The organism is Actinocorallia longicatena (assembly GCF_039534125.1).
GTDB classification, from domain to species: domain Bacteria; phylum Actinomycetota; class Actinomycetes; order Streptosporangiales; family Streptosporangiaceae; genus Actinocorallia; species Actinocorallia longicatena.
In genome coordinates, this window is sequence record NZ_BAAAUV010000029.1 from 1 (window position 1) to 55,470 (window position 55,470).

The following is a 55,470-nucleotide window of genomic DNA, read 5'->3' on the forward strand; positions in this document are numbered from 1 at the left end:
CCTCCTCACGGGGCGGCGCCGCCCCCGCCCCGCCCGCCGCCGAGCCCGTCCGGCCCTGGAGCGCGAGCAACACCGCCGCTCCCGCTGCCGGTCACGCCGCCGAGCCGTGGCGGCCCGACAGCCAGCGGCCCGCCACCGAACCGTGGGCGCCGCAGGGCGCCCCGCCCGCCGAGCCGGTCCAGCCGTGGGGCGCCCAGAACGCCCCCGGGGGAGAGCCGGTCCAGCCCTGGCGGCCGGACGGCCCTCCGCCGGTCGCGCCGTGGAATCCCCAGAACGCGCCGGGAACGGAACCCGTCCAGCCCTGGGGGGCCCAGAACGAGTCCTCCGCGCAGGCGCCGGTCCCGCAGTGGCGGCCTGAGGACGCCCAGCCGCCCGTGCAGCCCTGGACGGCGCAGAACCAGCCCGCGCCGCCCGAGCCGGTGCAGCCCTGGCGGCCCGACGACGCCCAGCGGCCCGCGGGCGCTCCGGACCAGGCGCCGCCCGTCCAGGGCGGGCAGGGACGGCCCACGGGCATGAAGATCGTCGAGCTGTACTCGATCCGGTTCCTGTGCGGGACCGACGACGTCGAGCGCATGGTCACCGAGGTGCGGCGGCGCGGGAAGTGGGCGCGTCAGCTGCGCGGCCAGGAGGTCTCCAGCGCGTCGGCGCCCGCGGTCCTGCTGGTCGGGGCGCCCTCCAGCGGACAGCGCAGGCTCGCCCGCATCGTCGCCCGCGCGCTCGCGGAGGTCGACTTCAGTGACGAGCGGGTCCGCACCCTGCACCTGGAGGAGATCCGCGACCGCGGGCCCGAGGGGCTGGAGGCGCTGCTCGCCGAGCACGGCGGCCACACCGTCCTGCTCGAGGGCCTGGACGAGCTGATCCTCGACGACGGCCAGGGACCGGCCTACGCCCGCGCCCTCTACCGGGTCCGCGCGGAGGGCGTCACCGAGACGACCCTCGTCGCCTCCTGCACGCCGGGGCGCTACGAGGAACTGCGCGGGCAGCATCCGGAGCTCGTCACCGACTTCAGGACCGTGCGCCTGCCCGACCTCGACGAGAACGAGACCCGGGTCGCGCTGCTGGCCCTGCTGGCCGAGGAGCGTTACGTCGGCCTCACCGACGACGCCTGGCCGGTCCTGCGCCGCGACCTGGCGTCCCTGCCGGGCCGGGGCCGTCTCGTCAACGCCCGCCTCGTCGAGGCCTACCTCGACCGCGCCTGCACCCGCCACCTCGGCCAGGCCGACGCCACCGTCGCCGTCCTCGGCGAACGCGGCTTCACCCTGTCGGCCCCCGATCTCGCCGGGGTCGCCGACGAGCTGCCGCACTGACGGCAAGGTCTGGAACGGGCGAAGGGCGGGCTCCCGCAGGAGCCCGCCCCGTTCGAAGCGTCAGGTGACCGCGATCAGATGGGCAGATCCGGGACGATCCGCTGCGGGCCCGTCGGCTGCGCGGGCCAGAGCTGGACCAGGTAGTGCTCGATGCCCTGCAGCTCCCGCAGGGCCGCCTGGAACTCCGCGCTGAAGGTGTCGCGGAAGCGGTCCAGCAGGTCGTCGTACAGGCGGGCGATCTCCGTACGGTGCCGGGCCCTGATCGCCACGTGGTAGCGGCCGACTCCGGCCGCGAGGCGCACGCCGTGCAGCACCGGTTCGCCCGTGGCCGTTCCCACGGCGATGGCGCCGCGCAGGTACAGCTCGGTGAAGGCCTCCTCGTCCCACGGGCCCGGAGTGGAGGGCGGCTCGGCGTCCCACTCCTCGAGCAGGAGCGTGATCTCCACGTCGTCCTGGAGGCTTCCGATCCACATCTGGTCGTAGCCGACGCTGACCAGGTGCTGGCCGGGCGGCGGCGGTGCCTGCAATCCCGAAGGGTCCGCGCCGAGATCGTGCACGCGGAACGTCCCCTTGTCCGGATGCAGCCGCACGCCCACCCGCAACAGTCTGCGATTCACCCCGTGTCCTTCCCCGGCCCCCGTGGCCGTCCCACCCCGCGCGCTCATTCCGCGCAAGAGGAACATCCTTGCGCATCTTGGGAGAGTTCGCCTGTGACTGTGGCCACCCCGGCCGAACAGGTTTCAGCGCGCACGGCGTAGACGAGTGTCGATCCGGGGCTCGGCCGCGCCCGCGGTCTACGGTCGGGGACCGTGGGGGAACGGATGCCGGGGTGGCTGCCGCGCGGGTTCGCGCTGGCCGGAGCGATGATCCTGGCGTTCATGGCCGGTCTCTGGGCGCTGGAGCGCCTCCAGGGGCTCCTGACGCTCATCCTGCTGGCCCTGTTCCTGGCCTTCGCGATAGAACCCGCGGTCAACCGGCTGGAGGCGCGCGGCCTGCGCAGGGGGGCCGCCACCGGGCTGATCTTCCTGCTGTTGCTCGGCACCGTCGCGGTCTTCGTCACCCTCATGGGCACCCTGCTGTTCGACCAGGTCACCAACCTCGTCAACAACGCCCCGCAGTACGCCGAGAGCGGGGTCGGCTGGATCAACGAGACCTTCAACGCGACGCTGTCGCAGCGCGACATCACCCGGCAGCTCGTCCAGCTCCAGTCGATCGCCTCCGGCCATCTGTCGCAGATCGCGGGAAACGTGTGGGGGATCGGCACGCATGCCATCGGCGTGCTGTTCAGGGGGCTCGGGCTCGCCCTGTTCACGTTCTATCTCTGCGCCGACGGGCCCCGCTTCCGCCGGACGGTCTGCGCGTTCCTGCCGCCCCGCCGCCAGCGCGACGTCCTGCGCGCCTGGGAGATCGCCGTGGACAAGACCGGCGGCTACCTCTACTCCCGCGCCCTGCTCGCCGCCGTCTCCGCCCTCGCCCACACCTGCGCGCTCCAGCTCCTCGGAGTCCCCAACGCCATCACCCTCGGCCTGTTCGTCGGGCTGGTCTCCCAGTTCGTCCCGACCGTCGGGACCTACATCGCCGGGACGGTGCCCGTCCTGGTCGCCCTCGCCAAGTCGCCGGGAACGGCCCTGTGGGTGCTGCTGTTCATCATCGCCTACCAGCAGTTCGAGAACTACGTCCTCCAGCCCAAGATCACCGCCCGGTCGATGGACATGCACCCGGCCGTCGCGTTCGGGCTCGTCGTGGCAGGAGCCGCCTTGTTCGGCGCCGCCGGCGCCATCCTGGCCCTGCCCGCCGGGGCCAGCATCCAGGCGTTCCTGTCGGCCTACGTGCGGCGCTACGCCGTCGAGGAGCACCCGCTGACCTCCGGTCCGGCCGACCCGGCGTAGCCTGGCCGGGACGGGTAGGTGAACTTCGGGGGAGGATCATGCGCGCCACGCTTCTGCACGCCGTACGGGACATCCGGGTCGAGGACGTGCCCGATCCCCGGATCCTGCATCCCGGAGACGCCGTCGTCCGTGTCATCGCCGCCTGCGTGTGCGGATCCGACCTGTGGCCCTACCGGGGCGTCTCGCCCGTCGAGGAGCCCCACCGCATCGGCCACGAGTTCGTCGGGACCGTCGAGGAGACCGGGACCGACGTGTGGTCGGTGCGGCCGGGGGACTTCGTCATCGCCCCGTTCTCGATCAGCGACAACGTCTGCGCGCACTGCCGGAACGGCGTCCAGACCTCCTGCGTCAACCACGCCTGGTGGGGCAGCTCCGACGCCGCGGGGCCCATCGACGGGGGCCAGGGCCAGGCCGTGCGCGTCCCGCACGCCGACGGCACGCTCGTGCCCGTCCGGGAGGCGTTCGAGCCGTCGCTCGTGCCCGGCCTGCTGACCCTGTCCGACGTGATGTCGACCGGTCACCACGCCGCCTTCTCCGGCGGCGTCACCGAGGGCAGCACGGTCGTGGTCGTCGGCGACGGGGCGGTCGGGCTGTGCGCGGTCATCGCCGCCCGCCGCCTCGGCGCGATCCGGATCATCATGATGTCCCGCCACCCCGACCGGCAGAAGCTCGCGCTGGACTTCGGCGCGACGGACCTGGTCACCGAGCGCGGCGAGGAGGGCGCCGCCAGGGTCACCGAACTGCTCGGCGGGATCGGCGCGGACGTCACCCTGGAGTGCGTGGGCACCAAGGAGTCCATGGAGCAGGCGGTCGACTGCACCCGTCCGGGCGGCCGGGTCGGCTATGTCGGCGCGACCGCGGGCGGGTCCCAGATGCCGATCCGCAAACTGTTCATCCGCAACGTCAGCGTCGCCGGGGGAGTCGCGCCCGCCCGTCGCTACATCCCCGAGCTGCTCCCCGACGTCCTGTCGGGCGAGATCACCCCGGGCCGGGTCTTCGACCTGGAGCTGCCGCTGGAGGAGGCCGCCGAGGCCTACCGGGCCATGGACGAGCGGCGCGCGGTCAAAGTCCTCCTGCACCCCTGATGGCGTGCGCGGTGGCGGCGTCGGCGGGGAAGAACGACTCGATCGCCAGCTCCGCCACCGTGATGTCCATCGGAGCGCCGAACGTGGCGAGGGTGGAGAAGAACACCAGCTCGCCGTCGCCGTACCGCAGCCGCAGCGGCACCACGATCTGGCCCGCGGGCGGCAGCAGCTCCGGCTGGTCGCACGGATAGGCCGTCAGCTCCTTGAGCAGCTCGGCCAGGAACGGGTCACCCAGATGGACGACCTGGTGGCGCAGTGTCGACAGCAGATGCGCCCGCCACTCGCCCAGGTTCACGATCCGCGGCGCCAGTCCCTCCGGATGGAGGGTGGCGCGCATCACGTTGTCCAGCAGGTCCGGATCGACGCCGTCGGTCAGGAGCCGGGCCCCCGCGTTGGCGTCGACCAGGTTCCAGCGGCAGTCGACCACCACCGCGGGGAAGGGCTCGTGTGCCGTCAGGACCTGCCGGACGGCGTCCATGACGGTCGCCAGCGCGTCCGAGGTGACCGGGGTCTCGGTGTAGACGGGGGCGTACCCCGCGGCCAGGAGGAGCAGGTTCTGCTCCCGCAGCGGAACCTCCAGCTCGTCGGCCAGGCGGAGCAGCATCTCCCGCGACGGCCGCGACCGGCCGGTCTCCACGAAGCTGAGGTGCCGGGTCGACACCCCGGCCCGCGACGCCAGATCGAGCTGGCTCCACCTGCGCCGGTCGCGCCAGCCGCGCAGCAGTTCCCCCACGGGCCGGGAGGTCTTCGTCGTCACATACGCGAATCTACGGCACCGGGACGCACCAGGAGGAGCACACCCAGAGTGGAGTAGGTCGCGATCAGCCAGAGGACGAACACGAGCGTGCCCGCCGCCCCCTCGAGCGCGATCTTTCCGACCATGCCCGCCACCAGCCAGAGCGAACCGGCCAGCGGAAGCCACCGCACCGCCCCCTGCCAGCGGCCCACCCTGATGATCGCGATCGCCGAGGCGAGCATGCCGATCTGCGACAGCGGCCAGGCGGGGTCCAGGACGTTCACCCACGTCGGCAGGTCCTCGTAGGTCTCGTAGGGGATCGAGCCGAGGTTCACCGCCATCGCCAGCGGGAACAGCGCCATCGGGATGATCGGGAACGCCCGCCCCTTGCGGTCCCCGGTCGCCCGGCAGGCCAGCACCAGCGCGCACAGCGCGCCCAGCCCCAGCAGGTACGGCACGCCGCTGATCATGTCCGCGACGTAGATCTTCTCGTCGTCGTAGCCGTCGAGATCGACGGCCACCCCGACGCCCCACGAGATCGGGCCGATCACCAGCAGCGCACCGACCGCCCGCACGAACGCGGCCGACGGGCCGCCGTTCGCACCGGGAACCCCCGGACCGACCTCACTGCGTTCCACCCGGATCGACATCTTCGCCTCACTCCCTCGTGGCCGGCGGCTCCCTGCCGCCACGGCCGTGTTCCCAGGTTCGGGGGGCGGCGTCCCAGGCCACCAGGGAGCACGGGGCCCCGAAAGGTCCCCCGCCGGATCGGGGACATCCGAGGACGTTGTCCCGGCCGGAAAAGGGACACCGCTCCCGCGACGGGACACCTCGCCCCATGCCACGCTGTCCCGGTGCGACCCCCCGCCCCCCGGCTCGACCGGGTCCTGCTCTCCCTCGCGGCCACCGCGACGGTCCTGTCCGTCATCGCCCTGGCGGGCGGATTCTGGGCCGACGCCCTCCTCGGCGACGCCCCCGGATCACGGTGGCTGGACTGGGCGCACTGGAGCTCGACCGTGCCGGGCGTCGCGTTCTGCGCCGCGGGGACCCTCATCGCCGCGAAGCTGCCGCGCCACCCGATCGCCTGGCTGCTGATCCTCAGCGGCCTCGCCGCCGCCGAGGACGGCTTCTGCTGCGCCTACGGCTCGCTGGCCATCGCCCGCGACGGCGACCTGCCGCTGGCCGATCTCGCGGTGTTCCTCGGCGCCAGGACCGGCCCGCTCCAGGACCTGACCTGGCCGATCCTCCTGCTGTTCTTCCCCGACGGGCGACTGCCCTCGCCGCGGTGGCGGATCCCGGCGGCCGTCGCGGTGACGGGACTGGCCGCCATGCCGGTCCTGCTGGCGATCGTGCCCTGGCAGACGTTCGTGGCCGTGCAGACCGGGGCGCCGGAGAGCGTCCCGGGGCTGGACTCGATCACGCTCGATCCGCTCGCCGTGGACCTCCCGGACGCGGTCTGGGATCACTTCATGATCGTCGTCGGGGTCATCGCGTCCGCGGCGTTCCTGACCGGCATCGCCGCCTTCGCGCGCAGGTTCGCCGGTTCCGATCCGATCCGGCGCGCCCAGCTGCGGTGGCTGCTGCTCGGGGTCGTCGCCCAGGTCCTGCTGATCGTCCTGGACCAGGTCGTCAAGGCCGCCGGATTCGCCCCCGTCACCCTCGACTACACCTTTCTCGCCGGACAGCTGATCCTGACCGCGGCGGTGGTCGTCGCCGTCCTGCGCTACCGGCTGTACGGAGCCGATCTGCTGCTCGGCTGGACCCTGCTCTACGGCTCGCTGGCCGCCGCGGTGGTGGCGATCGATCTGGCGGTCTTCGTCGGGGTCGGCCATCTCGTCGGCGGGGACAGGCTCGCCGGGGTCGCCGCCGCCGGGGTCGTCGCGGTGCTCTACTCACCGCTGCGGGTCCGGCTCCAGCGGCTGGTCCACCGGGTCCTGACCGGCAGGGGAGAGCCCTACGACGTGGTCTCCGCGCTCGCCCGCAGGCTGGAGGAGACCCCCGGCCCCGACGAGCTGCTCGCCGAGGTCGCCCGCGGCGTGGCCACCGCGTTCCGGTCGCCCTACGTGCGGGTCGAGCTCGACCGTGCCGACGGCACCACCATGATCGTCGAACAGGGGGAGACCCGCCCCGACACGGTCGTGCTGCCCTTCGCCTACCGCGACACCCCCATCGGTCGGCTCGCCCTCGTGCCACGGCTCGGCGCCCGGCTGTCGGACCGCGACCAGCGGCTGCTGGCCGACGTGGTCAGGCAGGCCGCCGCCGCGGCCCGTGCGACGGCCCTGACCGAGGAGCTCCAGCGCAGCCGGGAGGAGCTGGTCACCGGCATCGCCGAGGAGCGCCGCAGGCTCCGCAGGGACCTGCACGACGGCCTCGGGCCCGCCCTGGCCGCCGCCGGGCTGAAGATCCAGGCCGCCAGGAACCTCGCCCGCCGCGATCCGGCCGCCGCCGACGCCACCCTGAAGGAGGTCGGCACCGACCTGTCCGATGTCCTGGCCGACGTGCGCAGGCTCGTCCACGACCTGCGGCCGCCCGCCCTCGACCAGTTCGGGCTCCTCGGCGCCATCGAGCAGCAGGCCTCCGGGTTCGACGCGGTCACCGTCCACGCCAGCGGAGACCTGTCCGGGCTGCCCGCCGCCGTCGAGGTGGCCGCCTACCGGATCGTCGGCGAGGCCCTCGCGAACGTCGCCCGGCACGCCGGCGCCACCCGCTGCACCGTCGACCTCGTCCACGACGGCGAGACCCTCCGCCTCCAGATCACCGACGACGGCCGCGGTCTGCCCGCGGGTGCCCATCTCGGCGTCGGCATCGTCGCCATGCGCGAACGCGCCGAGGAACTCGGCGGCACCTGCCGGCTCACCCGCGCCCCCAGCAGCGGCACCCGCGTGACCGCCGCCCTGCCCGCCCGCACGGAGGCGTTCACCGCATGAGAACCGACCGGATCCTGCGCTCCCTCGCCATCGTCCTGGGGCTGCTCGGCCTCGCCGCGACGGCCGGAGCCGCCTGGACCGACCACCTCAACGACGGCCGGACCATCCCCGGCCCGCTGGACTGGAGCTACTGGGGCTCGGCGCTGTCCGGGCTGAGCCTGCTCCTGCCCGGAAGCGTCCTGGCGGTGCGGATGCCCCGGCACTGGCTGACCTGGCTGCTCATCGCCTGCGGCGCCAGCTCGGTCCTCGCCGCGCTCGGCACCTGCTACGCCACCTACTCTCTCCTCTCCCACGACGGCGACCTGCCCCTCACCTGGGCGGCGATCATCACCGGCGGCCGGTTCGGGCCCCTGGTCCACTTCGCCATCCCCGCCCTGATGGTCCTGTTCCCCGACGGCCTGCCCAGGCGCCTCGGCCAGCGGATCCTCGCCGCCATCGGGCTGACGCTCATCAGCGTGGCCATCGGCTCCGTCCTCACCCTGCCCTGGCAGGCCCAGACCGAGCCCGGCGTCGTCCCGCACCCCGCCCTGGCCCGCTTCGAGCTCGACCCGTTCACCCCGCCGGGCCTGGACCGGATCGCGACGCCCCTCACCGACCGGCTCTTCGGAATCGCCTTCGTGACCGGGGCGCTGCTGGTCATCGCCGTCTTCGTGAGCGGCTACCGCGCCGCCGGGGGCGCCGGGCGGGCCCAGCGGCGCTGGATGCTCCTCGCCCTGATCGCGAACCTGCTGTTCGTGGTCCTGGCGATCTCCTTCCCCGACATGCCCGCCGGCACCTGGGACGTCGTCTTCGTCCTGGAGAACATGCTGCTGTCCGCGGCGGCGATCATCGCGATCACCCGGTACCGGCTGTACGACGTGGATCTGCTGCTCGGCTGGACCCTGCTGTACGCGGTCCTGGCCGCGGCCGTCGTCGCGATCGACCTCGCCGTGTTCGTCGCCGTCCAGTCCCTGGTCCGCGACCGGGTCGCGGGCGTCGCCGCGGCCGGGGTCGTCGCGGTGCTCTACTCCCCGCTGAGGGTGCGGCTCCAGCGGCTGGTCAACCGGCTCCTCACCGGCCGCGGCGACCCCTACGAGGTCGTCTCGGCCCTCGCCCGGAGGCTGGAGGAGTCACCGGGCCCCGAGGACCTGCTGGAGGAGACCGCGCGGGGCGTCGCCGCCGCCTACCGGTCGCCCTATGTGCGGGTGGAGCTCGACCGCGCCGACGGCACCACCCTGATCGTCGAGGAGGGCACGGCCAGAGCGGACGCCGTGGTGCTCCCCTTCGGCTACCGCGACGCCGCCATCGGCAGGCTCGCCCTGGTCCCGCGGCGCGGCACCCGCCTGTCGGAGGAGGACCAGCGGCTGCTCGCCGACGTGGTCAGGCAGGCCGCGGCGGCCGTACGGGCCACGGCGCTGACCGAGGAACTCCAGCGTAGCCGAGAGGGGCTCGTGACGGGCATCGCGGAGGAGCGGCGCAGGCTCCGCCGGGACCTGCACGACGGGCTCGGGCCCTCGCTCGCCGCCGCGGGGCTGAAGATCCAGGCCGCCAGGAACCTCGCGGGCCGCGACGCGGAGCGGGCCGACCGGACCCTCACCGAGGTCGGCGCCGACCTGACGACCGTCCTGGGCGACGTCCGCAGGCTCGTCCACGACCTGCGGCCGCCCGCCCTCGACCAGTTCGGGCTCCTGGGCGCGATCCGGCAGCAGGCGGCCAGGTTCGGCGGCGGCGCCCTGGCCGTCACGGTCACCGCCGACGGCGACACGGCCGGGCTGCCCGCGGCCGTCGAGGTCGCGGTCTTCCGGATCGTGGGCGAGGCGCTGTCGAACGTGGCCCGCCACGCCGCCGCCACCCGCTGCACGGTCGTCCTGGCCCGCACGGAGACCGCGATCCGCGCCGAGATCACCGACGACGGGCGGGGCGTCCCCGCCGGTGCCCTGGTCGGCGTCGGGATCGTCGCCATGCGCGAGCGCGCGGCCGAGCTCGGCGGCAGCTGCCTCATCGAGGCCGTGGCCGGCGGCGGGACCCGCGTACGGGCCGATCTGCCTGCGATGATGGGGGCCACCCCCGAGCAAGGAGCGGCATGACCGGCCCGCGTGTACTCATCGCCGACGACCATCCCGTCTACCGCGACGGCCTGCGCCTCATGCTGGCCTCCACCGGCGAGGTCGAGGTCGTGGGCACCGCCGCGGACGGCCAGGAGGCCGTGGAACGCGCCGCCGAACTCACCCCCGACGTGATCGTCATGGACCTGCAGATGCCCCGCCTGGACGGCATCGAGGCGACGCGCAGGATCGTCGCCGCCCGTCCGGGAACGGGGATCCTCGCCCTCACCATGCACGACGACGACGAGTCGGTGTTCGCCGCCATGCTGGCCGGGGCCCGCGGCTACCTCGTCAAGGGCGCCGACCAGGAGGAGATCCTGCGCGCCATCACCGCCGTCGCCCACGGGGAAGCGATCTTCGGTCCGGCCCTCGCGGCCCGGGTCACCCGCTACTTCACGCTCCTGGCCGCCGCGGGACCGCCCGCGGAGACGGAGCCGTTCCCGCAGCTCACCTCCCGCGAACGCGACGTCCTCGACCTGATCGCGGCGGGCCTGCCGAACCCGCAGATCGCGGCCCGTCTCTACCTGTCGCCCAAGACCGTCCGCAACAACGTGTCCAACGTCTTCGCCAAGCTCCAGGTCGCCGACCGGGCCCAGGCGATCGTCAGGGCACGGGAGGCGGGCCTCGGCCGCTAGGGCATTGGCACCTCCCGTCCCGCCCGCCCCGCCGATGTACCGGTATGGAACAGGTGTGGACCAGAAGGGCGGCGCTCGCCCTGGCCCTGACGACGTTGACGGCGTGTGCCCACGACACCGGCGGGGCCGCCCCCCGCGACGACGCCCGGACGTTGACCGGAGCCCAGGCGTGGGCGCGGCTGATGGCGGGCAACCGGCGGTGGGCGGCGGGACGTCCGGTCCATCCCGACTCCAGCGAGGGCAGGAGACGCGGGGTCGCCTCCGCCCAGCGGCCGTTCGCCGCCGTCGTGTCGTGCATCGACTCACGGGTGCCGCCCGAGACCGTCTTCGACCAGGGGATCGGCGACCTGTACGCCGTCCGCACGGGCGCGGCATCCCTTGACGACCTGGTGCTGGCCTCCGCCGAGTACGGCCCGATCGAGTCGGCCACCCCGCTGGTCGTGGTCCTCGGCCACGAGCGGTGCGGCGCGGTCACGGCGGCCGTCCACGCCCTGCGCGACGGGATCCGCCCGCCGGGCCACCTCGATCGCCTGGTGGAGACGCTCAGGCCCGCCTACGAGGCGGCGGCTCGACGAGGCGGCGACCCGGTCGAGGAGACCGTCCGGGAGCAGGTCGCCAGGACCGTCTCCGCCCTCACCCGTGACGACGCCCTGGAGCCCCTCATGGGGTCGGGCCGCCTCACCGTGACCGGCGCGCTGTACCGGCTGGAATCCGGACAGGTGACGCCCCTGGCGTGAAATCACAGGAACAGCGGGTTACATCTGCAGCTTGGGACATTTACGCTTACGTGGTGTCTGGGAGATCGCGTCCACCGGCCGACCTTCTACGGTCGGGTCCCGAACCACCCAAGCCGCCGCGGCGGGCCCGCTCCCGGCGGGCGGAGATCATCGGGGCGGCGGTCCTCGTGGTCGCCGGTGGCACCGCCGGCGTGATCCTCACCCAGGGCGGCGGCGACGGCCGCAATCCCGCGGGGGTGAAGCTGCCCGGCGCACGGCCCGCGGCGGCCGGTGAGGAGACCCGCCCCCTCAGCGGCATGTTCCCCGCCGACACCTCGGCCAAGGGCGACGGGCGCGACCAGGAGCTCACCGCCGTCGCGACCTCGGGGCAGACCGTCGTCGCGGTCGGCGCCGACCGCGACCCCCAGGGCGGGGGCGCCCGCGCCCTGTTCGTGGTGTCCACCGACGGCGGCCACACCTGGAAGGCCTCCGGCGTGCCGGGCGGCGGTGCCGTGCCCCGCTGGGTCGCCGGGACCGAGGGGGGCTGGCTGGCAGGGGCCGCCGACGGCACGCTGTGGCGCTCGCCCGACGGCCTCGCCTGGGAACGCGGAGCCGAGGGAGCGGGCAAGGTCTTCGGCCCCGCCGACCGGATCATCGGCGTGGTCTCCTCGCCCAAGGGCTGGGTGGCGATCGGGCTGACCCCCTCGCCGCTGCCCCTCAAGGCGGTCCCGGTGATGTGGACCTCCACCGACGGCGCGGTCTGGAAGCGGCTGTCCGGCGGGTTCCCGCTGCCCGCCGCCGACGAGCTCGTCGCCCTCACCCGCATCTCGGCGGGCGGCTCGGGCATCACGCTCGAGGGCATCCGGATGAAGCACCTGGAGAAGACTCCCTTCCAGCGTGACGTCGTCTGGACCAGCGACAACGGCGGGCAGAGCTGGGACGTCATGTCCAAGACCGAGAACCGGGCGGTCACCAGACCCGAGAGCGCCTACGACCTCATCCCCGGCCCCGCCGCCGGGACGATCTCGGCGAAGGCGGGACGCGTCCAGGACGGTCCCGACCTCGATCCGACGCTGACCGTCAAGGACGGGTCGGGCCAGGAACGCCAGGTGAGCCTCGTCGACATTCCCGGAGTCATCGGCCACGACCTCAGCGTCAGCGCCCTCGCCGAGGACAAGGGCCTCAGGATCGCCGCGGGGAGCAGCGACGGGCGTCCCCAGATCTGGACCTCCGACGGAGGCTCCTGGAGCCGTGCCACCCTGCCCGAGGCGCCCGAGCGGGGCCGGTTTACGGCCGTCGCCGCGGGACCGTCCGGCTGGGTCGCCACCGGCCCCGGGCTGCTCTACACCTCGCCCGACGCCAGGACCTGGACCGCTTCGAAGACGCTGCCGTCGCGGCCGCTGCTCGCCGCGGGACCCGGCGGCTACCTGATCGTCGACGTGTCGACCGTCTGGCGCAGCAGTGACCTGACCTCGTGGACGAAGACCGCCTTCGGTGACGGCACCCCGCACGCGATCACCGCGCGTCCGGGCGGCTACACCGCGGCCGGGGACCTGTCGGGCCGCCCCGTCACCTGGTCGAGCACCGATGGGACCTCCTGGACGGCGAAGGAGATGCCCGCCCCCGCCGGCACGGCTCTCACGCACGTCAGCGCGGCGAACGGCACGGTCGTCGCGATCGGCGACACCGCGGGACGGCCGCTGGCCTTCTCCTCCGCCGACGCGGGTGAATCCTGGAACCAGGCCGACCTGCCCGGGGCACCGGCCGTCCTGACCGTCCTCACCGCCGGCAAGCAGTGGTTCGCGGCCGGAACCCGCAACGGCGAGGTCATCACCTGGACCTCACCCGACGGCCGCACCTGGCAGGCCGCCGCCCACCAGGGCACGGGCCTGTCCGGCCCCGGCGACCAGACCGTCAGCGCCGCCGCCCCCCTCGACGGCACCCTGACGGCCGTCACGGTCTCCGACGCCCTGACCCCCTACCTCTGGAAGCCCGGCGAAGGAGCCTGAGGAACGGATCAGCGGGCACGAATCAGCGGGCACGGATCAGTGGGCGGAGAAGCCGCCGTCGACGAACAGGGCCTGGCCGGTGACGAAGGACGCCGCCGGCGAGGTCAGGAAGAGGGCGGCGGCGGGGAAGTCGGCGGGCAGGCCGTTGCGGCCGACGAAGGTCCGCCCGGCCAGCTCGGCCAGGAAGGCGGGATCGGCGGAGGCCTGGGCGGTCAGGGGCGTGATGACGAAGCCCGGGATGAGGGTGTTGCAGGTGACGCCGCGCGATGACCACGCCTCGGCCTGGGAGCGGGTCAGGGCGACCACGCCCGCCTTGGACACGCCGTAGGCGCCGGAGTTGAAGAAGGCGCGGAACGACTGCTGTGAGCCGATGTTGAGGACGCGGCCCCAGCCGCGTGCGGCCATCGCCGGGCCGAACCGCTGGCCGAGCACGTAGGGGGCGTCGAGGTTGACGGCGAGGGAGGTGTCCCAGTGGTCGTCGGTGAGGTCGTCCATGTGGGGCCGGGGGTTGACGCCCGCGCTGTTGACGAGGATGTCGGGCTCGCCGAACGGCAGCACCGCCCGCTCGGCGGCCTCGCGGATCGCGGCCCGTCCGCGCGACAGGTCGGCGGCGACCGCGGCGGCGGAGCAACCGTGCGACTCCAGTTCCGCGACGGTGCCGTCCAGGGCCTCGGTGCCGCGCGCCAGGACCACCACGTTCGCGCCCGCCCTGCCGAGGGCCAGCGCGATCGCCCGGCCGATGCCGGAGGTGCCGCCGGTGACGAGCGCCGTCTTGTCCCGCAGGCCGAACAGCTCGTCCAGGTAACCGCTCACCGTGCTCCTCTGCTCGCGTGCCAGCGTTCGAGCAGGTCGGTCATCTCGCCCTGCATGAAGACGAAGAAGTCTCTCATCTCGGCGAACCGCTCCGCCGACGGGGTGCCGGGCGCCAGGGCGGGCATCCCCTCCTCGGTGACCTTGACGATCGCCCGGTACGCGGTGCCCTTCATGATGCTCGCCTCGTACCAGGCGTCCTCGGGCAGGGCGTAGGCGTGCTGACGGGAGCCGGGCGCCGGATGGCGTCGCAGCATCCCGATCTGGAGGAGGTACCGGACGGCCCCGGAGATCGCCGCGGGGCTGACCTCGAGGCGTTCCGCCAGTTCGGCGGCCGTGAGGGACTCGGAGTCGGCTGTCATCATCGCCATCAGCACGCGCGCGGGCATCTTGGGGAAGCCCAGGTCGGCCCAGGTCATCGCCATGTGCTCGACAAGCCTGCGGACCCCTTCCTCGTCTCTCATGGCGTCAGTTTACTACATTCACAAAATTGTGAAACTTGTGTAGTGTCTGAAACATGAACGATGTCATCGAGGTGGCCGGGCTGGTCAAGTCCTTCGGCCGCACCCGTGCGCTGGACGGGCTCGACCTGGGCGTCCGGTCCGGCGAGGTGCACGGGTTCCTCGGCCCGAACGGCTCGGGCAAGTCGACGACCATCCGCGCGCTGCTCGGCCTCATCCGCGCCGACGGCGGAACCGCACGGCTGCTCGGCGGCGACCCGTGGGCCGACGCGACCCGGCTGCACCGGCGCCTGGCCTACGTCCCGGGCGATGTGACGCTCTGGCCGAACCTGTCCGGCGGCGAGGTCATCGACCTGCTCGGCTCGCTGCGCGGCGGGCTCGATCCCAAGCGCCGCGCCGACCTGCTGGAGCGCTTCGAACTCGATCCGAAGAAGAAGGGCCGTGCCTACTCTAAGGGCAACCGGCAGAAGGTCGCCCTGGTCGCCGCGTTCGCCTCCGACGCCGAACTGCTCATCCTCGACGAGCCGACCTCGGGCCTCGACCCGCTGATGGAGGAGAGCTTCCAGGAGTGCGTCCGGGAGGAGAAGCGGGCCGGCCGGACGGTGCTGCTGTCCAGCCACATCCTCTCCGAGGTCGAGGCCCTCTGCGACCGGGTGACGATCATCCGCAAGGGACGAACCGTGGAGACCGGGACGCTGGCCGGCCTCCGGCACCTGACCAGGACCTCGCTCCAGGCCGACCTGGACTCCGTTCCCGAGGGCCTCGGCGATCTGCCGGGCGTCCACGACCTCGTCGTCGAGGGGACCAGGGTCAGGTGCGAGGTCGACTCCGCCCGCCTCGAGCCGGTCCTCCGGGCGTTCGTCGAGCACGGCGTCCTCGGCCTCACCAGCCGGCCGCCCACCCTCGAGCAGCTCTTCCTGCGCCACTACGAGGAGGCGCGATGAGCGCCTACGCCGGAACCGGCACGCTGCTGCGCCTCTGGCTGCGCCGCGACCGGATCATGCTGCCGTTCTGGTTGTACGCCCTGACCGGATATGTCGCCAGCACCGCACTGGGCTTCAGGTCGCTGTACGACACGCCCGCCTCGATCCACGACTTCGCCTCGGGCATCACCTCCAACGGGGCGATGCTCGCCTTCTACGGAGAGCTGCGCGCCGAGACCCTCGGTGGCCTGGTGTCGTGGCGGCTCGGCTCGACCGGCGGGGCGATGGTCGCGGTCATGGCTGTGTTCCTCGTCATCAGGCACACCAGGGCCGAAGAGGAGACCGGACGGCTCGAACTGGTCGGCTCGACCGCGATCGGCCGTCGCACGGCTCTCACCGCCGGGCTGCTCGTTGGCGTGGGCGCCGCGGTGACGCTCGGGGTCCTCGCCTCGATCGTCCTGATCGCCTGCGGTCTGCCGGTCGCGGGCTCGCTGGCGTTCGCGGCGGGCTGGACCGCGGTCGGGCTCGTCTTCTCGGCCGTCGCCGCGGCCGCCGCGCAGTTCACGGAGAACACCAGGACCGCGCGCGGCCTGGCCCTGGCGGCGGTCGGGGCCTCCTTCGCGCTGCGCGCCGTCGGCGACGCCGGACCCGGCGCCCTGTCCTGGCTGTCCCCGCTCGGCTGGACCGGTGAGCTGGCCGCCTACGCGGGGGAGCGCTGGTGGGTGTTGTTCCTCCCGCTGGCGGCCACGGCGGCGCTCACCGCCGCGGCCTACGGGCTCGCGGACCGCAGGGACCTGGGCGCGGGCCTGCTCCCCACGCGCCTGGGCCCCGCCACCGGTACGGTCCGCGGGGTGTTCGGGCTCGCCGCACGGCTCCAGCGCGGCACGCTCCTGGCCTGGACGGCCGGATTCGCCCTCTACGGAGCCGCCATCGGCGGGATCGCCGAAGGCGCCGACGATCTGGTCAGGGACAGCGGCGGAACCCGCGAGATCCTCGAGAGGATCGGCGGAAGCGGAGCCGTCACCGACACGTTCCTGTCGGCGATGTTCGGCATCATCGGCCTGCTCGTGTCCGCCTACGGCGTGCAGACCGCGCTGCGGCTGCGCGGCGAGGAGACCGACACCCACCTGGAACTGCTCCTGGCCACCCCGGCCCGGCGCCCGTCATGGACGCTCGGCCACCTCGTCTGGACCTTCGGCGGGATCGTGGTCGTGCTGGCCGCCTGCGGGCTGGCCGCCGGAACCGTCCGGGCGGCGAGCACCGGCGCCTCCTCCGACATCGCCCGGCTCACCGGCGTGGCCCTCGCCCAGGCGCCGGCCGCCTGGACCGTCGCCGGGGCGGCCGTCCTGCTGTTCGGGCTCGTGCCGCGCGCCTCCCAGGCGGCCTGGGGCGTGCTCGCGGCGTTCGGGCTGCTCGGCCAGTTCGGCCCGCTGCTGGAGCTCCCGCAACCGGTGATGGACCTGTCGCCGTTCACCCACACCCCGCATCTCCCCGGCGCGGACGCCCCGCTCGTCCCGCTGGTCTGGCTGGCCCTGACCGCGCTGGTGGTGACGGTCGCGGGGATCGCGGGCTTCACCCGTCGCGACCTCATGTCCTGACCAGCAGAGCGAAGGCCTCGACCGCCTCGGCGACCGCGCAGGACCGCGGCGAGGCGAACAGGTCGAAGGCGTGCTGCCCGCCGGGGAGCTCGGCGAAGACGACCGGCCCCCCGGACGCCGCCCGGAGCCTCCCGGCGAACTCCCTGGCCGCCTCGACCGGCACCAGCGAGTCGCGGTCCCCGTGCGCGACGAGGAACGGGGGAGCGTCCGCCCGCAGCCGGTCCAGCGGTGAGGAGCCCGCTCCCGTCTCGTAGTAGCGGCCGTAGTAGCCGTACAGGCACACCACCCCGCGCACCGGGACGCCGCCCAGCGCGATCGACGCCGCCAGATGCGCTCCCGCGGAGCCTCCCGCCAGGAACAGCGCCGAGGGATCGGCGCCGTAGCCGGGGGCGTGCTCGCGCGCCCACGCGACGGCCGCCTCGGCGTCGGCGACGTGCTCGGCGAACCCGGCGGACGGCCGCAGCCGGTAGTTCGCCGACAGGCACACCCATCCGTGCGCGGCCAGCCGGTGAAGAAGCTGCCGCGCCTCCCGGTTCTTGCGTCCGCTGAAGTAGCCGCCTCCGTGGAAGTGGACCAGGACGGGCCCGCCCTTCGGCAGGTCCCGCCGGTGCAGGACGTCCAGCCGGTTCCTCTTCCCCGCGGGCCCGTAGGACAGGTCCGCGACCCGCACGACCCCGCGGCGCCGCACCCGCAGCGGCAGGACGAGCCCGGCCAGGGCAGACGGCCGTCCGGCGGGGAGCACCGACCGCCACCGGGGGCCGAAGGCTCCGCTCATCGCGGCGTCCACGGCCGGGCCGGTGCGCAGGCCCCGCCGGGCGATGACCGCCAGGACGAGGCAGGTGAGGGAAGCCAGCGCCGCGCCCACGACGCCGACCGGGTTGCCGAGCCCGTCGTCCAGGGCCGTCCAGACGGTGACCACGGCCAGCCAGCAGGCGGCGAGCACGGGCAGCTCGTACACGATCAGAGAGCACCGGAAGGACATCATGGCCAGGGCGCGGCCGCGGAAGGGAACGAGGGCGAAGACGGTGGCGGAGGCGACGATCACGACGGCCACCAGATAACCGTAGGGCTGGTCCATGACCTCAGCCTGACCCCGGGACCGCCAGCGCCGCGTCGGCCCGAAGACGGTGGACCCTAGACTTTGGTCGGTGCCGCCGCGCCCGCCCGCCCGGTTACGGTGAGCCGGTGCATGAGGAGACCGAACGGCCGGTGCCGCCCGTCGTGGCCGTCGCGGTGGCGGCGGGGACCGGGCTGCTGACCGCTTTGACGATCGCCGGGGGCGCGACGAGCGCGCTCGACGTCACGGTGGGCGCCGTGTCCTGCCTGCTGTCGCCGGTCATGCTGTGGCGGCCGGTCGGTAGTGCGCTCGGCCTGAGCGTGCTCGCGGTCCTTTCCCCCGCGGCGACCCCCGCGGCCACGTGCGCGACCGTCGAGGTCGCCAGGGCCAGGCGGCTGCCGGTCGCGATCGGAGCGGCCGTCGCGGGGGCCGCCGCCCACCTGCTCCAGGGGGCGTGGCGGCCGAGCGAGGGCATCTCCCGAGGCTGGTGGTCGCTCCTGGTCGTCCTCGCCTACGGAGCCCTGGTCGGCTGGGGCGCCGTGGCCAGGGCCCGGCGGGCGGCGCTGGCCTCCCTGAGGGAGCGCGCCCGCAGGGCCGAGGCCGAGCAGGAGCGGCGCGTCACCGAGGCCAGGGTCGCCGAGCGGGCCCGGATCGCCCGGGAGATGCACGACGTGCTGGCGCACCGGCTGTCGCTGGTCGCCACCTACGCCGGTGCCCTGGAGTACCGGCCCGACGCCCCGCCCGAACAGCTCTCGAAGGCCGCCGGGGTGGTGCGGGCCGGGGTCCACCAGGCGCTGGAGGAACTGCGCGAGGTGATCCTCCTGCTGCGCGACGACGGCACCGAACAGGACGGGCCGCCGCAGCCCGTCCTGGCCGACCTCGACCGCCTCATCGCCGAGGCCCGCGACGCCGGCGGACGAATCGATCTCCACGAGGCCCTCCAGGAGCCCGGCAGCCTTCCGCAGGCGGCGGGCCGCACCGCCTACCGGGTCGTCCAGGAGGCCCTCACCAACGCCCGCAAGCACGCCTCGGGACGGCCCGTCACGGTCGGCCTCACCGGCGGGCCAGGCGACGGCCTGCGGATCGAGATCGGCAACCCCCTGCCCGCCGAGCCGCTGCCCGCCCCGCCGGGCAGCGGGACCGGCCTGATCGGCCTGGGCGAGCGGGTCCGCCTGGCCGGAGGACGCCTGGAGCACGGGCGGGAGGCCGGGCGCTTCACGCTGACCGCCTGGCTACCATGGCCCGCGTGACCCCTCCCGTGCGCGTGCTGATCGTCGACGACGACGCCCTCGTCCGCGCCGGACTGACGATGATGCTCGACGGCCTGCCCGGCATCACCGTCACGGGGGAGGCCGACGACGGCGCGGAGGTCCCGGCGGCGGCCGACGCCTGCCGTCCCGACGTGGTCCTGATGGACCTGCGGATGCCCCGCGTCGACGGCATCACCGCCACCCGGCTGCTCCGCCGCCGCCCCCGGCCACCCGAAGTGATCATCCTGACGACCTTCGACGCCGACGAGAACATCCTGCACGCCCTGCGCGCCGGCGCCAGCGGCTTCCTGCTGAAGGACACCCCGCCCGCGCAGATCGTCGAGGCGATCGGCAGGGTCGCCCGGGGGGAGCCGATCCTGTCCCCGTCGATCACCCGCCGTCTGATGGACCGCGCCGTCCACCAGGCCGGGAACCACGAACGGGCCAGGGCCGCCCTGGCCGCCCTCAGCCCGCGCGAGCACGAGGTCGTCATGGCCGTGGCCCGCGGCGCCTCCAACGCCGAGATCGCCGCGGGTCTCTACATGAGCGTCCCGACCGTCAAGGCCCACATCTCCCACATCCTGACCAAGCTGTCCCTGGACAACCGCACCCAGATCGCCCTCCTCGCCCACGACGCGGGCCTCTAGGCGTCAGTATCTAGGGCATCAGGCGGTCGGCGAGGTCGGTGCGGGCGTACAGGACACCGCGGCCGGCCCGGGCGCGGGTGACCAGGCGGGCGTCGTGCAGGACCTTCAGGTGGTGGGAGACGGCGCCGGGGGTGACCTCGAGCAGGCGGGCCAGTTCCGTGGTGGTCGCCGGTTCGGCGAGGGTCGTGAGGATCGTCGCCTTGGGTGAGCCGATGAGGGCCGCGAGCGTTCCGGGAGGTGGCGGCGGGCCGGTCCGCCAGACGGTCGCGGCCCCCCGGACCGGGTAGGTGATCATCGGCGGGTGGTCGGGGCTGTTGGGCGGGCCCGGGGTGTTCACGAACAGGGCCGGGACCAGGCACAGGCCGCGTCCGCTGCCGGGGTTGCGGCTGTCGGGGTGGGCGAAGGACAGGTCCATGCTGACGGTGCCGCGGCGGAAGGCGATCGAGGGGTGGAGGTCGGCGAACAGATGGGCGACCCCGCCCTCGGCGAGCCGCAGTGCCCGGTAGCGCAGGTCGGCCTCGAGGACGCCGCGGATGCGCGGCCAGTGCCGGGCCAGCGTCAGCTCCCAGTAGGCCTCCAGCAGGCGGGCCAGCCGGTCGCGCAGCACCGCGGGCCGGGCCAGGAGCGGCTCCAGCAGGGCCGGGACGGTGCCGCCCGTGTGGGCGGTGCGGATGTCGGCGGCGACCTTCGCGGGATCCGTTGCCCGCGCCCGGTCGAGCTCCGCGCCGAAGTCGGGGGCGAGCTGGTCGGGGCGGGGGGTGAGGAAGTCCGGGACGAGCCTGCGCGGGCCCACCAGGGCCAGCAGCAGCGAGATGTCGAGGTCGCCGAGATCGGCGGCCGCGCTCTCCAGCCAGGGCCGTTGCAGCACGTAGTAGCCGGGCAGCCGCCACACCCGCAGCGACAGGACGGCCTCCATCAGCGGTGAGGCGGCGAACCGGGTCTCGGCCAGGTCGCCCGCGTCCAGGTGCAGTTCGTACATCGGGCCTCACCTTAGATCACCTGGATAAATGGTTGGCCCGCGGCCGCCGGGCGGGGCTACGTTGCGCGCTATGGCGGAGATCCAGGGCACGTGCGAGGACCGTTTCACCGTGGTGGCCGAGGCGCTGGCGGCCTCGCTGGACGCGGGGGACGGGGGTGCGTCGGCCGCGGTCTTCGTGGACGGCGAGCCGGCGGCCGATCTGTGGGGCGGGCACGTCGACGCGGCGCGAACCGTCCCGTGGGAGCGCGACACGATCACGAGCGTCTGGTCGACCACCAAGACGATGACGGCCCTGAGCGCCCTGATCCTGGCCGACCGGGGAGAGCTCGACCTGGACGCGCCCGTCGCCCGCTACTGGCCGGAGTTCGCGGCCGCGGGCAGGGAGGGCGTGCTGGTCAGGCATCTCCTCGGCCACACCGCGGGGCTGCCCGTCTGGGACGGGCCGACGACCGTCGAGGACCTCTACGACCGGAACACGGCCGCCGCGAGGCTGGCAGCGCAGGCGCCGGAGTGGGCGCCGGGCACCGAGGGCGGCTACCACTCGATCACCTTCGGGCATCTGGTCGGCGAGGTGGTCCTGCGGGCGACCGGACGTGATCTCGGCACGTTCTTCGCCGAGGAGGTGGCCGGGCCGCTGGGCGCCGACTTCCACATCGGGCTGGCCGCCGAGCACGACCACCGGGTCGCCCCGCTCATCGCCGACCCCCGGGGCGACCGGCCGGAGGGATTCCTGGTCGGGGTGGCCGACGCCAACACCGCGGCCTGGCGGCGCGCGGGGCTGCCCGCGGTCGGCGGGTTCGGGAACGCACGCTCGGTCGCCGCCGTGCAGTCGGTCCTGGCGTGCGGGGGCGCCGCCGGGGGTGCGCGGCTGCTGTCGGAGGCGGGATGCGAGCGGGTCTTCGAGGAGCAGTTCAGCGGCGAGGACCGTGTGCTGGGCACGCCGATCCGCTGGGGCATGGGCTACCGGCTGGAGAACCGGACCTGCTCGTGGGGCGGCTGGGGCGGCTCGCTGGTCCTGGTGGACCGCGACCGCCGGATGGCGGTCTCCTACGTGATGAACCAGGTCCTCTGGGACGACGGCTACGCCCGCGCCCTCGGCGTCGTGATGGCCGCCTACGAAGGCCTCTCCGCGTGACCGGGCATTGAGGCCAGGGCTAAAAGGATTCCCACGGATCGGGGGATCGGCTGAGGTGGGGGGCATGCTCACCTACCTCGCCGTGCTCTTCGCCGGGCTGCTCCACGCCGTCTGGAACGCTCTCGTCGCCCGTCCGGGCGGCCGGACGGGCAAGGACGCGGAGACGGCGAGCGGCTCCGACGACCGCTACATCGCTTTCGCGATCATCGGCCTCACCTCGGCGGTGGCGTGCGCGCCGCTCGCCCTCTTCCACGTTCCCGCCCTGCCCGCCTGGCCCTACGTGATCACGTCGGTGGTGCTGCACATCGGCTACACGCTGCTGCTGATCCGCTGCTACACCGTCGGCGACTTCGGGCAGGTGTACCCGATCGCCAGGGGCAGCGCGCCGCTGATCGTCGCGGCGGTCGCGACCCTGCTGGGGGAGCACCTCAGCCTGACGCAGCTGCTGGGGCTGGCCGCGGTCTGCGGCGGGCTGGGCGCGCTGGCGATCGCCGGACGCCGCGGTGCCCCCTCACGGCCCGCCCTGCTCGCCGCGCTGGGCACGGGCGCCTCGATCGCCGCCTACACCGTCGTCGACGGCCTCGGCGTCCGCAGGGCCGAGGGCTCCCTCGGCTACACCGCCTGGCTGTTCCTCCTGGAGGGCGGTCTCGTCGCCGCCGGAGTGCTCGCCGTGAAGGGCGGGGCGGTCATGGCGGCGCCCCGCCGGATGTGGGCGATGTCGGCGACGGGCGGCGTGGTGTCGACGCTCGCCTACGGGATCGTGGTCTGGGCCCAGACCCGCAGCCCGCTGGCCGAGGTCGCGGCCCTGCGGGAGACCGGCGTCATCTGGGGCGCGGTGATCGGGGCGGTGTTCTTCGCGGAACGCCTCGGCCGGCGCCGCATCGCCGCGGCCGCGGTGGTCGCCCTGGGCGTGATCCTGCTCAACGCCCACCCCGCATAGGATGACGATCATGGATGAGATCGTCGAGCTGTCGGGTACCCCCGTCCTGGTGTGCGCGGCCGACGGCCCGCCGGTCACTTCGGAGCGCGACGCGCTCGACCTGATCGGGAACCGGGGCCCGGCCGACTGGATCGCGGTGCCGGTGGCCCGGCTGGACCCGGAGTTCTTCCGGCTTTCGTCGGGGCTGGCGGGCGACGTGCTCCAGAAGTTCACCAACTACGGCACGGGACTGGCCGTCATCGGCGACGTGGCGGCGCTGACCGCCGCCAGCGAGCCCCTCGCGGCCCTGGTCAGGGAGTCCAACCGGGGCCGCAGGCACTGGTTCCTGCCCGACCTGGACGCGCTGACGGGCCGCCTCGCGGCATCGTCCTGAGGTCACCAGGGAGGATCGAAGCGCAGGTCGTGGGCGTCGTTCGGGGCCTGGAAGGCCAGGAAGGCGGCGGCCTCCGGCTCGATCTCGGTGCGCTCGGCCGCGGTGAGCGGGCGGAACGGGGTGATCGTCAGGGTGGAGGTCTTCGCGGCCCTGGCCAGCGACCAGGTGGCCTGGACGGTCCCGTCGAGCAGGACGGTCCCGGGCACCGGGCCGTGCTCGGGCCACGCCTTGACGGACTGCTCGGTGCCGATGGTCCCGGTGCGGGAGCGGTCCGCGAAGGAGATGAGGACGTTGTCGTAGTCGGGGAGCAGCCGGACGGGCGCGGGCGTCTCGGGGTCGGGCCTCGGCGCGTCGGGCAGGTCGTAGAGGACCTTGCCCTCCTCGGTCGTGAAGGTGCGCAGGTCGTCCATGCCCTGGACGACCTCCTTGAGCCGGGTCAGGCCGCAGTGCGTCTGGACGTCCATGACGGTCGCGGGCCCGAATCCGGCCAGGTAGCGGCGGATGAACCCGGGCAGGTCGGGCTCGGCGGCGAGGGGGCGTCCGAGCCAGTGCTCGGCGGTGGTGTGGGCGACGGCCCCCGACCGACCCCACAGGCCGCGCGGCGGCACCTGGACGAGCGGAAGGCGGGCCCGGACGAGCTGGCCGAGCGCCGAGGTGTTCCGCCCGGGGAACCGCTGCTCCAACGCGGCGCCGAGGGCGGCGAAGGTCAGCGGCCGCTCCTCGAGCAGAACGCGGCCCTCGGCGGCGACGGCGTCGAGGTCGAGGTCCTTCCAGTGCCTGCCGAAGGCCCCGCGGGTGGCGCGCAGGATGAAGTCGTCGAGCAGGGGCCGCCAGGCGAGGGCGTCGTCGGCGGTCAGCAGATGGATTGTGCCGCGCATGACCGCGATGCGCACCAGCCGCCGCTCCTGGAGGTGGGCGGAGGTCTCCTCGGGGTCGAAGGCGGCCAGCCGTGACCACAGGGAGGTGTACCAGCTGTGCGGGGTCTGGGCCTGGAGGCCGCAGATGTGGGCGACGGCGCCGGTGACCGGCAGGTCCGAGCGCTCCAGGAGGAGCTGGCGGGCGAGGGTGGCGCGCCCGAGGGCGCGCCGGGTGAGGACGTCAGGCACGGTCGAGGACCACCACGGGGATCAGGCGCTCGCATTTGCGCTGGTAGGAGGCGTACTCGGGGTGGATGCCGACCATCTGCTCCCACAGGGCCGGGCGTTCGGCCTCGGTGGCGAGGCGGGCGGTCGCGGTGAAGACCTCGGCGCCGACCTGGACCTCCACCGCGGGGTCGGCGGCCAGGTTGGCGAACCACAGCGGGTGGTCGGCCGCGCCGCCGTTGGAGGCGACGACGACGGGGCTCTCGCCGTGGAGGCCGTAGATGAGCGCGGTGCGGCGCCTGAGCCCGCTGCGCCGCCCGGTGGTGGTGAGCAGCAGTGAGGGCCGGCCGTGATAGTCGTGGCCCTTCTCACCGCCGGAGGCGACGTAGGCGTCGATGTGCTTGCGCACCCAGCCGGTGGGCGAGTCCACGACTTCGTGATCACTCATGTCGCTCACGCTACCGTCCACCTCCGACACTGTCCCACCCCAGCAGTTCACGGGCCGTGCGGGCGGCGGCCAGTGCGGCGCCGTCCAGTCCGGTGGGCGGGGGGACGGGCGGCAGCCGTTCGGGCAGAGGCCCGGGCGTGCGGGCGAAGACCGACCGGGCGGGTTCCCCGGCGGGCGGCGCGGCGAGGACGGCGGCGCGGTCGCGTCCGCGCAGCAGGAGCAGCAGGAAGGGATCCTCGTCGAGCAGCCAGGCGACCTGGTAGGCGAGCCCGAGGGCGTGGCGGCATTCCCATCCGCCGCAGTCGCACTCGAAATCGAGGGTCCAGGGCAGGATCGGGACCTCCTCCAGGATGTCGCGCGGCAGGTCACCGGACAGGAGCGCGGCGAGGTTGCCCGCCCGGGCGGTGACGGCGTCGGCGAAGGCCACCCATTCGGCGTCGCTCAAGGTCGGGACCTTGACGACGGCGTGGTGGTCCTCGGCCGCCGCGGCGATCCGGCCGGGGGAGAGGCCGAGGGGGCCGAGGAGCCCGCGTTTGGCGTAGGCCCGGCCGGCCTGGGTGAGGGTGCGGTCCAGGACGGTCTCCTCCAGGGCCTCGACCCAGGCGCGCCCCCACCAGGTGGCGGCGAAGGACTTGCCCGCGCGCTGCGGGGGGAAGGCGGGGAATCCGAGTGCGGTGGTCACGGGGTGTCCTCCAGGGCGACGAGGGCGGCGAGATCGTCGTCGGACAGTTCGGTGAGGGCGGTCTCGCCGCTGGTCAGGACCCGGTCGGCGAGTCCGCGTTTCGCGGTGAGCAGGGCGGCGATGCGGTCCTCGACGGTCCCCTCGGCGATGAGGCGGTGCACCTGGACGGGGCGGGTCTGGCCGATGCGGTGGGCGCGGTCGGTGGCCTGGTCCTCCACGGCCGGATTCCACCAGCGGTCGTAGTGGATGACATGGTCGGCGCGCGTCAGGGTGAGGCCGGTCCCGGCGGCCTTCAGCGACAGCAGGAACACCGGCGCCCGTCCTTCCTGGAAGCGTTCGACGAGCCTCTCGCGTTCGGCGACGGGGGTGCCGCCGTGCAGGAACAGCGTGGGAACGCCCCGCCCGGCGAGATGGGTCTCCAGCAGCCGGGCCATGGCGACGTACTGGGTGAAGACCAGGACGGCGCCGCCGCCCTCGACGATCTGGTCGACCAGGTCGTCGAGGAGGTCGAGCTTGCCGGACCTGCCGGTGAGGACGGGTTCGTGCTCCCTGAGGTACTGGGCGGGGTGGTTGCAGATCTGCTTGAGCCCGGTGAGCAGCTTGACGATCGCGCCGCGCCGCTCCATCCCGTCGGACGCCCTGATGGCGGCCATCATCTCGGCGACCGTCGCGGCGTACAGGGAGGCCTGCTCGGCGGTGAGCGTCACGGGGGCGTCGGACTCGATTTTGGCGGGCAGCTCGGGCGCGATGCCGGGGTCGTCCTTGCGGCGGCGCAGCAGGAAGGGGCGGAACAGGGCGGCGAAGCGCCGGGCGGTCTCCTCGTCGCCCGCCTCGATGGGCCGGGCCCAGCGGGTACGGAATCCGGACAGGGTGCCCAGGAGTCCCGGGGTGGTCCAGTCGAGGACGGCCCACAGCTCGCCGAGGTTGTTCTCCACCGGGGTGCCGGTGAGGGCGACGCGGGCGGCCGCCGGGATGCGCCGCAGCTCCCTGGCGGTGCCGGACAGCCGGTTCTTGACGGCCTGCGCCTCGTCGGCGACGACCATGCCCCACCGGTGGGCGGCGAGGACGTCGGCGTCCAGGCGCATCGTGGCGTAGGTGGTGAGGACGAAGCCGTGGCCGGGCAGGTCGCGGCGGGTGCCGTGGAAGCGGGTGACGTCCTGGCCGGGGGCGAAGCGGCGGATCTCGCGCTCCCAGGTGCCGAGCAGGGAGGCGGGGCACACGACGAGGGTGGGACCCGCGTCCTCGGGGAGCCGGTGCAGGTGCAGGGCGATGAGGGTGAGCGTCTTTCCCAGCCCCATGTCGTCGGCGAGGCAGGCGCCGAGGCCGAGGTCCGTCATGCGGGCCAGCCACGCCAGCCCGCGCAGCTGGTAGTCGCGCAGGGTGGCGGTGAGGCCCGGTGGCGGCGGGACCTCGCCCGAACGCTCGGGGTCCGCGAGCCGGTCGCGGAGCTCGGCCAGGCCCGCCTCGACGTCGACGGGGACGTCGGCTTCGCCGGCCCTGACGGTCCCGGCCAGGGCGGCGGCGAGGGCGCCGACCGGGGTGAGCGGGTCCAGCTCGGGACGGCGGGCGCGGTCGAGGGTCTCGGCGTCGAGCAGCACCCACTGGTCGCGCAGCCGGACGACCGGCCGGTGGGCCTGGGCGAGGGCGTCCAGCTCGGCGTCGGTGAGGGGCACCCCGCCGATGGCGAGCCGCCAGCCGAGGCGGACCGTCCCGCCGGCGGTGAAGTCGAGCGGTCCCGGCCGGACAGCGGCGCGGGAGGTGACCTCCCTGGAGAGGTCCTTCGGCCAGTGCACCGCGACTCCGGCGGCGGCCAGGGCCGCGGCTCCGCCGTTGAGCAGGGCGGCGGCCTCCTTGTCGGTCAGGTAGACCTCGTCGGGGACGGCCAGGTCGAGGGTGCGTCCCGCGGGCGGGTAGACCTGCGCGGCCAGCCGCAGCGCGGCGACGGCGGCGTCCCTCTCGCGCGGCCAGACCGCGGCGAGGTCCTGGACGAGCGCTCCGTCGTGGATCTGGACGACGGCCTTGAAGTCGGCGCCGTCGCGATGCTCGATCCGCAGGGAGACCCGGCTCCGGGCGCCGCGTCCGGTGAGGGCGTCGGTGACGGCGTCCAGGAACGCGGCGAGCAGGTCGCGGGCGGCGGGGAGCCGCAGCCCCTCGGCGGGGCCCGGCCGCGCGCCGTCGGGGACGGTCAGCGGCAGCGACCGTGCGGTGGCGGGCATGGCCGCGGCGAGCGCCGCGAGGTGGGCCTCGTCGGCGGGCCCCGGACGTCCGCCGCGGGCCAGCAGATGGAGGGCGAAGGCGGCCGCTTCGGCCCAGAACAGCGCGGAGGGGTCGGTGCCGGGTGCGGTCAGCAGTCCCGGCAGGGCCTCGGCGACGCCCACCCGCCGCAGGGGCGGCCGGGTGAGTGTCACGCCGTCGGCCAGGCACCAGGTGGGGACGCCGTCGGAATCGGGGAACAGCAGGTGGGGCGGGTCGAACGGGAGCAAGCGGGCGGTTCCTTTCAAGCGGACAGGCGCTGGAAGCGGCGGACCGACAACGGGAAGAACACGGTGGTGATCACCAAGGGCCAGACTATGGCGAGCAGGAGGCCGTGGTCGGCGGCCCATGATCCGCTGCCCGCGACCCCGGGGTTGCCGAAGAGGTCGCGGACGGCCGTGACGGTCGCCGACAGGGGATTGGCGTCGGCGAGGAACCCGAGCCAGCCGGGCATGTCGGCGGGGGAGGCGAACACGTTGGACAGGAACCCGAACGGCCACACCAGGATCTGGACGGCCATCACGGCCTCGGGAGAGGGGAAGCGCAGCCCGAGGTAGATCCCGGCCCACAGGAACGCGAACCGCAGCCACAGCAGGAGCGCGACGGCCACGAGCACACGGCCGAACCCCTCGTGCCACCGCCAGCCGACCGCCAGGCCCGCGCCCATCATCACGACGAGCCCGGCGGCGGAGTTGATCATGTCGGCGGAGGCCCGGCCGACCACGACGGCGCTGGGCGCCATCGGCAGGGACCTGAACCGGTCGGTGACGCCCTTGCCGGCGTCGGCGGCGACGGCCGTGAAGGTCCCCTCGATCCCGAACACCATGGTGAGGGCGAACATCCCGGGGAGCAGGAACTCCTTGTAGTCGCCCCCGCCGGGGATCTCCATGCCGCCGCCGAGCAGGTAGCCGAACATGAGCACCAGCAGGACGGGGAACAGCAGCCCGACCAGCACCTGGACGGGCTGGCGGACCCAGTGGAGCAGGGCGCGGCGGGTGAGGGTCCAGCCGTCGGACGCGGCCCAGCGGAACGTCGCGGTGGTCATGCGTTCTCCTTCTCGGGGGCGCTGGTGAGGTGGAGGAGACCTCGTCGAGGGTCGGGCGGCGGACTCCGGCGTCCTCGACGGCGATGCCGGCCTCGCGCAGCGCGTGCAGGACTCCGGTGAGGGCGGCGACCCGGTCGGTGACGGGTGCGCCGAGCCGCAGGGCGTCGGTGTCGAGCACGGCCTCGGCGCCCGTCACCGAGGACACCACGCGGGCGGCCTCGGGCAGGTCGGCGGCCTCGCGCAGGACCAGGTCGAGACGGTCGCCGCCCACGAGGTCCTTGAGCCCGGCGGAGTCGCCCTCGGCCACGATCCGGCCGTGGTCGACCACGCTGATCCGGTCGGCGAGCCGGTCGGCCTCCTCGAGGTACTGGGTGGTGAGCAGGACCGTGGCGCCCTCGGCGACGAGGGCACGGACCGACGCCCACACCTCGGCACGTCCGCGCGGGTCCAGGCCGGTGGTCGGCTCGTCGAGGAACAGCACCCGGGGCGAGCGGATGAGGGCGGCGGCCAGGTCGAGGCGGCGGCGCATCCCGCCGGAGTACTTCGAGACCGGCCGGTCGCCGGTGTCCGCGAGGCCGAACCGCTCCAGCAACTCGGTGGCGCGCAGCCGGGCCCCGCGGGAGCCCAGGTGGTGGAGGCGACCGAACATCTCCAGGTTCTGGGCGCCCGACAGGACCTCGTCCAGCGCGGCGTGCTGGCCGAGCAACCCGATGGCGGCCCGGACGGCCGAGGGGTCCCGGGCGACGTCATGCCCGGCGACGGAAGCGGTTCCGGAGTCGGGGCGCAGAAGGGTGGTGAGGACGCGGACGGCGGTGGTCTTGCCGGCCCCGTTGGGGCCGAGCAGCCCGTGGACGGTGCCGGGGGCGACGGCGAGGTCGAAGCCGTCCAGGGCCCGGACGCCGCGGAAGCTCTTGACGAGCCGCTGGGCGTGGATGTCCATGGTCCTCCCTAGAAATCAGTAAGGTGTACGGAGTTGTTCGGGAGGCATAACCGTACGGCATACGGAGTTAATTCCGTACAGTCTACGGAGAAAATGTGAGGTGAGTCACATCGCCGAGAAGAAGCCGAGCGATCCCGGCCGGACCCTCGCCCTGCTGTGGGGGACCGCCCCCGCCGCGCCCGCCCGTGGACCCAGGCCGAAGTTCTCGCTCGAGGAGGTCGTGAGCGCGGGGATCCACGTCGCGGACACCGACGGCCTGGACGCCCTGTCGATGCGCCGGGTCGCCGACCATCTCGGGATCGGCACGATGTCGGTGTACACCTACGTGCCGGGCCGCAGTGAGCTGCTCCACCTCATGTACGACCGCGCGATGGGGCCGACCCCGCCGCTGCCGGAGGGCACGACCTGGCGGCAGGCCCTGCGGCACTACGCGGAACTCGGCCGCGACCTGTTCGACCGTCATCCCTGGACGCTGCGCGTCTCCGGCCCCGGCCTTCTGCTGATGAGCCCCAACAGCACGGCCCGTTCCGAGGCCGTCTACGCCGCCCTGGCCCCGCTCGGCCTGCCCGGCTCCGAGCAGTACGCCATCGCCGCCACCCTGGACGGCTACGTGCGCGGCATCTGCCAGAGCACCGCGGACATCGCGGCCGACTTCACCGGCCCCGACGACTACGGCCGCTGGTGGGAGGAGGCCACCCCGCACCTGACCGCGCTGATCGCCCGCGACCGCTTCCCCCACCTGTACGACCTGTGGGAGCAGGGCGCCTTCGAGGTCGAGGTCGACCACGCCTTCGGCTTCGGCCTGGACCGCATCCTGGACGGCATCGAGCGTCACCTGGACGCCCGCTAGGGGCTGTTTCAAAGTCGGCGCCCGTGGCGAGCGGCGTCCAGGTGCGTGCCTCGTGGGGGCGGAGGAGGGAGTCGACCTGGTTGGGTCGGCGACCAACGACATGATCTTGTGGCGCCCCTGGTCAGCGGGCCTTTTGCTGTCTGAGATCTGGGGTGGGGAGCCATGGTGGGAGCCAGTTGGCTCCCGGATGGCGTGGGAGAATGGGGGTGGTTCCTCACAAGGGGAGCCGCCCCCTTCAAACGTGAGTGGGGGGACGGTCCTGGCAGACCGATCCCCCCAGTGACAGCCCGACCCACCCAGACCATGAGCGGAAGGAACGTGTCATGTCGAAGATTACCGTAGGCGCCTACGAGGGGTCGATCTATCGGGAAGGCGCCGGGTGGACCGTCGCCCTCTCGCTGGGCTTCAAGCCGGACGGCACCCGGAACCGGATCAAGCGCAAGGGCCGCACCAGAGCCGAAGCCAAGGACCGGATCAAGCAGGCCGTCGCCGACATGGAAAAGGGCGTCAAGCGCGATCACGGCTACACGGTGGCGCGTGCGGTCAAGGACCTGATCGAGACACTGGCGGCTGGCGGGCTGTCGGAGTCCACGATCGTGGGATATCGCTCCTATGCCGCAAACCACATCAGCAAGATAGGCGCGGTGAAGGTCGCTGACCTGACCCCGGACCAGGTCGAGAAGTGGCTCATGACGCTTCGCGGAACGATGGCGAGCAGGACGCTGGGAATGATCCACGGCCTGCTCACACGGGCGCTCGACCGTGCCGCCCGTTTCGACAAGGTAGACCGCAATGTCAGCCGTCTGGTCGCAACCCCGAAAGGCATGAGCAAGGGGCGTCCGTCCAAGTCGATGACCCTCGATCAGGCCAAAGCCGTTCTCGCCGAAGCGGCCAAGCCTGAGCACCGCTTCGGACCATATGCAATCCTCGCCATTACGACCGGCCTGCGTACCGAGGAACTGCGTGCGCTCACGTGGGATGACGTGGACCTGACGACGGGCACGGTCTATGTGGTGCGCTCCGATCGGCAGGGAGGCGACACCAAGACCGAGAAGTCCCGGCGTGGTCTGGGTATCGCTCAGACGGCCGTCTCAGCGCTCACGGCGCACAAGGCCCGGCAGGCAGGCGAAAAGCTCATCGCTGGCGAAGCATGGCAGAACAACGGTCTGGTGTTCGCACGCCCGGACGGGAGCGGATACCGGAGCCAGACCGCCGCCTACCACTTCCGGAAGGTGCTGGCCGCCGCAGGCCTCAACCCTGACGAATGGACGCCCCGCGAGACCCGGCACTGTTTCGTCTCCATCATGAGCGACCAGGAAGTCCAGATCGAGGTCATTGCCGACCTATGCGGCCACGCCTCCCCCGCAGTCACCAACGAGGTCTACCGCCATCAGCTCAAGCCGGTCCGCCGGGACGCCACAGCCCACATGGACCGCATTTTCGGCGCCGCCTAGCCCCGACCATCCGACAGAGCCGTTCAGCCGCCGAGAGGCAGGCTGAACGGCTCTCTGTTTTCAGGATTCGTCGCTGTCATTGTCCTTGGTCGTGAGAAAGGCCGTGATGTGTTCTTGGGTGATCCTTCGGAGCCGACCGATTTTGATGCTCCTCAGTTGGCCAGTGCGCAGCAGGCCGTAGACGGTATCGCGCCCGACCCCGAGAATCTGTGCCGTCTGTTCGACCGTGAATGCCCGTGCCGGGGGGATCGGCCGACCTGTCATCGGAAGCGCCTCACGAGCCGATCGGAGTACTCGGCGGCGATCCGCTGCACGGCGGGTAGGGTGGAATTCTTCCCCCACAGGAGCACGGAGGCGTAGCGCGTGGCGAGGATGAGATTGCCCTTCTGCCTGTAGTCGAAGATAAAACCGCAGATTCCCGACCGGTGCGGGCATTTGATCTGCTGCACACGGTGGACGTGGACCCATTCGCCGCTCCGGGTGCTGAGCTTCTGGCGGGCGCACTTCACATCGCGCATCCGGAAAAGGTCCCTTTGGGCTTGCTGGCTGTCGGGATAGACCAGCGCCATTTCGACGAGGACGATTCGGGAAAGAGTCGAGTTGCGGTACCGGCCGCCTTCATCGCGCCATGACCGCAGGAACAGCCGTCCGACGCTTTCGGGGGCCCGATGGGTGAGAGTGTCGGGGCCGCAGGTCGGCACGGATGGTGCTGGCGACGCCAGCGGGGAGGCATGCGGCATGACCGGCCCGACGTCGTGCGGGGTGAGCAGCAGGGCGCGGGCCTGCCGCAGGGTCCGAGCCGCAGGCCCGCACTGGATGGCCGTCCCGTGGATCGTGCAGCCGCCCGCCCCGCCCCCAGAGGGCTCCTGGGCGCCTGTCGGCGGGGTGCTGGCAGTCGGGGAGGGGGGACGGGGGCTGAGGACGGTTGAGGGCCGCTGACGCGCACAGCCGGTACCGGCGGTCAGGGAGTAGAGCAGAGCGAGGCAGGCGCACAGGACGATGAACGGATTCCGCATGGCTTTCCTTTCAGTTCAGCCAGGGTCGGGAACTGCGCCGGGTCTCGTCGGCGATCTTCCGCAGGTCGGCCAGGTGGTAATTGATGGAAAATCCCGTGAGCAGGGATTCGAGGATGACGCGGACGACGAGAACGCTTCCGATCCATGCGCAGGGGGTGAGGGCTATTGCGATCCACAGGAGCACGTTTCCCAGGAGCCAGGAGAAAGCCCACAGCAGATAGAGGAAAGCCAGTGAAACGCACCCGCTGAGGAGCTGATATCCCCGGTAGAGGAGCTTCACCAGATGCGGGGTGAGAAAGTAGTCGAAACCCGGATCGGCGAGTGCCGATCGGACGGCTTCAGGCGAGTAATGGCCGGAAGCTGCTTTCTTCACAGGTCCTCCGTCGGAATTCATCGGTAACCGCTCCCTGCGCAGAAGTAGCAGGGGGCGACTCCGCCTCTGTGGGTGCGAATCTGCCCGTATCCCCGGCAGACGGGACAGCGCCGCGCGAGTGCAGCCGCTTTGATAAGCACATAGATGACGAGAGCCGATATGACGATGATGAGGAAAAGCGTGGATCCGGGAGAGGAGACGGGATCCCCCACCGTCGCCGGAGCTTTCATTCGCTGGCCCTTTCCGTAGCTAGTGAGCTTTCGAGGAATTGGGGGGTACTGTCCCAGGTGGCCACGGCCACCAGTCTCTTGGTGAGGTCACCGAGAATCTCCAGGGACTTGGTGATCTGTTCACGGCGCTTCGCATCGGGAACGGAGAACACCACTCGCGGGATGACGCCGAATGGTGTAGACGGATTGCTGTGAGCGAATCCCAGGTAGCGTGAGACCTTTTCCTCAATGACCGGAATGCGTTCGGTACCCATATCCATCTCGATCCACCAATGGTCAGCAGTTCCGGAAGGCGAGACGAGGACCACATAAGCGTCAGGTCGCATATCGCGGCCGGACGGCACTGACCACCATGCGTCCGATTCGGTTTGGAAGAGGCCGATCCGGAAGGCGCCTGAATTGGCCGATTCGCTAAGCCGTACGTATAGTTCTGAGATGGCTAGCGCGTGCGGAATAAGACGCGCGAAAGGCTGACGGAAAGGCGTGACCCTTTCCAGTTCCTCACCTCTTCGCAAACGCAATAGCCGTTCCATGGCAGGATCGAGGGAATAGACGAATGGCGCCGATCCCACACCGGTAACGGTACGGAAAGCGATGACGGCCTTGAATCTGACGAGCCTGCGCATGACGCGATTGCGCATATTCGTCGCCTGGGAAAGGCCCTGGAAATGCAGGCGCTCTATCTGGCCGCCGGTAGCGTATTTGAGGCGAAAGAGAGTCTCGGCAATTTCTATGTCTCGGGGGCGGAGCCGTGCCGACAGGAACTCTGTGCGCTGTTCGCTACTGCTCATTTCCCTTTTCCCCTTTCGCATCTGACTGAGTTAAGAGCCGTTAGGCGAAGAGCGTCCGCCGGGTGGACCCGCCGGGGGCGTAAGACATTCCGCAGGCGCGGCGCCTCGCATGGGTACGGTGACCAGGGGGAACGGGGAGGGCAGGGGTGGGGATGAGAGGGAGGAGAGAAACATCTCTCGCGCCACCCTCCGGAACACCCCAGGGCTCAGCCGTCATAGCGTTTCCATTCCTCTCCGCCGGAGGACCGGCCGATGGAGTCAGTTCCGGTGGAAATGCGGAGCCTTTCACGTCGTCGCTCTTCCACCTCAAGGCGAGGAATCCCGGATTCGCGGAGAAGGGGCGTGGCTCTCTGCCGGTAGGTGATATCGGTCTCGGGGAGTGGCAGGGTGTATCCGGTCACAGGGGAAGCCGTGCGCGAATTGACACAGGGGCGCATCGCGAATTCGAAGGCGCCGAGACCGGTCAGGTCATCTCTTCCCAGATCGGGCGAGAACCTTTTTGAAAGGGTCTCGGCGTCCTTGTATTCGAGCTGAAAGACGATCTGAGTTCGTACGGTTCCCAGGACTGCGGCAAGGATTTTCGGCGACAGTTGGTCGAGGTACTGGTAAGACAGGTGAAGGCCCAAACCAAGGCCTCTTGCCTGTGCAAGCATTTCGTTGATGTCGCCACCGAAGCGGATGAATTCTTGGAATTCGTCGAGATAAGCAAAAATGGTTTGCCGGCGGTTGCTTTCAACAGCTGTCCGGGAAAGGGTTTCCTGCCAGATGAAAGCGACGAGCAAAGAGCCCAGCAGATGTGCCGCTTCCGCGCCTATGACGCCTTGGGAAAGCGGGACGAGCAGTATCTTTCTCTTGCGGAACACCTCGCCGATATTGATGCCCTCGCTCTGCCCGAGGATCAGCCGCAGCGCTGTTCTAGTGGTGAAGGCTCGGAGTTTGTTCATGGCGGGCCCGATGACTTGCTGCCGCTCTGCCGTGCTCATCTGCTCATAAGCGATCCAGAACGACCGCACCGCATCGGGTATCCGCGACCGCCGCACCACGCTTCGCCGAAATTCGTCGTTGGTGAGCAGTTCTGGAATCTCTGCCAGAGTGAACGCTGAACCGTCCACAGCTTTGGCGTGTGTCAGAGTGAGCAGGCAATTACGGAGAACGTCGGCGGTCCGGGGCCCCCACGACGATGCCCACAAGTCGCGGAAAGTGTCCACGATACGATCCACGACCAGTTCTTTACCGTGCTCGCTCATTCCTTTCGTGCCCAGGAGATTGAAGCCGACCGGGTTGGCGATTGCGGAGGCGTCCATCAGGATCACGTCGTCAAGCCGGGATTCGGGGATGCGTGTGAGGATCGAGGAAATCAAGTCGTTCTTGGGGTCGATCACGATCGCGCCCCGCCCTGCTCGAATGTCTTGAAGCGCCAGGGAGGCGACCAGTTCGGATTTCCCCGCCCCGGTAGGTCCTTGAATGAGGACGTGCCGCAGCCGGTCATCAGGAGCCAGGGTGAGCGCGCGGCCTTCCATCGTCGGGTGATTGGACTTGCCGACCTGAATACCGCCACGCATTCCGAACGGTGCGGGCAATTGCCGGGAGCTTCCCGACGGAAGGCCGGGCACCGCGATTCCGGCAAGAGGCCATGCCGTCACGGCGCCGAGCTCGGCCGCGTTGAGAACAGCGGGCCACAGAGCCACCGGAAGGCGCCAGCGCCGTGCCCGCCAGGCAACGACCCGCGAGGGAAGGAAGCGGGTCCTCAGCGCGCTCTCAGGACCGCTCAGGACGTCGATTGCTGCCAGCACTTGCCCCAGGAGCAGCCGCGCCCGACCGGTGTGCCGTGCGGTCACCACGACACGGCCACAGGCCTCCCACAGGGGCGAGGACTGCTTACGGCCCGCTGCTGTCCGCAGCGCGGTAGGGGCGTCGTCGGACAGGGGTCGCAGGTTCCGCCCTGCGGTCACCGTCCACACGATCCGGATGTGCTCTCCGGTGTTCATCGGATAGAGCGATGACAGCAGACCGGCGACCGCGACAAATCCCCGAGAGTCAGCTAGCGGGAAAAGTGGCTTGACGGACTTCAATTCCGCCGCAGCCCTGATTCCGCCCAATTCGAATGAATAATCGGGGATGTGCTGCAATCGGAGGCCGGCCACAATGGTCGATAGAAATGACACTACTCCGCTCGAATGCTTTCTAGGAACGAGCAGAACATGCGTGATTCCGCGATGCGTGCCGTGTGTTTCAAAGACCAGAGGGCGGCGTTTGGCAAACCCTCGCAGGCCGTTGAACGCTGCCTGTACTTGTTCGGGCGAAAGGTCTCGGGGTACGCGGATCCGGAAGGCGACGAGAGAACGACGCCATGCGCGAGCATCCAGCAATCGCGCGATGATAACGGCCATGGCGCAGAAGGCGCTCACGGATAGCACCCACACGGCGGGCCCGTATTCCATCGGGAATCGTTCCGGCTGCTAGTAGCGCCGCCGGAAGGCCACCCACCACAACACCATGAAGATGGTCACGGCCGCCACGACGGGCAGCAACGGCAGCAGCCAGTAGTAGACCTGACGGCCGAAGAAGGCGATCAGGGGAATGGAGACGAGGACCAGCAGTATGCGGCCGAACCAATTACGCCGGTAGACGTAGCGAGCCATGAGCGTTCCTCTCGGCGTGCCGGATGATGCACACCCAGAGTCAGCCGGTCCCCGCTCGCGATTCAATCCACAAAGAGCCCGCAATTTTCGAGCGAAATCGTCCGCTTCCCGAACGCGTATCACTCTCTTACCGCCCGCGAATCGCGTGAGTAATGCTAGTGGCTCGTAACCGGATCTTGCCGGGTAATTGATCTTGGCGAGTTAGAGCGTCAGGCTCATCCCGGACCCGTTTTGGGAGGTGGTCGTGCGCGTAAGCCCGAGGCGTTCGTGCGGGATCCTCGGTCCATGTCCGCCACCACCGGCGGGTCTGCTCGCATACTCGTCTACGTCCGGCAGCTCGGTTGCGTTGACCTTCCGGCTTGTCTAAAAGATCTCGGCTGGCTATTCGTTCCGCCTGCGTGCGTTTGGGGACGGCGGTGATCCTTTCCAGCCAACAGGTGACCATCCTCGGTTACCTACAACGGTGCCGGTCACTACCGTCGATCTTGTTATTTCCGTACTCTGTGATCCGGGACCTCCGTCCCGACCCGCCTCAAGAGAACCGGGTGATTCCTGTGGGAAACGAGGGTAGGGAGCCTTAATCATGCCAACCGATCGTGTCTTGGAATACCTGGGCACGATCGGGCAAGGTGGTGGACTAGTCTTGTTCGGGATCGTAGTTGCGGCGCTCCTATGCGCCAGCTTGCTTGTTGCTGTCGCAACCCGCAACCGCGTTACCGAAGGCGAAATCCACTTCCGCATGATCGGGCTTTCAGTCAAGTGGAAGGCTTCAGCCCCTGAGGTTGACGCCTCCGCACCGCGGCCTTCTAAGAAAGGTCGCAACTAAAACTGTCACCTAAAATCGGGAGCTAAATGGAATTTCCCCAGCGGACCGTTTCCGCTTCCCGGGACATAGGAGCTGAGTCCGGCAGCGGGTCGCTTCGCGCCTTAAATTCATTTGTGTCTTGACTGATAGTAACGCTGTATTCTCAGAGCGAATTGACCGGCGGCACCAGGTGCCGCCGGTCTTCTTTTTGCAGCATGGACGGAACCGAGCCGCTCCACCCAGAGAATTCCCCAGCAAGGCTGCGTGACGAGCCACTAGCTCAGTGCTCCAAATACAGACGCACGCCCGAGGCTGGCCACGTCGATTTGGTGAAATCCAAAGGCATTCCTGTCGCATCATAGGTGATGGTGTCGCGCTGTATCACCATCGTGTGCGGAGTGAGCATGAGCGCCAGCCACTCCCATTCCTCAGCAGCACGCCCAAGGATCGTGGTGCGGTGGGAGCCCACCGGCCGCATGAGACATCGAGAAAGAGCGTCCTGCCACGCGCCCGGAACCTCTTGGGGCGATCCCAGGAGCGTCCGTTCAGCCAGGGAAGCCGGAAGGAAAGACGACCTCAGGCAGACGGGCACTCCCGCCGGGTCCTGGAACAGGCGATGCCGCGCTATCACGGACATACGCGGATCGGACAGAGACAATGCCGCCGCCACGTCCGGAGAGGGCATCTCAGAGCGCACCGTGAGGGTAGCCAGGACCAAGCGCGTAGCAGCGTCGGAGGCGATCGGCACGAATTGCAACGTCCGGGGCGCCGCAGGACCGCCGGGGAAACGCGCCAGCGTCGAAGGACCGCCCAGCGGCTCGGCATCGGAGTATTCAAGCTGCGTTTCAAGAATGTCGTTGATGATGGCGAGGGCTCCGTCTTTGACGAAGTAGCCCACACCGGGCTTGGAGATCGCCACTCCCCGTTCCACCAAAGCAGTCAGCGCTTTTCGCGCCACCGTGTCGGAGACACTCCCCAAATGCGGCTTACTCAGCTCACGGACACTTGGCAAAGGCCGACCGGGAAGGTACACACCGCGCGCAATCTCACGCATGAGATGGACGGTCAATTCGGGCACCAAAGATCCCCGTCTTTGCGGATGCCGGAATGGTTCCGGCTCAATCACCTTGCGGGGATGCACGCCCAATGCGGGACCGTCAAGGCTCTCGTCATGGCCGGACACGGCCACCTCCTCTCCTAGCCGTCACGCCCGTGACCTGCGGTTTAGCACTCGATCACCGCCGACCCTAGCGCAGAACCCAGGGGCGGACCACAGGGAAATCACACTGAGCCCCTTCACACCGCCCTGACTCAGGAGCATGCTAACGATCAACCACACAGGAACCACGGAGAACACGAGGGAGCATCACATGAGTCCAGACGAGCTGCTGCGGAGCGTGCCCGAAGACTGGAGTCTGTCAGGGGGCGCGCAGTATGCCGCCGCCGGTCCAGAGGTGCCCGCGACCTGGGCTGTCTCCGTGGGTGCTTGCGGGCCGGTCCGGATCAGCTACCTGATCGGCCACCGGCCGGGGCACCCCGGCAAGCCCTATCTCTTCCACGCCGAGATCACCGAAGACATGCGGGGGGACCTCGCCCAGACGTCCCTGCAAACGGGCGCCCTGCGAGAGGACCAGACGCGCGCTGAGTGGCAGACGTCCGACCAGCACGGATGGTGGGCCCTGCGCGGCCACGGCCGCCAGCGCTACCACCGTCTGAGCCTGTCGGGCATGCACGGATCCTGGGCTGTGCGCGCAACCCTGCTCACGCTGGTCCCCGATGAGATCTGGCGCCGGATTGAGGCGCATACCGAGGAGTGGATGGAGCAATTCAACGAAACGAACACTGATCCCACCGGTCCGACCTTCACCGAGACATTCAGGTGAATGTGAAAGTGCCTGCCGAATTTCCTGACCCCGCCCTGATCCATGATCATCTGCGCAAAGTCATGACGCATGGCGCACGCGCTTCCGTCCTCGCCACCTACGCGCCCGAATTGGTGGACCTGCTCGTTCCCGGCGCTGATACGGCCCTACACGGCCGGGCCTACGATGCCGAGCAGGCCATTCGCTCTGGCATCTCCGCAATGCCCTCAGAGCGCGCTGAGGCGCTCCGTATCCTCTTCGAGCTTTCCAGCCCCACCCACACAAGTCTCGAATCCCGAAGACGGTCGGCCGCTCGCAGACTCGGGCTTCACCCCACAACCTTCCGGAAGCCTCACCATGAAGGTATCCTCGTTCTCGATCTCGCAATTTCGGTCTATGCGCATCTACGAGGAAACGGCGGCGCGGTCAACGCCTGAAACGCGAAGAGGTCTGGTCGGTTAGATCCGCTCAGGCCCCTTCGCTCTTCACGTCAACTTGTCTTTGGCCTGCTTTTGCTCGCATCGTTAGAGTCGGACGCAGTTCACGTGCCGAAATTCCATGATCCAGCGTCAGTCTCATCAGCAACGTGACATCGTAAGCATTTAGCAGATAGTGACCATTGACGACGACATGGCGGATCAAGCCATCGCGAGCCAGTTCCCTAAGAATTCTCGCGGACACGTTGACGCTTTCTGCCGCAGCACGAGGCGAGTAGATGTACCCACCTATGAGCCATTCGTCATCGGTCGCCGCTGAATCGGGATTCACCGGACCTCCCCAGGTGAATTCGCCCTTATCGCCTCGATCTCCGCCCAGACGACCTTGCGACCATTGACGGTGTGATAGAACCCCCATTGCTTGGATAGGGCTTGAACGATAAATAGGCCTCTCCCGCCCTCGGCGAGTTCTTCGAGCCCGTCTTGAATTTTCGGGGTAGCTAGGTCGGCATCTTCGACCTCGATCATTATCGACCGCGTCTTAAGCAGCGCCAAGCGCAGGTTGATTATCTGGGTTGGCTCATCTCGCGGACCGACAGTCGCGATAGTGCCGGTAGCTTTAATGGCATTGCCGCATAGCTCGCTGATCACGAACTCGGCCATTTCGCACGTGGCTGTGCTTAGCTGCCACTTTTTGGCAGTGTGTTTCGCGAACACCCGAGCGAGCTTCGCCGCAGTACCGACGGCAGCCAGGTCCATACGGTTCGTGTCGATGGCGCCTGTGGGTTCCCTCACAGCAGCCACCTGCCCGCCCATGCCTTAGGATCTTCCATAGCCCGATCTCCGTTCGGGTCAGACCCTGGGAGGCCCGGTGTTAGCGCACCGGCCCAGGGTCGCCTTGACCGCGTCACGCTCTCTCGAATCGCGGAAAGCGTTCACGCAGTACCAGCCAAAGGGCGCGAAAGGGTGAACTCACTTCGCTGTGACCGCGACATGAGTGCTTAACGCTCTTGATTGCCCGCTAGCGGGTATGCGTCGCCATGGCTTTGAAGGTAATTGGTACCGGCTACCTTGTCATTGGCACTCTCGCGGAGAGACTCTCAGAAGTACCCCAGAGAGCTATCAGCCCTGGTCAGTACTCCAAGTGAATCGAGTCTGCCAAGCTCCGCATCTCGGGTGTCAGCGTACGGCGACGGCTAATGATCGTCCCAAGGACATCATGCGCCCCTCGCTGGTTCTCGATCCACTCAGGGGCGTTTCTCCTGATATCGGACAGGACGTCGAAAGCATCTCCGTACTGGCGGAGGCGCGTATGGGCTTTGGCAACGTCCAAGCGGTGCCGGTGGACGCTGCTTGCTTTCGACCGGAACTCACTCGCAGGTATCTGCTGTGCGAGCGTAAGGACACGGTCTGGCCTGTCTTCAACCATGGCGTTCTCTGCTCTGCGCATCGCCACCTTGATCGGACCGAAGGTCCGCACGAAATCCGATGGGGGCGCGAACTCGCGCCCCAGACCCGCACTGGCAGCAGCAGCCAGTTTCAGGGCGTCTTCTGCGTCTCCCGGTTGGTTGTTTCGTACAGCAGCAGTCGAGACACGCAACATGAGGCCGCCCCATGTAGCAAGCTCCGCCATCGTCGCGCGCGAGAACCGGGGCTCAATCTCGTCAGCCCAGCGAGAGGCGAGATCCAACGACTGCTGGATTTGTCCTTGCCGCACGAGAAGCCAGCATCGCGTGTTGATTGCCGCAGCGGCATCCAGTCGTTCCGGTGCATCGTCTAGTGCTCGGTTCAGGGCCATGTCAGCCGCTTCGAACTGCCGCACTTGGACGAGCAGCAATCCAGCAAGGTGCAACGCTCTAGTACGAACGTGCCTGCCCTCTACGCCGAGCGCGTCAGCATCGCGAAGTAGGGCAGGGAGCACGGCGCCAAGCTCGCTGTACCTGTTCTCAGTGAAGAGCGGCTCAGCGGCTTCCACAGCGGCCCCAAGGCCCGTGGTTGTCGGGAGTTCTTCCGACGTTGACGCATGCCGACCGAGCAGGGCGTTATGCACGGACGTCCATCGGCCCATGACATCAACCTTGGACTTCTCATGTCCCTCACGGACGATCAACTCAGACGTCGGTACTCGAAGGGCAACGGCCAGCTTTCGCAGGGTCTCGACGCGGGTGTCTCCTCGCTCGTTCTGCTCTAGCTTCCGGAGCAGAGAAATCGAGACGCCTGATAGGGACGCAAGTTCTTTCTGGGTTAGTCCCCGCCTCTTGCGGACGGTTTGGATGCGCTCTCCGAGAGACTCAACTGCCATGACCCGAACCCTTCCGGGGCGAGAGGAAAAGCCCTGTTCAAGCCATCGTAGGCGGGCGTTTGCTCACTCCGCCCTGGTACGGGCGGATTCCCCCTCATGGCTCCTGCTAGTGGGAGCCATGAGGGGGAGCCAACACAGGCAACCGTCGCCCTACGAGTCTCGACGAACACCGATTCACCGAGCAGCGTCCTTGCAGGTCAGAGCGATACCCTCAGACGGGCCTCGACTGGCACAGACTGGCCAACGTCAGTCGGCGACCGACGACAACCTCGCGAGGTGCGTGCCTGGGCGCCGCGCAGTAGGGCAGTTGACTTTGAAACAGCCCCTAGACCCTGGGTCCGGTCTCAGGCGTCCGGGGAGGGGAGCCTGCGCTGCAGGAGGATCCCGCCGATCGCCAGCACGATCAGCAGGGGGACCACGAGGAAGGCGCGGTGGCTGCCGGAGGCGTCGGCGAGGGCGCCGAGGGCGAAGGGCCCGATGCCGACCCCGAGCCCGGCGTACAGGGACGCTCGGGCGCCCGCCTCGTCCGGCCGGTTGCCCGAGGTCGCGTGCAGCAGCGCCACGCACATCGGGAAGTGGACCGACACCCCCAGCCCGGAGACGATCAGGCCGAGATAGCCCAGCAGCGGGGTGGTCGCCAGCCAGAACAGGAGCCAGCCCGCCCCCGTCAGCGCCATCGCCCCGACGAGCAGCGGGGCCGGGGGGTAGCGCAGCGACAGCCGGGCCCCCGCGACCCGGCCGGCGGCGACGCCCGCGGTGAAGGCGGTCAGCCCGGTCGCGGCCGTCGCGGGCGACAGCCCGGCCTGGTCGGCGAAGAGCTTCGCGCCCCACAGGTTGAAGCAGAACTCCACCGCGGCGGCGCAGAACAGCACGGCCCCGGCGAGCTGGAAGCGCGGGCCGAAGGGGACGCGGGCGCCGGAGGGGCGCTCGGGCATGGGCACGTCCTTCACCCAGTGCCGGCCCAGCGCGGCGGCCACCACGACGGTCATCAGCGGGGTCACGAGCATCGCGGCCCGCCAGCTCGCGGACGTCCCGGCCAGGACGCTCAGCAGGAAGGTCGCGCCGATCCCGACCGCGACCGCGACGGCGTTGGCCTCACTGATCGCCGAGCGCCCCGCGGACTCGCTGTGGTGGTCGGTGAGCGCGGCCATCCCCGAGTAGAGGGCCAGGGATCCGGCGTAGCTGGCGACGGTGAATCCCGCCAGGGTCACCGGGAGGACGGGCCAGGCGATGATCGTGAGCACGGCGAGGTCCATGACCGCGAGCCCGGTCCAGGTGACCCTGCGGCGGCCGTACCGGCGGGCCAGCGAGGGCAGGCTCAGGCCGCAGGCCACCCCGCCGATCGCCAGGGCCGTCCCGTGCAGCCCCGCGACGGCCTGCGAGGTGTCCTGCTCGATGCGGAGCAGCGGAAGGGCGGCGCTCAGTCCGTAGAGCATCGTGGCGAACGTCGACATCTGCAGATAGACCAGCCAGGTGGCCGGATCTCGCACCAGGCCACTGGTTCGCACGGACACCAAGAACTCCCCGCCAGTTATGACATAAATCGACAAAAGGTATCACGCTGGCCGTCCTCACTCACCGTCACCACCGCTAAGATCAACTCGCCACAGGGCATCCGATCGGGGGAGCGGACATGCAGGTCAGCAGAGGTTCGGCGGTCGCCGTCGCGGGAGGTGCGGCCGTCGCCGCCGTCCTGGGATGGATCGCGATCCGTCCCACCGAGCCGAGGCCCGTCGCCGCCGGATCACCGGCCGTCCGGGCGCCGGCCGTGGTGCCCGAGCCCACCAGAACCCAGCGCGTCCGCACCGTCAACGGGCGCCGCCAGCCGCCCGTCGTGCGGGCGCCCGAGTCGGCCTCCGGCCGCTACCGGACCGTTCCCGGCGGTGACCCGGCCCCGCGCGGCCCCGGCCGGACCGTCCGCTACCTCGTCGAGGTCGAGCGCGGCCTGCCGTTCGATCCCGAGGAGTTCGCCGCGGCGGTCCACGCGACCCTGACCGACCCGCGCGGCTGGGGCGAACGCTTCCAGCGGGTCGCCCGCGGGCCCGTCGAGATCCGCGTCTCGCTCAGCAGCCCCGCCCTGGCCCGCTCCCGCTGCCTCCCCCTCGACGTCGGGCTGAGCCTGTCGTGCTGGCAGCACGGCCGGGCCGTGATCAACGCCGACCGGTGGGGGAGCGGGGCGCCGAGCTACGGCCGCGACCTGGCCACCTACCGCGAGTACGTCATCAGCCACGAGGTCGGGCACGGACTCGGCCACGGCCACACCACCTGCCCGCGGCGCGGCGCGCCCGCCCCCGTGATGGTCCAGCAGACCAAGTCGCTGTACGGCTGCCGCCCCAATCCCTGGCCGCACCGGACGGCTCGTATCGATCGCTGAGGTAGCGATCTTCGTTGAGCGGGTAATAGGCGGAGCATGCGTGTACTCGGAATCGATGTCGGCGGCACCGGAATCAAGGGCGCACCGGTGGACCCGGCCACAGGAGAACTGGTCGAGGAGCGGCTCAAGCTCCCGACCCCACGGCCCGCCGCCCCCCGCGCCGTCGCGAAGGTGGTGGCCGAGGTCGCCTCCCACTTCGGGGAGAGCGGCCCGGTGGGCGTCACCTTTCCCGGGGTGGTGATCGGCGGGGTGGTGCACAGCGCCGCGAACGTCGACCCGTCCTGGCTGGGGGTCGACGCGCAGGAGCTGTTCGGGGAGGCCCTCGGCCGCGAGGTCCGCGTCTGCAACGACGCCGACGCCGCGGGCCTGGCCGAGATGCGTTACGGCGTCGGCCGGGACGTCCAGGGGCTGGTCATCATGACCACGCTCGGCACCGGCATCGGGAGCGCGCTGTTCATCGACGGCGTCCTGGTCCCCAACACCGAGCTCGGCCATCTGGAGATCCGCGGCAAGGAGGCCGAGAAGCGCGCCTCGGAACTGGTGCGCGAGTCCCATGACCTGAGCTGGGAGGAGTGGGCCGACCGGCTGAGCGAGTACTTCCGCACCCTCGAGGCGCTGTTCTCGCCCCAGCTGATCATCATCGGCGGCGGGGTCAGCAAGAAGAGCGAGAAGTTCCTGCCCCTGCTCGAACGCCTGCGGGCGCCGATCGTCGCCGCGGCGATGCACAACAACGCCGGGATCGCCGGAGCGGCCCTGTACGCCACCGGCTGAGCCGGATCCGAGCCGCGACGGCCCCGTCGCGGCTCGGTCGCCGAAGCCCGTTGCCGAAGCCCGTCTCAGTCGGGCGGGCGGGCGGCGACGATCCCGCGGAGCATCTCGGTGAGCGCCCTGCGGTCGGAGAGGGACAGGCCCGCGAACCACTGCTGCTCGCGGACCGCCTGGTGGGCGAAGGCCTCGGCGACGGCCGTCTCGCCCTTCGCGGTGAGGGCGATGGTGATCGCCCGGCCGTCGGTCGCCGATCTGCGGCGCTCGGCGAAGCCCTCACGCTCCAGGGTGTTCACCGCGTTGGTCACGGCCGAACGGCTCATCACCGACAGCTCCGCCAGCCTGGCCGGCATCGTCGGGCCCAGCAGCCAGAGCTTGAACATCAGCCGGAATCCCGGCAGCGTCAGCCCACGCGGCCGGTGGATCGCCGACTCCAGATCGTTGATCATCAGATAGGCGGCGTGCAGCAGGTTGTAGGCCAGCGAGAACGTCTCGACGTCGGCGCCGGGAACCCGCTCGGGCAGCCCCCGCCGGGCCATCTCCTCGTACTTCTCCATTGCGCCCCCGGGTCGTTCTGCCCCATATTGTTACGGCCATAACAAGTGACCGTGCGGGAGCAGGGATGCGGATCATCATCGCAGGAGCCGGGATCGGCGGCCTCACCACCGCGCTGAGCCTCCACGCCGCCGGGATCACCGACGTCGTCGTCGACGAGGCCGTCCCCGAGCTGAAGCCGCTGGGCGTCGGCATCAACCTCCTGCCGCACGCCGTCCGCGAGCTCACCGAGCTCGGCCTCGCCGACCGGATCGCCGCCATCGCCGTCCCCGTCACCGAGCTCCTCTACGCCAACGGGCTCGGCCAGGTGATCTCCCGTGAGCCGCGCGGCACGGCCGCCGGATACCGCTGGCCGCAGTACGCGGTGCACCGGGGCCTCCTGCAGATGCTGCTCCTCGAGGCCGTCCGGGAACGGCTCGGTCCCGGGGCGGTGCGGTGCGCGAGCCCGGTCACCTCCCTCGACCACGACGCCGACCTGCTGGTGGGCGCAGACGGCATCCGCTCGTCGATCCGCGCGGCCCTGCACCCGGGCGAGGGCCCGCCGCTGTGGAACGGGCTCACCCTGTGGCGCGGCACGACCAGGGCCGCCCCGTTCCTGACCGGCCGGAGCATGGTCATGTCCGGCGACGGCACCCGCAAGTTCGTCGCCTATCCGATCTCCGCCCCGGACGCCGACGGCCGTGTCCTGCTCAACTGGATCGCCGAACAGCCCACCGAGGGGGCCGAGGCCACCGGCGACTGGAACCGCGCGGCCGATCCCGCCGAGGTCGCCGCCCGCTTCGCCGACTGGGACCTCGGCTGGCTCGACGCCCCGGGCCTCATCGCCGCGGCGAAAGACGTCTACGAGTACCCGATGGTCGACCGCGACCCGCTGCCCCGCTGGACCCGGGGCCGCGTCACCCTCCTCGGCGACGCCGCCCACCCGATGTACCCCGTGGGATCCAACGGCGCCTCCCAGGCGATCATCGACGCCCGGGTCCTCGCCCACGCCCTCGCCACCGGCGGAGGCCCGCAGGCCTACGAGGAAGAACGCCGCGAGGCCACCGCCGCGATCGTCCACGCCAACCGCGGCCTCGGCCCCGAGACCGTCCTGGCCCTCGCCGGGGAACGGGCCCCGCACGGCTTCGACGACATCGAACGGGTCATCCCGCGCGCCGAACGCGAGGAGATCTCCCTGCGCTACAAGCGCCTCGCCGGATTCGACCCCGCCGCGCTCAGCGAGCGGCCCTCCTGGACCGTCCGCCCGGCGCCCGCCCTGGAACGCCTCGCGACCTTCCGGGTCACGCTCGACCCCGTCCTCGCCCTCGGCCGCACCCCGTGGGGAGAGCGGAAGGTCATCGGCATCACCGGCGGCTCCTTCGACGGTCCCCGGCTGACCGGGACCGTTCTGCCCGGAGGGGCCGACTGGCAGGTCGTCCACGACGACGGAGCCGCGAGCATCGACACCCGCTACACCCTGCGCACCGAGGACGGAGCCCTCATCTACCTCCAGACCAGGGGCCACCGGCACGGCCCCGAGGAGGTCATGGAACGGCTCGCCCGCGGCGAGGACGTCGACCCCGGCGACTACTACTTCCGGCTCGTCCTGACCTTCGAGACCGCCCACCCCGGCTACGCCTGGCTTGGCAGGACGGTGGCCGTCGCCACCGGCCGCCGCGAGGCCTCCGCCGTCGTCTACGACGCCTACACCCTGAGCTGAGGAGCCCGCATGAGCCGCACCCCCCTCCGCGTGACCACCGTCCACGGCCAGCCGGTCACCATGCGCGACGGCACGGTCCTGCGCGCCGACCTCTACCGCCCCGACGACGACGCCACCCACCGCACCGTGCTGGTCCGCTCCCCCTACGGGGAACGCACCGCGCGCTCCCTGCCGATCATGCCGATGCTCGACGCGGGCCTCGCCGTGATGTTCCAGCACTGCCGGGGCCGCGGAGACAGCGACGGGACCTTCGCGCCCTGGGTGCACGAGGGCCCCGACGGGGCCGACACCGTCGACTGGATCACCGCCCAGCCCTGGTCGAACGGCGAGGTCGCCGCCACCGGCGTCTCCTATCTCGCCGGATGCGCCCTGCAGGTGGCCGCCGCACGGCCCGGTCAGGTCAAGGCCGTGGCCGCGACCATGACCCCGCATGACTTCTACGACGGCCTGACCTACCACGGCGGCGCGCTCGCCCTGGCCTCCGCTCACTACTGGAGCGCTCTGCAGGGGCTGCTCGGCGCCGTCCACGCCGCCGGACAGGGCGACGCTTCGGCCTACGAGCTCATCGGGGCGCAGTTTCCGCTCCTGGCCGACGGCGCCGCGGCCGCCGAGGTCCCGCCGCTCCGCGACGCACGGGTCGCCGGGGCGTTCCCCTTCTGGCGCGAGTGGGTGGACCACCCCGAACGCGACGCCTACTGGCGGGAGCTCGCCGAGTCGCTCCCGCACGATCGGATCACCGCATCCGTGCTGCACACCGCCGGCTGGTTCGACGTGTTCCTCAAGGGGACCCTGGAGAATTACCGGCGGATCCCCGGCGGAGGCCTCGTCATCGGCCCGTGGACCCACCTCACCCAGGACGTCTCCGCGGGAGAGCTCCTGTTCGGCGCCGCCGCGTCCGCTCAGATGGCGATGCTGGAGGAGATCCAGATCGGCCGGCTCGCCGGACGTCCCGACGCGGGGCCGCCCGTCCGGATCTTCGTCATGGGCGCGAACGTGTGGCGCGACGAGGAGGCCTGGCCCCCGGCCCGCGCCGAGCGGCAGCGCTTCCACCTGCACCCGGACGGCCTGCTGTCGCGCGAAGCCCCGACCGCGGACGCCGCGCCCACCCGCTTCCCCCACGACCCGGACCGGCCGGTCCCGACCCACGGCGGCCCGCTCCTCACCCCGGACCCGCGCAACGTCGGCCCCCGCGACCAGCGCGCGAACGGTCCCCACCCGGGCGTCGTCACCTTCACCACCGCCCCGCTCGAGCACGACGTCGAGGTCACGGGCCCGGTCTCCGCCACCCTGCACGGCACGACCACGGCCGCGGGCGCCGACTGGACGGTCAAGCTCGTCGACGTGTGGCCCGACGGCCGCGAGATGAGCGTCATCGACGGCATCCTCCGCTCACCCGCGGCCGACCACGTCCACGAGGTCGACCTCGTCGCCACGAGCCAGCTCTTCCCGGCCGGCCACCGCATCCGCGTCGAAATCGCCGGCTCCAACCATCCCCGCTTCGACCTGCACCCCTGCCTCGAACCCGCCGAGCAGACCCTCTTCCACGACTCCGCCCGCCCCTCCTTCATCACCCTCCCGGTGATCCCCTAGACGCTCAGCCGCGGGAGCGGGCGGCGTCCCTGGCGGACTGGCAGAGGGGGCAGCAGCCGGGGCAGACCGTGGCGTCGTGGCCCTCGCCGGGGGAGTGGGCGGTCAGGGCGCTGTGGCCGCAGGCGCCGACCGGCATGCCCATCAGCTCGGTCAGCGGGGCGTCGGGGGGCTGGGCGCTGCCGCTCTGGCCGCAGTTCGTGCAGCGGTAGCGCCAGGCCTCGCGCGTGCCCGGTTTGGCGGGGGTCCGCGCGGCGTTGTACATACCGGCCGCGCGGGGCGGCGGCAGCTCCTCCAGATCGATCACGTGACGGGTGCCGCAGGAGGGGCACGCCGAGGAGACACGGACCTTCATGGGCGGGTGAGTGGTCATCTGTGTCCTCCGTCGTTGTGGCGGGATCCTGCCCTCCGTCCTACCTCCTGACGCCGGGAACGGCCACCCTCTCAGGGCGCCAGGCCGTCCAGGACGGTCTTCATCCGGGCCGCGCCCTTGTCCGCGAGATCGGTGAGGGAACCTTTGAGGAACGGGACCGCGAGCCGCGCTAGGCCCTTGAACCTGAACTCGACCTGGTACTCCACCCGGGTGCCGCCCCGGTGCGGGCGGAAACGGATGTCGTCGACGGAGGTGACGGTCTTGTTCTCCCCGACGAGCCGGATGCCCGTCCCCGGCCGCAGCTCGACGACCTCGTAGCAGAGCGAGGTCTCGCGGCCGCGGAAGGAGGAGACGTTCTCGAAGCGGGTCCCCACCGTCACCGGAGTGTCGGTGGGGCCGATCCTACGGCAGCTTACCGTCCCCGGATCCCACTGTTCGGCCGTGGTGAAGTCGGTCAGGAATCCGGCGACCGTCGCGGTGGCGGTCCTGGTGTCGATGGTGCGGCTGAGCGTCGGCATGCTCGTCTCCTCGGGTCCCGGCGGTGCTCCCTCCCTGTCTTCGTGCCGGGACCCCGGTCCGGTTGCCTGCGGTTCGCCGGAATCAGGCGAGGCCGAGCCCGGCGGCGAGCCGGGCCCGGTGGACGCGCGTGGGGCCGAGCAGATGCTGGGCGGCCTTGGCGCGCTTGAAGTACAGGTGGGCGTCGTGCTCCCAGGTGAAACCGATTCCGCCGTGCAGCAGCAGATGGTCGCGGGCGATCTCGAACGCCGCCGGGCCGACGTAGGACTGGGCGAGCGCGGCGGCGACCGGGAGCTCCGCCGGATCGTGGTCGGCGGCCCACGCCGCGTACCGGACGATCGACTCGGCCTGCTCCAGCGTGCAGTGCATGTCCGCGAGCCGGTGCTTGACCCCCTGGAAGGAGCCGATGAACCGGCCGAACTGAACCCGGATCTTGGCGTAGTCGACGATCGCGGTCAGGCAGCGGCGCATGACCCCGAGCTGCTCGGCGGCCAGGGCGACCGCCGCCAGATCCAGGACGGGCGCGAGGGCGTCGCCGGCCGGGCCGATGAGGGTGCCGGGCGTGCCGTCCAGGACCACCCTGGCCTGCGAGGCCGTCGGGTCGAGGCCGGTCAGCGGGGTCCGGGTCAGGCCGGGTGCCCCGGCTTCGACGGCGAACAGCAGCGGCTCCCCGTCACGGACCGCGGGCACGAGGATCAGGTCGGCCTGGAGGCCGAAGGCGACGTTCGGCAGCGTCCCGGACAGCAGCCCGGTCGCGGTGGCGGCCGGCGCCGGAGCCGACGGCAGGGCCAGGGTCGCGACCGTGGTCCCGGCGGCGATCCCGGGAAGGAGCCGGGCGGCGGTCTCGGGGCCGGAGAGCCGTCCGATCGCGCCGGCCGACAGGATCGCGGAGGCCAGGTAGGGGAGCGGTGCGAGGGAGGAACCGAGCTCCTCCATGACCACGGCGACCTCGCCGAGGCCCGCCCCCGCCCCGCCGTGCTCCTCGGCGACCAGCAGCCCGGTCACGCCGAGGTCGCCCGACAGGCGTCCCCACAGGCGGGGGTCGAAGGCGGTGCCGGGGTCGTCGGCGATCTCGCGGACCCGGCTCGCCGGGCTGTCGGCGGCCAGCAGCGCCCGGACGGCGTCAGCCAGATCGTTCTGCTCGGAGGTGCGCAGGAGGTTCATCGGCCGGTCTCCTTCTGGGTGCCCACTTTGAGGTCGCGGAAGGGGATCTCCCTGTCGACCTGAGGTTCGCGCGGCAGGCCCAGGACGCGCTCGCCGATGATGTTGCGCATGATCTCGTTGGTCCCGCCGCCGAGGGCCATGCCGGGCGCCCAGGTCAGGGCGCGGGCCGTGGCCTCGGCGTCGAGCCCGCCGGAGGACTCCTCGAGCGGGTCGTAGGCCAGGGGACCCAGCAGGTCGGCCGCGGCCGCGGCACTGTCGAGGGTCAGCCGGGCCAGCAGGAGCTTGCTGATCGAGCCCCGCGCGCCGGGATGCAGACCGGCCTTCGCCTCCTGGCTCAGCCGGGCGTTGAACAGGTCGAACGCCCGCTCCTGGAGGTAGAGGTCCAGCAGGCCCTCCCGGACGGAGGGGTCCCCGGTGAGACCCTCGGCGCGGGCCCGCTCGGCCAGGGCCTCGAACGACGCGGCGCGCTGGGTGCCCGCGCGTCCGGTGCCGATCGAGACGCGTTCGTGCAGGAGCGTGGTGACCGCCGCCTGCCAGCCGCCGTTGACCTCGCCGACGACCTGGTCCAGCGGCACCCGGACGTCATCGAAGAAGATCTCGTTGAAGTGGGAGAGACCGGTCATGTCGCGCAGCGGCCTGACCGTCACCCCGGGGTCGTGCATGTCGATGACGAACATCGTGATGCCGCGGTGCTTGGGGACGTCGGGATCGGTGCGGGCCACGAGCAGTCCGTAGTCGCAGAACTGGGCGCCGGTCGTCCAGACCTTCTGCCCGTTGACGACCCAGGCGTCCCCGTCCAGGACGGCCTTGGTCTGGAGCGAGGCGACGTCGGAGCCCGCGCCCGGCTCGGAGAACATCTGGCACCAGATCTCCTCGCCGCGCAGCAGGGGCCGCACGTAACGCCGCTTCTGCTCCTCGGTGCCGATCGACACCAGCGTGGGCCCGCACATGCCGAGGCCGATGCCGAACGGGGCCAGCGGCAGGGAGTGCCCCTCGGCGGCCTTGTGGAACGCGCGTTCCTCGGCGACGCCCAGCCCCTGCCCGCCGTACTCCTTCGGCCAGGTGATGCCGGAGAAGCCCGCGTCGTGGAGTTCGGCCATGAACTCGCGGGCCTTCGCGACTCCCGAGACGGTCTCGAAGGAGGCTGACCGCTCCGACAGCCAGGCACGCGCCCGTTCCTGGAACTCCGCAAGCTCGTCCACTTTTCACTCCCCATGAGTAGAACGCGATTCGGTTTTATCGAAGCGGGCGGCTTCCTTTCCGTCAAGCCCCACCTTTTTTGCTAGCCGACCGGCTAGGTCTTGTGGGGTCGTAACGAAGCACTTATGTTGCCTTTGGGAAAAGTTACCCACCGGAAACGTGGCGTCGAGGAGCAGCGATGCGAGCTGGAGAACCGGGCGGCCGCGACTTGCGGCAGCGCACCCGAGTGAGGTTCGGCGCCGCACTAGTGGCGATCGCGGCGGCGGTCTCGCCGGCGGCCGCGGGAGCCGGGACGGCCGGAGCCGCCGCGGGGGTGAGCACGGCCGTCCCCCGGGCCAAGTGCGGACCGGGCTCCTCCGCCGAGACCGGGCTGCAGGGCCAGGTGCCGCTCGCCGACCGCAGAAGCGGCCGCAGCCGCCAGGGCTACCGGTGCAACCTCGAACTCGTCTCCCGCTATCAGGGGCAGGGCCAGGGCACCATCGGCGCCTCCTACGGCAAGTGCCAGTACCTCGGCACCATCCTGCCGAGCGCCGTCACGGCCAAGAGGCCGGGCGTCAACGTGGTCGACATGTCCGACCCGCGCAAGCCCCGGCTGTCGGACTCCCTGCTCAGCCCCGCCACGCTCGGCGGGACCTGGGAGACCCTCAAGGTCCACCCGGGCCGGGGGCTGCTGGCCGCGGTGTCCGTCGGCGCCGCCACCGGCGGGTTCTTCGTCTCGGTGTACGACGTGAAGACCGACTGCCGCCACCCGCGCCTGCTCAACGGCGTCAAGGGCACCAAGCTCACGATGCCGGGCGCCTTCCCCGGCCACGAGGCGTCCTGGTCGCCCGACGGCCGCACCTACTGGACGACCGGCCTGCTCGGCGGTGCGATCGCCGCGCTGGACATGACCGATCCGCGCAAGCCGAAGGTCGTCTACAACGGCCTCACCGGCATGGTCAACCACGGCGTGAACGTCAGCCCGGACGGCAACCGCGTCTATGTCGCCAGCTCCAGCATCCCCGCGGGGATCGTCATCTTCGACTCCAGCGACATCCAGCGCCGCAAGGCCCATCCGCGGCTGCGGCGGGTGTCGGAGACGACCTGGCGCGACGGCATCGTCAGCCAGTACGCGCTGCCCTTCACCGACCGCGGCCGCCGCTACATGGTCGCCGTCGACGAACTCGGCTCCGGCGGGGCGCGCTTCTTCGACCTGTCCGACGACCGCAGGCCCAGGCTCGTCCGCAAGCTGAAGCTCGAGATCAACCGGCCGGAGAACGTCAAGGCCAGGGTCGCCGACCTCGCCAGGAACGGGATCTTCGGCTACGACTCCCACTACTGCACGCTCGACCGCACCGCCGATCCCACGACGATGGCGTGCGGATGGGCGCAGTCCGGCATCCGGGTGTTCGACATCCGGGACCTGCGCAAGCCGCGCGAGATCGCCTACTACAATCCGCCGGCCCAGACGGGCAGGCGCGCGAAGCTCGTCAACTCCGCGCACGCGTTCGTCCCGTTCGGGGGCTACTTCTCCGACATCCTCAACGCCACCCCCGACGGGCAGCCGCTCTACACCGGCGAGACCGACATGACCGCCGACTGGTGCATGTCGCCGCCGCGCTTCGACGGCGACCGTCTCTGGGTGGCCTGCGACGACAACGGCGCGCTGCTGCTGCGCTTCACCAACGGAGTCCACCCGCGATGACATGGACGCCCCGGCGGCCGGGACGGGTGTTCTCGGCCGTCGCGTTCACGGTGATCGGCGCGGTCGCCGCGCTCCTGCTGACCGCGGCCGGGGCTCTGCCCCGCGACCGGGAACGCCTCCCCGCGGCGGGTCCGGTCGACATCGGGTTCAGCCAGGACATGATCGTCCATCATCAGCAGGCCGTCACGATGGCCCAGGCCGTCCTCGGCCGGGTCAGCCCCTCGGTCGCCCAGCTCGCGACCGGGGTCGAGCTCAACCAGATCCGGGAGATCGGGCAGATGCAGGGCTGGCTGAACCTGTGGGACGCCCCGCAGGTCTCTTCTGGCCCGGCCATGACCTGGATGTCCGGCCATCAGGGCCACGGCGGTGCGGACGACAGTGGTGCGGACGACAGTGATGCGGACGACGGCGCCATGCCGGGCCTGGCCTCGGTCGACGAGATGAACCGGCTCGGCGAGCTCGAGGGCGACGACCTCGACGCCTACTTCCTGCAGCTGATGATCCGCCACCACGAGGGCGGCCTCGTCATGACGGCCGCGGCCGCCAGGGACGCCACTGATCCGCACGTCCGGGCCTTCGCCGTCATCATCGCCACCGAGCAGCGACAGGAGACCGCGACGATGTCCGGGCTGCTGTCGGCGCTGGGCCGCGAGCCGCTTCCGCTCAGCGGCTGAAGGCGTGGCACTCCGTGGTGGCCCGCGCCTCGGTCACGCCGAGCGAGGTGTAATGGGCGACGCACTTCTGCTGCGAGGCGGTCAGCTCGACCCGCCCGCAGGTCGT

Annotated in this window: 54 protein-coding genes and 1 pseudogene (1 of these 55 only partly in view); 25 read left to right on the forward strand and 30 right to left on the reverse strand. The window is 71.0% G+C overall.

The features are described 5' to 3' along the window. A partial coding sequence (locus ABD785_RS34725; RefSeq protein ID WP_486303553.1) for a hemerythrin domain-containing protein occupies positions 1–1,307 on the forward strand: 1,307 nt, incomplete at its 5' end. A gap of 74 nt (positions 1,308–1,381) precedes the next feature. Here the strand turns inward: ABD785_RS34725 and ABD785_RS34730 are convergent. Next, positions 1,382–1,924 carry a hypothetical protein gene (locus tag ABD785_RS34730; RefSeq protein ID WP_344837068.1) on the reverse strand — a complete coding sequence of 181 codons (543 nt, stop codon included), beginning with the start codon at positions 1,922–1,924 and terminating at the stop codon, positions 1,382–1,384. A gap of 192 nt (positions 1,925–2,116) precedes the next feature. Here ABD785_RS34730 and ABD785_RS34735 point away from each other — a divergent pair, with 192 nt between their 5' ends. Together ABD785_RS34735 and ABD785_RS34740 are read left to right on the forward strand one after the other, a co-directional pair. Further along, positions 2,117–3,196 carry an AI-2E family transporter gene (locus tag ABD785_RS34735; protein ID WP_344837071.1) on the forward strand — a complete coding sequence of 360 codons (1,080 nt, stop codon included), beginning with the start codon at positions 2,117–2,119 and terminating at the stop codon, positions 3,194–3,196. A 38-nt stretch (positions 3,197–3,234) separates the two neighbouring features. Further along, positions 3,235–4,281, forward strand: coding sequence for a zinc-dependent alcohol dehydrogenase family protein (locus ABD785_RS34740; protein WP_344837073.1), 1,047 nt, complete (start codon positions 3,235–3,237; stop codon positions 4,279–4,281). Here ABD785_RS34740 and ABD785_RS34745 read toward each other — a convergent pair. Together ABD785_RS34745 and ABD785_RS34750 are read right to left on the reverse strand one after the other, a co-directional pair. After that, positions 4,259–5,038, reverse strand: coding sequence for a helix-turn-helix domain-containing protein (locus ABD785_RS34745; protein ID WP_344837075.1), 780 nt, complete (start codon positions 5,036–5,038; stop codon positions 4,259–4,261). The genes ABD785_RS34740 and ABD785_RS34745 overlap by 23 nt on opposite strands. Further along, positions 5,035–5,667, reverse strand: coding sequence for a hypothetical protein (locus ABD785_RS34750; RefSeq protein ID WP_344837078.1), 633 nt, complete (start codon positions 5,665–5,667; stop codon positions 5,035–5,037). Before ABD785_RS34750 ends, ABD785_RS34745 begins: the two co-directional genes overlap by 4 nt. Positions 5,668–5,871: 204 nt before the next feature. On the opposite strand from ABD785_RS34750, the gene ABD785_RS34755 reads away from it, so the two are divergent. Genes ABD785_RS34755 through ABD785_RS34775 form a run of 5 tightly spaced genes read left to right on the forward strand, consistent with a single transcriptional unit; the run spans position 5,872 to position 13,388 of the window. After that, positions 5,872–7,944 carry a sensor histidine kinase gene (locus ABD785_RS34755; RefSeq protein ID WP_344837081.1) on the forward strand — a complete coding sequence of 691 codons (2,073 nt, stop codon included), beginning with the start codon at positions 5,872–5,874 and terminating at the stop codon, positions 7,942–7,944. Beyond that, a complete protein-coding gene (locus ABD785_RS34760; protein ID WP_344837083.1) occupies positions 7,941–10,010 on the forward strand; it encodes a sensor histidine kinase in 2,070 nt (689 codons plus the stop codon). The genes ABD785_RS34755 and ABD785_RS34760 overlap by 4 nt, the downstream gene beginning before the upstream one ends. After that, a complete protein-coding gene (locus ABD785_RS34765) occupies positions 10,007–10,663 on the forward strand; it encodes a response regulator transcription factor (RefSeq protein ID WP_344837086.1) in 657 nt (218 codons plus the stop codon). The genes ABD785_RS34760 and ABD785_RS34765 overlap by 4 nt, the downstream gene beginning before the upstream one ends. Positions 10,664–10,707: 44 nt before the next feature. Next, a complete protein-coding gene (locus tag ABD785_RS34770; RefSeq protein ID WP_344837090.1) occupies positions 10,708–11,400 on the forward strand; it encodes a carbonic anhydrase in 693 nt (230 codons plus the stop codon). Positions 11,401–11,453: 53 nt separating this feature from the next. Further along, a complete protein-coding gene (locus tag ABD785_RS34775) occupies positions 11,454–13,388 on the forward strand; it encodes a hypothetical protein (RefSeq protein ID WP_344837093.1) in 1,935 nt (644 codons plus the stop codon). Positions 13,389–13,424: 36 nt separating this feature from the next. On the opposite strand, the gene ABD785_RS34780 is transcribed toward ABD785_RS34775, so the two are convergent. Together ABD785_RS34780 and ABD785_RS34785 are read right to left on the reverse strand one after the other, a co-directional pair. After that, positions 13,425–14,201, reverse strand: coding sequence for an SDR family NAD(P)-dependent oxidoreductase (locus tag ABD785_RS34780; protein ID WP_344837095.1), 777 nt, complete (start codon positions 14,199–14,201; stop codon positions 13,425–13,427). Next, the gene (locus tag ABD785_RS34785; RefSeq protein WP_344837097.1) at positions 14,198–14,662 is read right to left on the reverse strand and encodes a GbsR/MarR family transcriptional regulator; all 465 of its coding nucleotides are present in this window, start codon (positions 14,660–14,662) and stop codon (positions 14,198–14,200) included. The genes ABD785_RS34780 and ABD785_RS34785 overlap by 4 nt, the downstream gene beginning before the upstream one ends. 53 nt (positions 14,663–14,715) lie before the next feature. Between ABD785_RS34785 and ABD785_RS34790 the strand changes: the two genes are divergently transcribed. Together ABD785_RS34790 and ABD785_RS34795 are read left to right on the forward strand one after the other, a co-directional pair. After that, complete coding sequence (locus ABD785_RS34790) at positions 14,716–15,603, forward strand: ABC transporter ATP-binding protein (protein WP_344837099.1); 888 nt, start codon at positions 14,716–14,718, stop codon at positions 15,601–15,603. Further along, positions 15,600–17,180, forward strand: a complete 1,581-nt coding sequence (locus ABD785_RS34795; RefSeq protein WP_344837102.1) for an ABC transporter permease — start codon at positions 15,600–15,602, stop codon at positions 17,178–17,180. The genes ABD785_RS34790 and ABD785_RS34795 overlap by 4 nt, the downstream gene beginning before the upstream one ends. On the opposite strand, the gene ABD785_RS34800 is transcribed toward ABD785_RS34795, so the two are convergent. Further along, entirely contained in the window at positions 17,170–18,258 is a 1,089-nt protein-coding gene (locus tag ABD785_RS34800; protein ID WP_344837104.1) for an alpha/beta hydrolase, read from the reverse strand. The two genes, ABD785_RS34795 and ABD785_RS34800, sit on opposite strands and share 11 nt — an antisense overlap. A gap of 107 nt (positions 18,259–18,365) precedes the next feature. On the opposite strand from ABD785_RS34800, the gene ABD785_RS34805 reads away from it, so the two are divergent. Continuing rightward, the gene (locus ABD785_RS34805) at positions 18,366–19,487 is read left to right on the forward strand and encodes a sensor histidine kinase (RefSeq protein WP_344837108.1); all 1,122 of its coding nucleotides are present in this window, start codon (positions 18,366–18,368) and stop codon (positions 19,485–19,487) included. Next, the gene (locus ABD785_RS34810; RefSeq protein WP_344837111.1) at positions 19,475–20,134 is read left to right on the forward strand and encodes a response regulator; all 660 of its coding nucleotides are present in this window, start codon (positions 19,475–19,477) and stop codon (positions 20,132–20,134) included. The genes ABD785_RS34805 and ABD785_RS34810 overlap by 13 nt, the downstream gene beginning before the upstream one ends. 10 nt (positions 20,135–20,144) lie before the next feature. Here the strand turns inward: ABD785_RS34810 and ABD785_RS34815 are convergent, their stop codons facing one another. Then, the gene (locus ABD785_RS34815; RefSeq protein WP_344837113.1) at positions 20,145–21,113 is read right to left on the reverse strand and encodes a DUF5937 family protein; all 969 of its coding nucleotides are present in this window, start codon (positions 21,111–21,113) and stop codon (positions 20,145–20,147) included. A 70-nt stretch (positions 21,114–21,183) separates the two neighbouring features. On the opposite strand from ABD785_RS34815, the gene ABD785_RS34820 reads away from it, so the two are divergent. The 3 genes from ABD785_RS34820 (at position 21,184) to ABD785_RS34830 (ending at position 23,561) form a co-directional block, all read left to right on the forward strand. Then, positions 21,184–22,248, forward strand: a complete 1,065-nt coding sequence (locus ABD785_RS34820; protein ID WP_344837116.1) for a serine hydrolase domain-containing protein — start codon at positions 21,184–21,186, stop codon at positions 22,246–22,248. A gap of 64 nt (positions 22,249–22,312) precedes the next feature. Further along, entirely contained in the window at positions 22,313–23,188 is an 876-nt protein-coding gene (locus ABD785_RS34825) for an EamA family transporter (protein WP_344837119.1), read from the forward strand. 10 nt (positions 23,189–23,198) lie between these two features. Beyond that, positions 23,199–23,561: a DUF4180 domain-containing protein gene (locus ABD785_RS34830; RefSeq protein ID WP_344837121.1), complete on the forward strand. Its 363-nt coding sequence runs from the start codon at positions 23,199–23,201 to the stop codon at positions 23,559–23,561. A gap of 2 nt (positions 23,562–23,563) precedes the next feature. Here ABD785_RS34830 and ABD785_RS34835 read toward each other — a convergent pair whose 3' ends face one another. From ABD785_RS34835 to ABD785_RS34860, 6 genes and pseudogenes are all read right to left on the reverse strand, one after another. Continuing rightward, complete coding sequence (locus tag ABD785_RS34835) at positions 23,564–24,667, reverse strand: winged helix DNA-binding domain-containing protein (RefSeq protein ID WP_344837124.1); 1,104 nt, start codon at positions 24,665–24,667, stop codon at positions 23,564–23,566. After that, positions 24,660–25,091 (reverse strand): nitroreductase family deazaflavin-dependent oxidoreductase, encoded by a 432-nt coding sequence (locus ABD785_RS34840; RefSeq protein ID WP_344837127.1) that lies wholly within the window; start codon positions 25,089–25,091, stop codon positions 24,660–24,662. Before ABD785_RS34840 ends, ABD785_RS34835 begins: the two co-directional genes overlap by 8 nt. Before the next feature lie 10 nt (positions 25,092–25,101). Then, on the reverse strand, positions 25,102–25,773 hold the full coding sequence (locus ABD785_RS34845; RefSeq protein WP_344837129.1) for an SWIM zinc finger family protein: 672 nt from the start codon (positions 25,771–25,773) through the stop codon (positions 25,102–25,104). Further along, positions 25,770–28,256, reverse strand: a complete 2,487-nt coding sequence (locus tag ABD785_RS34850) for a DEAD/DEAH box helicase (protein WP_344837297.1) — start codon at positions 28,254–28,256, stop codon at positions 25,770–25,772. Before ABD785_RS34850 ends, ABD785_RS34845 begins: the two co-directional genes overlap by 4 nt. Before the next feature lie 14 nt (positions 28,257–28,270). Continuing rightward, complete coding sequence (locus ABD785_RS34855) at positions 28,271–29,071, reverse strand: ABC transporter permease (protein WP_344837300.1); 801 nt, start codon at positions 29,069–29,071, stop codon at positions 28,271–28,273. 97 nt (positions 29,072–29,168) lie between these two features. Continuing rightward, positions 29,169–30,011 (reverse strand): annotated as a pseudogene (locus ABD785_RS34860) (ABC transporter ATP-binding protein); the annotation flags it as partial. A 100-nt stretch (positions 30,012–30,111) separates the two neighbouring features. Between ABD785_RS34860 and ABD785_RS34865 the strand changes: the two are divergent. Then, a complete protein-coding gene (locus ABD785_RS34865; RefSeq protein ID WP_344837132.1) occupies positions 30,112–30,861 on the forward strand; it encodes a TetR/AcrR family transcriptional regulator in 750 nt (249 codons plus the stop codon). Between the two features lie 323 nt (positions 30,862–31,184). Continuing rightward, positions 31,185–32,315, forward strand: coding sequence for a site-specific integrase (locus ABD785_RS34870; protein WP_344837134.1), 1,131 nt, complete (start codon positions 31,185–31,187; stop codon positions 32,313–32,315). Positions 32,316–32,375: 60 nt separating this feature from the next. Here the strand turns inward: ABD785_RS34870 and ABD785_RS34875 are convergent, their stop codons facing one another. From ABD785_RS34875 to ABD785_RS34905, 7 genes are all read right to left on the reverse strand, one after another. Beyond that, the gene (locus tag ABD785_RS34875) at positions 32,376–32,579 is read right to left on the reverse strand and encodes a helix-turn-helix domain-containing protein (protein ID WP_344837138.1); all 204 of its coding nucleotides are present in this window, start codon (positions 32,577–32,579) and stop codon (positions 32,376–32,378) included. After that, positions 32,576–33,331 carry a hypothetical protein gene (locus ABD785_RS34880; protein ID WP_344837139.1) on the reverse strand — a complete coding sequence of 252 codons (756 nt, stop codon included), beginning with the start codon at positions 33,329–33,331 and terminating at the stop codon, positions 32,576–32,578. Before ABD785_RS34880 ends, ABD785_RS34875 begins: the two co-directional genes overlap by 4 nt. Before the next feature lie 10 nt (positions 33,332–33,341). Then, on the reverse strand, positions 33,342–33,704 hold the full coding sequence (locus tag ABD785_RS34885) for a DUF4282 domain-containing protein (RefSeq protein ID WP_344837142.1): 363 nt from the start codon (positions 33,702–33,704) through the stop codon (positions 33,342–33,344). A 226-nt stretch (positions 33,705–33,930) separates the two neighbouring features. Further along, positions 33,931–34,725, reverse strand: a complete 795-nt coding sequence (locus ABD785_RS34890) for a replication-relaxation family protein (RefSeq protein ID WP_344837145.1) — start codon at positions 34,723–34,725, stop codon at positions 33,931–33,933. A gap of 206 nt (positions 34,726–34,931) precedes the next feature. Beyond that, a complete protein-coding gene (locus ABD785_RS34895) occupies positions 34,932–37,133 on the reverse strand; it encodes a type IV secretory system conjugative DNA transfer family protein (RefSeq protein ID WP_344837147.1) in 2,202 nt (733 codons plus the stop codon). 51 nt (positions 37,134–37,184) lie between these two features. Then, the gene (locus ABD785_RS34900) at positions 37,185–37,367 is read right to left on the reverse strand and encodes a hypothetical protein (RefSeq protein ID WP_344837150.1); all 183 of its coding nucleotides are present in this window, start codon (positions 37,365–37,367) and stop codon (positions 37,185–37,187) included. A gap of 1,085 nt (positions 37,368–38,452) precedes the next feature. Next, entirely contained in the window at positions 38,453–39,355 is a 903-nt protein-coding gene (locus ABD785_RS34905) for a GntR family transcriptional regulator (RefSeq protein ID WP_344837153.1), read from the reverse strand. A gap of 187 nt (positions 39,356–39,542) precedes the next feature. Here ABD785_RS34905 and ABD785_RS34910 point away from each other — a divergent pair, with 187 nt between their 5' ends. Together ABD785_RS34910 and ABD785_RS34915 are read left to right on the forward strand one after the other, a co-directional pair. After that, a complete protein-coding gene (locus ABD785_RS34910; RefSeq protein WP_344837156.1) occupies positions 39,543–40,055 on the forward strand; it encodes a hypothetical protein in 513 nt (170 codons plus the stop codon). Positions 40,056–40,057: 2 nt separating this feature from the next. Beyond that, positions 40,058–40,471, forward strand: a complete 414-nt coding sequence (locus ABD785_RS34915) for a hypothetical protein (RefSeq protein WP_344837158.1) — start codon at positions 40,058–40,060, stop codon at positions 40,469–40,471. Between the two features lie 31 nt (positions 40,472–40,502). On the opposite strand, the gene ABD785_RS34920 is transcribed toward ABD785_RS34915, so the two are convergent. The 4 genes from ABD785_RS34920 to ABD785_RS34935 all read right to left on the reverse strand — a co-directional run bounded on the left by ABD785_RS34920 (position 40,503) and on the right by ABD785_RS34935 (position 44,281). Continuing rightward, complete coding sequence (locus ABD785_RS34920) at positions 40,503–40,802, reverse strand: MerR family transcriptional regulator (RefSeq protein ID WP_344837160.1); 300 nt, start codon at positions 40,800–40,802, stop codon at positions 40,503–40,505. Next, positions 40,799–41,287: an ATP-binding protein gene (locus ABD785_RS34925; protein WP_344837163.1), complete on the reverse strand. Its 489-nt coding sequence runs from the start codon at positions 41,285–41,287 to the stop codon at positions 40,799–40,801. The genes ABD785_RS34920 and ABD785_RS34925 overlap by 4 nt, the downstream gene beginning before the upstream one ends. Positions 41,288–41,603: 316 nt before the next feature. After that, entirely contained in the window at positions 41,604–42,773 is a 1,170-nt protein-coding gene (locus ABD785_RS34930; protein WP_344837165.1) for a helix-turn-helix domain-containing protein, read from the reverse strand. A 344-nt stretch (positions 42,774–43,117) separates the two neighbouring features. After that, positions 43,118–44,281, reverse strand: a complete 1,164-nt coding sequence (locus ABD785_RS34935) for an MFS transporter (RefSeq protein WP_344837168.1) — start codon at positions 44,279–44,281, stop codon at positions 43,118–43,120. Between the two features lie 125 nt (positions 44,282–44,406). Here ABD785_RS34935 and ABD785_RS34940 point away from each other — a divergent pair, with 125 nt between their 5' ends. Then, entirely contained in the window at positions 44,407–45,147 is a 741-nt protein-coding gene (locus ABD785_RS34940; protein ID WP_344837171.1) for a DUF3152 domain-containing protein, read from the forward strand. Positions 45,148–45,183: 36 nt separating this feature from the next. Beyond that, positions 45,184–45,918, forward strand: coding sequence for a polyphosphate--glucose phosphotransferase (gene ppgK, locus ABD785_RS34945; RefSeq protein ID WP_344837174.1), 735 nt, complete (start codon positions 45,184–45,186; stop codon positions 45,916–45,918). Between the two features lie 65 nt (positions 45,919–45,983). Here the strand turns inward: ppgK and ABD785_RS34950 are convergent, their stop codons facing one another. After that, positions 45,984–46,469, reverse strand: a complete 486-nt coding sequence (locus ABD785_RS34950) for a MarR family winged helix-turn-helix transcriptional regulator (RefSeq protein ID WP_344837177.1) — start codon at positions 46,467–46,469, stop codon at positions 45,984–45,986. Between the two features lie 65 nt (positions 46,470–46,534). Between ABD785_RS34950 and ABD785_RS34955 the strand changes: the two genes are divergently transcribed. Next, entirely contained in the window at positions 46,535–48,166 is a 1,632-nt protein-coding gene (locus ABD785_RS34955; protein WP_344837180.1) for a DUF3237 family protein, read from the forward strand. 9 nt (positions 48,167–48,175) lie between these two features. Continuing rightward, a complete protein-coding gene (locus tag ABD785_RS34960; RefSeq protein WP_344837183.1) occupies positions 48,176–49,756 on the forward strand; it encodes a CocE/NonD family hydrolase in 1,581 nt (526 codons plus the stop codon). Between the two features lie 4 nt (positions 49,757–49,760). On the opposite strand, the gene ABD785_RS34965 is transcribed toward ABD785_RS34960, so the two are convergent. The 4 genes from ABD785_RS34965 to ABD785_RS34980 form a co-directional block, all read right to left on the reverse strand. After that, on the reverse strand, positions 49,761–50,126 hold the full coding sequence (locus ABD785_RS34965; RefSeq protein WP_344837186.1) for a hypothetical protein: 366 nt from the start codon (positions 50,124–50,126) through the stop codon (positions 49,761–49,763). A gap of 71 nt (positions 50,127–50,197) precedes the next feature. Then, a complete protein-coding gene (locus ABD785_RS34970) occupies positions 50,198–50,644 on the reverse strand; it encodes an SRPBCC family protein (protein ID WP_344837189.1) in 447 nt (148 codons plus the stop codon). 82 nt (positions 50,645–50,726) lie between these two features. Further along, a complete protein-coding gene (locus ABD785_RS34975; protein ID WP_344837191.1) occupies positions 50,727–51,806 on the reverse strand; it encodes an acyl-CoA dehydrogenase family protein in 1,080 nt (359 codons plus the stop codon). Then, complete coding sequence (locus tag ABD785_RS34980) at positions 51,803–53,008, reverse strand: acyl-CoA dehydrogenase family protein (RefSeq protein WP_344837194.1); 1,206 nt, start codon at positions 53,006–53,008, stop codon at positions 51,803–51,805. The genes ABD785_RS34975 and ABD785_RS34980 overlap by 4 nt, the downstream gene beginning before the upstream one ends. Positions 53,009–53,184: 176 nt before the next feature. On the opposite strand from ABD785_RS34980, the gene ABD785_RS34985 reads away from it, so the two are divergent. Next, on the forward strand, positions 53,185–54,690 hold the full coding sequence (locus ABD785_RS34985; RefSeq protein WP_344837197.1) for an LVIVD repeat-containing protein: 1,506 nt from the start codon (positions 53,185–53,187) through the stop codon (positions 54,688–54,690). Next, positions 54,687–55,364, forward strand: a complete 678-nt coding sequence (locus ABD785_RS34990) for a DUF305 domain-containing protein (protein ID WP_344837199.1) — start codon at positions 54,687–54,689, stop codon at positions 55,362–55,364. The genes ABD785_RS34985 and ABD785_RS34990 overlap by 4 nt, the downstream gene beginning before the upstream one ends. On the opposite strand, the gene ABD785_RS34995 is transcribed toward ABD785_RS34990, so the two are convergent. After that, a protein-coding gene (locus tag ABD785_RS34995) for a hypothetical protein (RefSeq protein ID WP_344837202.1) crosses the window boundary here: on the reverse strand, positions 55,354–55,470 show its final stretch. 126 nt of this gene lie beyond the right edge of the window; 117 of the gene's 243 nt are visible here — the last part of the coding sequence; its start codon lies off the right edge, out of view; the stop codon is at positions 55,354–55,356. The genes ABD785_RS34990 and ABD785_RS34995 overlap by 11 nt on opposite strands.

Excerpts from the sequence above, each read along its gene's own strand:
- ABD785_RS34740 (WP_344837073.1), top strand. The coding sequence starts at position 3,235 with ATGCGCGCCACGCTTCTGCACGCCGTACGGGACATCCGGGTCGAGGAC.
- ABD785_RS34750 (WP_344837078.1), bottom strand. The coding sequence starts at position 5,667 with ATGTCGATCCGGGTGGAACGCAGTGAGGTCGGTCCGGGGGTTCCCGGT.
- ABD785_RS34760 (WP_344837083.1), top strand. The coding sequence starts at position 7,941 with ATGAGAACCGACCGGATCCTGCGCTCCCTCGCCATCGTCCTGGGGCTG.
- ABD785_RS34765 (WP_344837086.1), top strand. The coding sequence starts at position 10,007 with ATGACCGGCCCGCGTGTACTCATCGCCGACGACCATCCCGTCTACCGC.
- ABD785_RS34770 (WP_344837090.1), top strand. The coding sequence starts at position 10,708 with ATGGAACAGGTGTGGACCAGAAGGGCGGCGCTCGCCCTGGCCCTGACG.
- ABD785_RS34785 (WP_344837097.1), bottom strand. The coding sequence starts at position 14,662 with ATGAGAGACGAGGAAGGGGTCCGCAGGCTTGTCGAGCACATGGCGATG.
- ABD785_RS34790 (WP_344837099.1), top strand. The coding sequence starts at position 14,716 with ATGAACGATGTCATCGAGGTGGCCGGGCTGGTCAAGTCCTTCGGCCGC.
- ABD785_RS34795 (WP_344837102.1), top strand. The coding sequence starts at position 15,600 with ATGAGCGCCTACGCCGGAACCGGCACGCTGCTGCGCCTCTGGCTGCGC.
- ABD785_RS34800 (WP_344837104.1), bottom strand. The coding sequence starts at position 18,258 with ATGGACCAGCCCTACGGTTATCTGGTGGCCGTCGTGATCGTCGCCTCC.
- ABD785_RS34810 (WP_344837111.1), top strand. The coding sequence starts at position 19,475 with ATGGCCCGCGTGACCCCTCCCGTGCGCGTGCTGATCGTCGACGACGAC.
- ABD785_RS34815 (WP_344837113.1), bottom strand. The coding sequence starts at position 21,113 with ATGTACGAACTGCACCTGGACGCGGGCGACCTGGCCGAGACCCGGTTC.
- ABD785_RS34820 (WP_344837116.1), top strand. The coding sequence starts at position 21,184 with ATGGCGGAGATCCAGGGCACGTGCGAGGACCGTTTCACCGTGGTGGCC.
- ABD785_RS34825 (WP_344837119.1), top strand. The coding sequence starts at position 22,313 with ATGCTCACCTACCTCGCCGTGCTCTTCGCCGGGCTGCTCCACGCCGTC.
- ABD785_RS34830 (WP_344837121.1), top strand. The coding sequence starts at position 23,199 with ATGGATGAGATCGTCGAGCTGTCGGGTACCCCCGTCCTGGTGTGCGCG.
- ABD785_RS34840 (WP_344837127.1), bottom strand. The coding sequence starts at position 25,091 with ATGAGTGATCACGAAGTCGTGGACTCGCCCACCGGCTGGGTGCGCAAG.
- ABD785_RS34855 (WP_344837300.1), bottom strand. The coding sequence starts at position 29,071 with ATGACCACCGCGACGTTCCGCTGGGCCGCGTCCGACGGCTGGACCCTC.
- ABD785_RS34870 (WP_344837134.1), top strand. The coding sequence starts at position 31,185 with ATGTCGAAGATTACCGTAGGCGCCTACGAGGGGTCGATCTATCGGGAA.
- ABD785_RS34875 (WP_344837138.1), bottom strand. The coding sequence starts at position 32,579 with ATGACAGGTCGGCCGATCCCCCCGGCACGGGCATTCACGGTCGAACAG.
- ABD785_RS34880 (WP_344837139.1), bottom strand. The coding sequence starts at position 33,331 with ATGCGGAATCCGTTCATCGTCCTGTGCGCCTGCCTCGCTCTGCTCTAC.
- ABD785_RS34890 (WP_344837145.1), bottom strand. The coding sequence starts at position 34,725 with ATGAGCAGTAGCGAACAGCGCACAGAGTTCCTGTCGGCACGGCTCCGC.
- ABD785_RS34900 (WP_344837150.1), bottom strand. The coding sequence starts at position 37,367 with ATGGCTCGCTACGTCTACCGGCGTAATTGGTTCGGCCGCATACTGCTG.
- ABD785_RS34910 (WP_344837156.1), top strand. The coding sequence starts at position 39,543 with ATGAGTCCAGACGAGCTGCTGCGGAGCGTGCCCGAAGACTGGAGTCTG.
- ABD785_RS34925 (WP_344837163.1), bottom strand. The coding sequence starts at position 41,287 with ATGGGCGGGCAGGTGGCTGCTGTGAGGGAACCCACAGGCGCCATCGAC.
- ABD785_RS34930 (WP_344837165.1), bottom strand. The coding sequence starts at position 42,773 with ATGGCAGTTGAGTCTCTCGGAGAGCGCATCCAAACCGTCCGCAAGAGG.
- ABD785_RS34940 (WP_344837171.1), top strand. The coding sequence starts at position 44,407 with ATGCAGGTCAGCAGAGGTTCGGCGGTCGCCGTCGCGGGAGGTGCGGCC.
- ppgK (WP_344837174.1), top strand. The coding sequence starts at position 45,184 with ATGCGTGTACTCGGAATCGATGTCGGCGGCACCGGAATCAAGGGCGCA.
- ABD785_RS34950 (WP_344837177.1), bottom strand. The coding sequence starts at position 46,469 with ATGGAGAAGTACGAGGAGATGGCCCGGCGGGGGCTGCCCGAGCGGGTT.
- ABD785_RS34955 (WP_344837180.1), top strand. The coding sequence starts at position 46,535 with ATGCGGATCATCATCGCAGGAGCCGGGATCGGCGGCCTCACCACCGCG.
- ABD785_RS34960 (WP_344837183.1), top strand. The coding sequence starts at position 48,176 with ATGAGCCGCACCCCCCTCCGCGTGACCACCGTCCACGGCCAGCCGGTC.
- ABD785_RS34965 (WP_344837186.1), bottom strand. The coding sequence starts at position 50,126 with ATGACCACTCACCCGCCCATGAAGGTCCGTGTCTCCTCGGCGTGCCCC.
- ABD785_RS34970 (WP_344837189.1), bottom strand. The coding sequence starts at position 50,644 with ATGCCGACGCTCAGCCGCACCATCGACACCAGGACCGCCACCGCGACG.
- ABD785_RS34975 (WP_344837191.1), bottom strand. The coding sequence starts at position 51,806 with ATGAACCTCCTGCGCACCTCCGAGCAGAACGATCTGGCTGACGCCGTC.
- ABD785_RS34985 (WP_344837197.1), top strand. The coding sequence starts at position 53,185 with ATGCGAGCTGGAGAACCGGGCGGCCGCGACTTGCGGCAGCGCACCCGA.
- ABD785_RS34990 (WP_344837199.1), top strand. The coding sequence starts at position 54,687 with ATGACATGGACGCCCCGGCGGCCGGGACGGGTGTTCTCGGCCGTCGCG.